Annotated in this window: 56 protein-coding genes, 3 tRNA genes, 1 other RNA gene and 3 pseudogenes (1 of these 63 running past the window's edge); 23 read left to right on the top strand and 40 right to left on the bottom strand. The window is 63.0% G+C overall.

What is annotated here, in order from left to right:
* The 10 genes and pseudogenes from LQD11_RS15815 to LQD11_RS15055 all read right to left on the bottom strand — a co-directional run.
* Positions 1–302, bottom strand: a pseudogene (locus LQD11_RS15815) (methyl-accepting chemotaxis protein) (its annotated part extends 733 nt beyond the left edge of the window); the annotation flags it as partial.
* A gap of 210 nt (positions 303–512) precedes the next feature.
* Positions 513–785 (bottom strand): annotated as a pseudogene (locus LQD11_RS15810) (CZB domain-containing protein); the annotation flags it as partial.
* A 337-nt stretch (positions 786–1,122) separates the two neighbouring features.
* Positions 1,123–1,213 (bottom strand) — tRNA-Ser (locus LQD11_RS15090).
* Positions 1,214–1,327: 114 nt separating this feature from the next.
* The gene (gene csrA / locus LQD11_RS15085) at positions 1,328–1,513 is read right to left on the bottom strand and encodes a carbon storage regulator CsrA (RefSeq protein ID WP_040405939.1); all 186 of its coding nucleotides are present in this window, start codon (positions 1,511–1,513) and stop codon (positions 1,328–1,330) included.
* Between the two features lie 157 nt (positions 1,514–1,670).
* A complete protein-coding gene (locus LQD11_RS15080; protein ID WP_238618293.1) occupies positions 1,671–2,900 on the bottom strand; it encodes an aspartate kinase in 1,230 nt (409 codons plus the stop codon).
* A 92-nt stretch (positions 2,901–2,992) separates the two neighbouring features.
* Positions 2,993–5,611, bottom strand: a complete 2,619-nt coding sequence (gene alaS, locus LQD11_RS15075) for an alanine--tRNA ligase (protein ID WP_238618292.1) — start codon at positions 5,609–5,611, stop codon at positions 2,993–2,995.
* Entirely contained in the window at positions 5,608–6,081 is a 474-nt protein-coding gene (locus LQD11_RS15070) for a regulatory protein RecX (RefSeq protein WP_238618291.1), read from the bottom strand. Before LQD11_RS15070 ends, alaS begins: the two co-directional genes overlap by 4 nt.
* Positions 6,053–7,087: a recombinase RecA gene (gene recA / locus LQD11_RS15065; protein WP_238618290.1), complete on the bottom strand. Its 1,035-nt coding sequence runs from the start codon at positions 7,085–7,087 to the stop codon at positions 6,053–6,055. The genes LQD11_RS15070 and recA overlap by 29 nt, the downstream gene beginning before the upstream one ends.
* Before the next feature lie 132 nt (positions 7,088–7,219).
* Positions 7,220–7,714, bottom strand: a complete 495-nt coding sequence (locus LQD11_RS15060; protein ID WP_238618289.1) for a CinA family protein — start codon at positions 7,712–7,714, stop codon at positions 7,220–7,222.
* Positions 7,714–8,010 carry a PilZ domain-containing protein gene (locus tag LQD11_RS15055; protein WP_238618288.1) on the bottom strand — a complete coding sequence of 99 codons (297 nt, stop codon included), beginning with the start codon at positions 8,008–8,010 and terminating at the stop codon, positions 7,714–7,716. The genes LQD11_RS15060 and LQD11_RS15055 overlap by 1 nt, the downstream gene beginning before the upstream one ends.
* A gap of 149 nt (positions 8,011–8,159) precedes the next feature.
* On the opposite strand from LQD11_RS15055, the gene LQD11_RS15050 reads away from it, so the two are divergent.
* Positions 8,160–8,849, top strand: coding sequence for a protein-L-isoaspartate(D-aspartate) O-methyltransferase (locus LQD11_RS15050; RefSeq protein ID WP_238618287.1), 690 nt, complete (start codon positions 8,160–8,162; stop codon positions 8,847–8,849).
* Positions 8,850–8,873: 24 nt separating this feature from the next.
* Here the strand turns inward: LQD11_RS15050 and LQD11_RS15045 are convergent, their stop codons facing one another.
* Positions 8,874–9,308: a host attachment protein gene (locus tag LQD11_RS15045; RefSeq protein ID WP_238618286.1), complete on the bottom strand. Its 435-nt coding sequence runs from the start codon at positions 9,306–9,308 to the stop codon at positions 8,874–8,876.
* A gap of 179 nt (positions 9,309–9,487) precedes the next feature.
* Between LQD11_RS15045 and mutS the strand changes: the two genes are divergently transcribed.
* Positions 9,488–12,097: a DNA mismatch repair protein MutS gene (gene mutS, locus LQD11_RS15040; protein WP_238618285.1), complete on the top strand. Its 2,610-nt coding sequence runs from the start codon at positions 9,488–9,490 to the stop codon at positions 12,095–12,097.
* A gap of 101 nt (positions 12,098–12,198) precedes the next feature.
* Entirely contained in the window at positions 12,199–12,522 is a 324-nt protein-coding gene (fdxA, locus tag LQD11_RS15035; protein WP_238618284.1) for a ferredoxin FdxA, read from the top strand.
* Positions 12,523–12,536: 14 nt separating this feature from the next.
* Here fdxA and ispF read toward each other — a convergent pair whose 3' ends face one another.
* The 11 genes from ispF to LQD11_RS14980 all read right to left on the bottom strand — a co-directional run bounded on the left by ispF (position 12,537) and on the right by LQD11_RS14980 (position 21,207).
* Positions 12,537–13,016 (bottom strand): 2-C-methyl-D-erythritol 2,4-cyclodiphosphate synthase, encoded by a 480-nt coding sequence (ispF, locus tag LQD11_RS15030; RefSeq protein WP_200176694.1) that lies wholly within the window; start codon positions 13,014–13,016, stop codon positions 12,537–12,539.
* 100 nt (positions 13,017–13,116) lie between these two features.
* A complete protein-coding gene (gene ispD, locus LQD11_RS15025; RefSeq protein WP_040405936.1) occupies positions 13,117–13,815 on the bottom strand; it encodes a 2-C-methyl-D-erythritol 4-phosphate cytidylyltransferase in 699 nt (232 codons plus the stop codon).
* Entirely contained in the window at positions 13,812–14,105 is a 294-nt protein-coding gene (ftsB, locus tag LQD11_RS15020; protein ID WP_238618283.1) for a cell division protein FtsB, read from the bottom strand. The genes ispD and ftsB overlap by 4 nt, the downstream gene beginning before the upstream one ends.
* Positions 14,106–14,206: 101 nt before the next feature.
* A complete protein-coding gene (gene eno / locus LQD11_RS15015; protein ID WP_238618282.1) occupies positions 14,207–15,487 on the bottom strand; it encodes a phosphopyruvate hydratase in 1,281 nt (426 codons plus the stop codon).
* A gap of 20 nt (positions 15,488–15,507) precedes the next feature.
* Entirely contained in the window at positions 15,508–16,347 is an 840-nt protein-coding gene (kdsA, locus tag LQD11_RS15010) for a 3-deoxy-8-phosphooctulonate synthase (protein WP_238618281.1), read from the bottom strand.
* Entirely contained in the window at positions 16,344–17,996 is a 1,653-nt protein-coding gene (locus LQD11_RS15005; protein ID WP_238618280.1) for a CTP synthase, read from the bottom strand. The genes kdsA and LQD11_RS15005 overlap by 4 nt, the downstream gene beginning before the upstream one ends.
* 116 nt (positions 17,997–18,112) lie before the next feature.
* Positions 18,113–18,868 (bottom strand): energy transducer TonB, encoded by a 756-nt coding sequence (locus tag LQD11_RS15000; RefSeq protein ID WP_238618279.1) that lies wholly within the window; start codon positions 18,866–18,868, stop codon positions 18,113–18,115.
* On the bottom strand, positions 18,868–19,293 hold the full coding sequence (locus LQD11_RS14995) for an ExbD/TolR family protein (protein ID WP_238618278.1): 426 nt from the start codon (positions 19,291–19,293) through the stop codon (positions 18,868–18,870). Before LQD11_RS14995 ends, LQD11_RS15000 begins: the two co-directional genes overlap by 1 nt.
* 6 nt (positions 19,294–19,299) lie before the next feature.
* Positions 19,300–19,695: an ExbD/TolR family protein gene (locus tag LQD11_RS14990; RefSeq protein ID WP_238618277.1), complete on the bottom strand. Its 396-nt coding sequence runs from the start codon at positions 19,693–19,695 to the stop codon at positions 19,300–19,302.
* Positions 19,685–20,380: a MotA/TolQ/ExbB proton channel family protein gene (locus LQD11_RS14985; protein WP_420828271.1), complete on the bottom strand. Its 696-nt coding sequence runs from the start codon at positions 20,378–20,380 to the stop codon at positions 19,685–19,687. The genes LQD11_RS14990 and LQD11_RS14985 overlap by 11 nt, the downstream gene beginning before the upstream one ends.
* A gap of 284 nt (positions 20,381–20,664) precedes the next feature.
* Entirely contained in the window at positions 20,665–21,207 is a 543-nt protein-coding gene (locus tag LQD11_RS14980; protein WP_238618275.1) for a flavodoxin, read from the bottom strand.
* Between the two features lie 51 nt (positions 21,208–21,258).
* Here LQD11_RS14980 and LQD11_RS14975 point away from each other — a divergent pair, with 51 nt between their 5' ends.
* The 4 genes from LQD11_RS14975 to metK all read left to right on the top strand — a co-directional run bounded on the left by LQD11_RS14975 (position 21,259) and on the right by metK (position 24,730).
* Positions 21,259–21,453 (top strand): hypothetical protein, encoded by a 195-nt coding sequence (locus tag LQD11_RS14975; protein WP_238618274.1) that lies wholly within the window; start codon positions 21,259–21,261, stop codon positions 21,451–21,453.
* Between the two features lie 429 nt (positions 21,454–21,882).
* On the top strand, positions 21,883–22,695 hold the full coding sequence (locus LQD11_RS14970) for a glycine/sarcosine N-methyltransferase (protein ID WP_238618273.1): 813 nt from the start codon (positions 21,883–21,885) through the stop codon (positions 22,693–22,695).
* Positions 22,692–23,528 (top strand): SAM-dependent methyltransferase, encoded by an 837-nt coding sequence (locus LQD11_RS14965; protein WP_238618272.1) that lies wholly within the window; start codon positions 22,692–22,694, stop codon positions 23,526–23,528. The genes LQD11_RS14970 and LQD11_RS14965 overlap by 4 nt, the downstream gene beginning before the upstream one ends.
* A gap of 44 nt (positions 23,529–23,572) precedes the next feature.
* On the top strand, positions 23,573–24,730 hold the full coding sequence (gene metK / locus LQD11_RS14960) for a methionine adenosyltransferase (protein WP_238618271.1): 1,158 nt from the start codon (positions 23,573–23,575) through the stop codon (positions 24,728–24,730).
* Positions 24,731–24,776: 46 nt separating this feature from the next.
* Here the strand turns inward: metK and LQD11_RS14955 are convergent, their stop codons facing one another.
* Positions 24,777–27,101, bottom strand: coding sequence for a Tex family protein (locus LQD11_RS14955; RefSeq protein WP_238618270.1), 2,325 nt, complete (start codon positions 27,099–27,101; stop codon positions 24,777–24,779).
* A 450-nt stretch (positions 27,102–27,551) separates the two neighbouring features.
* On the opposite strand from LQD11_RS14955, the gene pufA reads away from it, so the two are divergent.
* Both pufA and pufB read left to right on the top strand, forming a co-directional pair.
* Positions 27,552–27,737 carry a light-harvesting antenna LH1, alpha subunit gene (pufA, locus tag LQD11_RS14950; protein ID WP_238618269.1) on the top strand — a complete coding sequence of 62 codons (186 nt, stop codon included), beginning with the start codon at positions 27,552–27,554 and terminating at the stop codon, positions 27,735–27,737.
* Positions 27,738–27,752: 15 nt separating this feature from the next.
* Positions 27,753–27,890: a light-harvesting antenna LH1, beta subunit gene (gene pufB / locus LQD11_RS14945; protein WP_238618268.1), complete on the top strand. Its 138-nt coding sequence runs from the start codon at positions 27,753–27,755 to the stop codon at positions 27,888–27,890.
* Between the two features lie 124 nt (positions 27,891–28,014).
* Here the strand turns inward: pufB and LQD11_RS14940 are convergent, their stop codons facing one another.
* The 10 genes from LQD11_RS14940 to LQD11_RS14895 form a co-directional block, all read right to left on the bottom strand.
* Positions 28,015–28,383 (bottom strand): hypothetical protein, encoded by a 369-nt coding sequence (locus LQD11_RS14940; protein WP_238618267.1) that lies wholly within the window; start codon positions 28,381–28,383, stop codon positions 28,015–28,017.
* Positions 28,384–28,432: 49 nt separating this feature from the next.
* Positions 28,433–29,152, bottom strand: coding sequence for an LrgB family protein (locus LQD11_RS14935; RefSeq protein ID WP_238618266.1), 720 nt, complete (start codon positions 29,150–29,152; stop codon positions 28,433–28,435).
* Positions 29,149–29,505 (bottom strand): CidA/LrgA family protein, encoded by a 357-nt coding sequence (locus LQD11_RS14930; RefSeq protein ID WP_238618265.1) that lies wholly within the window; start codon positions 29,503–29,505, stop codon positions 29,149–29,151. Before LQD11_RS14930 ends, LQD11_RS14935 begins: the two co-directional genes overlap by 4 nt.
* Before the next feature lie 102 nt (positions 29,506–29,607).
* Positions 29,608–30,042: a DUF3617 domain-containing protein gene (locus tag LQD11_RS14925; RefSeq protein ID WP_238618264.1), complete on the bottom strand. Its 435-nt coding sequence runs from the start codon at positions 30,040–30,042 to the stop codon at positions 29,608–29,610.
* A 366-nt stretch (positions 30,043–30,408) separates the two neighbouring features.
* Positions 30,409–33,177: a putative bifunctional diguanylate cyclase/phosphodiesterase gene (locus LQD11_RS14920; protein WP_238618263.1), complete on the bottom strand. Its 2,769-nt coding sequence runs from the start codon at positions 33,175–33,177 to the stop codon at positions 30,409–30,411.
* A gap of 17 nt (positions 33,178–33,194) precedes the next feature.
* Entirely contained in the window at positions 33,195–34,379 is a 1,185-nt protein-coding gene (locus LQD11_RS14915; protein WP_238618262.1) for a substrate-binding domain-containing protein, read from the bottom strand.
* A 106-nt stretch (positions 34,380–34,485) separates the two neighbouring features.
* Positions 34,486–35,190, bottom strand: a complete 705-nt coding sequence (locus tag LQD11_RS14910; RefSeq protein WP_238618261.1) for a metal-dependent hydrolase — start codon at positions 35,188–35,190, stop codon at positions 34,486–34,488.
* An 87-nt stretch (positions 35,191–35,277) separates the two neighbouring features.
* Positions 35,278–36,030 carry a lysophospholipid acyltransferase family protein gene (locus tag LQD11_RS14905; protein WP_238618260.1) on the bottom strand — a complete coding sequence of 251 codons (753 nt, stop codon included), beginning with the start codon at positions 36,028–36,030 and terminating at the stop codon, positions 35,278–35,280.
* Between the two features lie 44 nt (positions 36,031–36,074).
* A complete protein-coding gene (hypF, locus tag LQD11_RS14900; protein ID WP_238618259.1) occupies positions 36,075–38,390 on the bottom strand; it encodes a carbamoyltransferase HypF in 2,316 nt (771 codons plus the stop codon).
* An 18-nt stretch (positions 38,391–38,408) separates the two neighbouring features.
* A complete protein-coding gene (locus LQD11_RS14895) occupies positions 38,409–39,860 on the bottom strand; it encodes a TrkH family potassium uptake protein (RefSeq protein ID WP_238618258.1) in 1,452 nt (483 codons plus the stop codon).
* Between the two features lie 163 nt (positions 39,861–40,023).
* Here LQD11_RS14895 and LQD11_RS14890 point away from each other — a divergent pair, with 163 nt between their 5' ends.
* The 4 genes from LQD11_RS14890 (at position 40,024) to LQD11_RS14875 (ending at position 42,688) form a co-directional block, all read left to right on the top strand.
* On the top strand, positions 40,024–40,476 hold the full coding sequence (locus LQD11_RS14890) for a hypothetical protein (RefSeq protein ID WP_238618257.1): 453 nt from the start codon (positions 40,024–40,026) through the stop codon (positions 40,474–40,476).
* Positions 40,473–41,909: a sodium:solute symporter family protein gene (locus tag LQD11_RS14885; RefSeq protein ID WP_238618256.1), complete on the top strand. Its 1,437-nt coding sequence runs from the start codon at positions 40,473–40,475 to the stop codon at positions 41,907–41,909. The genes LQD11_RS14890 and LQD11_RS14885 overlap by 4 nt, the downstream gene beginning before the upstream one ends.
* Positions 41,910–42,134: 225 nt before the next feature.
* Positions 42,135–42,479 (top strand): DUF1820 family protein, encoded by a 345-nt coding sequence (locus LQD11_RS14880; RefSeq protein WP_008932988.1) that lies wholly within the window; start codon positions 42,135–42,137, stop codon positions 42,477–42,479.
* 118 nt (positions 42,480–42,597) lie between these two features.
* A tRNA-Ser gene (locus tag LQD11_RS14875) sits at positions 42,598–42,688 on the top strand.
* Between the two features lie 57 nt (positions 42,689–42,745).
* Here the strand turns inward: LQD11_RS14875 and purU are convergent.
* The 3 genes from purU to ffs form a co-directional block, all read right to left on the bottom strand.
* On the bottom strand, positions 42,746–43,603 hold the full coding sequence (gene purU / locus LQD11_RS14870; RefSeq protein WP_238618255.1) for a formyltetrahydrofolate deformylase: 858 nt from the start codon (positions 43,601–43,603) through the stop codon (positions 42,746–42,748).
* A 21-nt stretch (positions 43,604–43,624) separates the two neighbouring features.
* Entirely contained in the window at positions 43,625–44,401 is a 777-nt protein-coding gene (locus LQD11_RS14865; RefSeq protein ID WP_238618254.1) for an FKBP-type peptidyl-prolyl cis-trans isomerase, read from the bottom strand.
* 114 nt (positions 44,402–44,515) lie between these two features.
* An RNA gene (gene ffs / locus LQD11_RS14860) (signal recognition particle sRNA small type) lies at positions 44,516–44,612 on the bottom strand.
* 143 nt (positions 44,613–44,755) lie between these two features.
* On the opposite strand from ffs, the gene ispG reads away from it, so the two are divergent.
* Positions 44,756–45,988: a flavodoxin-dependent (E)-4-hydroxy-3-methylbut-2-enyl-diphosphate synthase gene (gene ispG, locus LQD11_RS14855; protein WP_238618253.1), complete on the top strand. Its 1,233-nt coding sequence runs from the start codon at positions 44,756–44,758 to the stop codon at positions 45,986–45,988.
* Here the strand turns inward: ispG and LQD11_RS14850 are convergent, their stop codons facing one another.
* Positions 45,989–47,467 carry an HDOD domain-containing protein gene (locus LQD11_RS14850; RefSeq protein WP_238618252.1) on the bottom strand — a complete coding sequence of 493 codons (1,479 nt, stop codon included), beginning with the start codon at positions 47,465–47,467 and terminating at the stop codon, positions 45,989–45,991.
* 115 nt (positions 47,468–47,582) lie between these two features.
* Between LQD11_RS14850 and motA the strand changes: the two genes are divergently transcribed.
* Positions 47,583–48,440 (top strand): flagellar motor stator protein MotA, encoded by an 858-nt coding sequence (gene motA / locus LQD11_RS14845; RefSeq protein ID WP_238618251.1) that lies wholly within the window; start codon positions 47,583–47,585, stop codon positions 48,438–48,440.
* 5 nt (positions 48,441–48,445) lie between these two features.
* Entirely contained in the window at positions 48,446–49,306 is an 861-nt protein-coding gene (gene motB, locus LQD11_RS14840; RefSeq protein ID WP_238618250.1) for a flagellar motor protein MotB, read from the top strand.
* Here motB and LQD11_RS14835 read toward each other — a convergent pair.
* Entirely contained in the window at positions 49,296–50,771 is a 1,476-nt protein-coding gene (locus tag LQD11_RS14835; protein ID WP_238618249.1) for a carboxysome shell carbonic anhydrase, read from the bottom strand. The two genes, motB and LQD11_RS14835, sit on opposite strands and share 11 nt — an antisense overlap.
* 169 nt (positions 50,772–50,940) lie before the next feature.
* On the opposite strand from LQD11_RS14835, the gene LQD11_RS14830 reads away from it, so the two are divergent.
* The 3 genes from LQD11_RS14830 to LQD11_RS15655 all read left to right on the top strand — a co-directional run bounded on the left by LQD11_RS14830 (position 50,941) and on the right by LQD11_RS15655 (position 52,282).
* Positions 50,941–51,855 (top strand): LysR family transcriptional regulator, encoded by a 915-nt coding sequence (locus LQD11_RS14830; RefSeq protein WP_238618248.1) that lies wholly within the window; start codon positions 50,941–50,943, stop codon positions 51,853–51,855.
* Between the two features lie 65 nt (positions 51,856–51,920).
* A tRNA-Val gene (locus tag LQD11_RS14825) sits at positions 51,921–51,995 on the top strand.
* A 152-nt stretch (positions 51,996–52,147) separates the two neighbouring features.
* A complete protein-coding gene (locus tag LQD11_RS15655) occupies positions 52,148–52,282 on the top strand; it encodes a hypothetical protein (protein WP_276315725.1) in 135 nt (44 codons plus the stop codon).
* On the opposite strand, the gene LQD11_RS14820 is transcribed toward LQD11_RS15655, so the two are convergent.
* Positions 52,276–53,241 carry an Rpn family recombination-promoting nuclease/putative transposase gene (locus LQD11_RS14820; RefSeq protein ID WP_238618247.1) on the bottom strand — a complete coding sequence of 322 codons (966 nt, stop codon included), beginning with the start codon at positions 53,239–53,241 and terminating at the stop codon, positions 52,276–52,278. The genes LQD11_RS15655 and LQD11_RS14820 overlap by 7 nt on opposite strands.
* A 264-nt stretch (positions 53,242–53,505) precedes the next feature.
* Between LQD11_RS14820 and LQD11_RS15650 the strand changes: the two genes are divergently transcribed.
* The 4 genes and pseudogenes from LQD11_RS15650 to LQD11_RS14805 all read left to right on the top strand — a co-directional run bounded on the left by LQD11_RS15650 (position 53,506) and on the right by LQD11_RS14805 (position 55,601).
* The gene (locus tag LQD11_RS15650; RefSeq protein WP_276315724.1) at positions 53,506–53,631 is read left to right on the top strand and encodes a hypothetical protein; all 126 of its coding nucleotides are present in this window, start codon (positions 53,506–53,508) and stop codon (positions 53,629–53,631) included.
* Positions 53,632–53,703: 72 nt separating this feature from the next.
* Positions 53,704–53,799: pseudogene (locus LQD11_RS15740) on the top strand (hypothetical protein); the annotation flags it as partial.
* 166 nt (positions 53,800–53,965) lie between these two features.
* Positions 53,966–54,340: a SirB2 family protein gene (locus LQD11_RS14810; protein ID WP_238618246.1), complete on the top strand. Its 375-nt coding sequence runs from the start codon at positions 53,966–53,968 to the stop codon at positions 54,338–54,340.
* 31 nt (positions 54,341–54,371) lie between these two features.
* Entirely contained in the window at positions 54,372–55,601 is a 1,230-nt protein-coding gene (locus LQD11_RS14805) for an NnrS family protein (protein WP_238618245.1), read from the top strand.
* Positions 55,602–55,646: 45 nt separating this feature from the next.
* On the opposite strand, the gene LQD11_RS14800 is transcribed toward LQD11_RS14805, so the two are convergent.
* Positions 55,647–56,168, bottom strand: a 522-nt coding sequence (locus LQD11_RS14800) for a carboxymuconolactone decarboxylase family protein (RefSeq protein WP_238618244.1), incomplete at its 5' end; no start/stop codon positions are given.

Raw genomic sequence — 56,168 nt, 5'->3', positions numbered from 1 at the left:
ACCTCCGATTGCTGGCGCCGTACCTGCTGACGCATTTCTCCACTGGTGGCGGAGAGTTCCTCCGCGGCAACCGCCAATTGCGCAGAAGCCCCCACCACCTGCTTCACCAGACCGTGGACACGATCCGCAAAGCCGTTGAAGGCCCGGGACAGATCTGCCACCTCATCCCGCCCCTGCACCGGCAGGCGCCGCGTAAGATCTCCGTCACCCTCGGCGATGGATTGCAGATGTGCCGTGGTGGTTCTCAAGGGGGTGACGATGACCCGGGTGAGCAGCCAACCCAACAGCACGGCCAGACCCACCGCCGTCAAGACGGCGATGCTCATGGTGGTGGCGGAAGCCATGGCGGTGCGCTCTGCTTGCGCCTTCACGACCTCCCGTTGCTCACTGAGCCCGGCGCCCAGTTCATCCAGCAACCCCCGGAGAGTGTTAAGGTGACCCAAGGTCTGCCCTTGGTAGATCTCCAGTCCCTGACCCCGATTGCCATTTTCCATGGCACGCAGGATACGAATGGCTGTCTGATGCAATTCCCGGTGCGGCTGCTCAATGGCATCAAAAGTACGCCGGAAATCCGCGGGCGCCAGTTGATAGGCATCGCTGCCACGAAAACCGTAGTACCACTGTCCGAAGTCACACCGGGTATAGTCCAATTGACCCCGGAACTCGGTTCCGAGCACAAAGACATTGGCCAGATTGTTCACCCAGACCAAGTGATCCACCTCTTTTTGCACCTGAAAGATGGCCTGCTCGTAGGTCTCCGCCACACGCTCCTGCGCATCACCCATCCGACTCAGGCCATTCCAGCCAATCAGGGCAATCACCAGCAGTATCACGAGGACAATGCTGAAAGAGGCGGCCAGCTTGCGGCCAATGGTCAGGGAGGACAACATGGCTCTGGGATCCTGTGGCGTACGCCAAGCGTACTTCATTGTTTTCTTATCGGCATTACCAAGTGGTTCTTGACCACTCGGCCACGAGCCTACCTCGGGCACGAGGCGTCAGCCAGCGGTCAAGAGGAAGAAGTGCTTTGCGCGTTGCCCTATCGGGCTGTGGAATAGGGTATGGCTATCGGATGCCTAGAAAGCAAAAAGCCCCTGATTTCAGGGGCTTTTGCATGGCATATGGCGGAGAGAGAGGGATTCGAACCCTCGATGGGCTTTTGACCCATACTCCCTTAGCAGGGGAGCGCCTTCGACCACTCGGCCATCTCTCCGGTATTCTGGCTGGCTGATCTCATTTAGCTTGCCGCCACGCCGTCCTTAACTCCGACGGCAAGCCGATATACTACCCAAATGATGAGCTTACGTAAAGTCCTTAAAGGCAAAAATCAGGCGTTGCCTTCCGTTTCCTGCTCGCGCTGGATGCGCTCGTAAATCTCTTCACGATGCACGGCAACATCCTTGGGCGCATTGATACCTACACGTACCTGGTTGCCCTTCACGCCCAAAACCGTGACCGTGACTTCGTCACCGATCATGAGGGTTTCACCAACCCTGCGAGTTAAAATAAGCATATTCCTTTCTCCAGACTGGATTCAATCACCTTGTGTTTTATAGTCCGGACTCTGCGGTCCGGTATTCGACCGGCTTGATGCCGGTTCTTTGCTTCCAAGGGCGGACCGGATCCAGGTCCGCCCATCAGGGCACCTGCACTCACTTGCGGGCGCCTGATCACTTGCCGGACTGGGCATGCTCCAACTCGAAGGCATCATGCAGGGCACGCACGCCCAGTTCCAGATACTTTTCATCCACCACCACGGAGATCTTGATCTCGGAAGTGGAAATCATGCGAATGTTGATGCCCTCGGCCGCCAGGGCCTCGAACATCTTGCTGGCGATGCCGGCATGAGACCGCATGCCAACGCCGACAATGGAGATCTTGACGATCTTGTCGTCACCGGTCACTTGACGGGCACCCAAGGCCTCGGCACGGGAACGGACGATCCCAAGAGCCTTTTCAAAATCATTGCGATGGACGGTGAAAGTAAAGTCCGTGGTGCCGTCGGCTCCCACGTTCTGGACGATCATGTCCACTTCGATGTTGGCATCTGCCACAGCACCCAGCAGTCGATAGGCCACACCGGGCTGATCGGGCACACCGGCAACGGTCAACTGGGCTTCGTTCTGGTTAAAGGCGATCCCGGAAATGAGCGCCTGCTCCATGCTCTCTTCCTCAAAAGTAATGAGCGTGCCTTCTCCTTCCTGAAAAGAGGATAGAACACGCAACGGTACATTGTATTTGCCGGCGAATTCGACGGCGCGTATCTGCAGAACCTTGGACCCCAGGCTGGCCATTTCCAGCATCTCCTCGAAGGTGATGCGGCTCAGCCGCCGGGCCTTGGGAACGACGCGGGGATCAGTGGTGTACACCCCGTCCACATCGGTGAAGATCTGGCATTCATCGGCCTTGAGCGCTGCCGCCAGCGCCACGGCCGTGGTGTCGGAACCGCCACGCCCCAAGGTAGTGATATTGCCCAGCTCGTCCACCCCCTGGAATCCGGCCACCACCACCACCTTGCCGTCGGCCAGATCACGTCGCACGCGAGCGCCGTCGATGTCACGGATACGGGCCTTGTTATGGGCGCTGTCGGTGAGGATCTGGACCTGGGCGCCGGTATAGGAACGGGCCGGACATCCCTTGGCTTCCAGGGCCATGGCCAGCAGGGCGATGGTGACCTGCTCTCCGGTGGAGAGCAGGACATCCAGCTCGCGACCATCAATGTTGGAGCGAATGCTTCTGGCCAGTCCCAGCAGCCGGTCGGTCTCGCCGCTCATGGCGGAGACCACCACCACCACTTCATGCCCCTGCCGACGCGCCGCCATGACCTTATCGGCCACGTTCTGAATGCGCTCAATGCTGCCGACCGAGGTACCGCCGTATTTTTGGACGATTAAAGACATATTCTTTTACTTGGATATAGGCTTGTCATTAGACAATACTGCCTTGCCATGTGGAAGAACCGTTCATCGAACACCGGGTACCACCCATGCATTCAAAGACGGGCCTGGACCCATTCCGTGACCGAGGCGAGGGCTTGATCCAGCCCTTCGGGTCGGGTACCCCCGGCCATGGCCATGTCCGGACGACCGCCGCCGCGACCACCCACCTGCTGAGCCACCTGATTCACCAGCTCACCGGCCTTGATACTGCCGACATGCCCCTTGGTGACTCCCGCCACCAGGCTGACCTTGTCGTCCTGCACAGTGGCAAGCACGATCACCGCCTCGCCCAGCTTGTTCTTGAGCTGATCCACGGTATCCCGCAGGGACTTGGGATCCGCGCCATCGAGGCGCGCGGCCAGGACCTTGACGCCGTTGATCTCCACGGCCTGATCCGACAGGCTGGAGCCGGCCTGGGAGGCCAGCCTGGCCTTGATGGCCTCCAGTTCCTTTTCCAGGGCGCGGGCCCGGTCCAGCACCTGCTGCACCTTGTCCGCCAGGTCGCCGCGACTGGCCCGCAGCAATTCCGCCGCACGGGAGAGCTGCTGCTCGGTTTCGCCGATGTGCTGGAGCGCGTTTTCCCCGGTCACCGCCTCGATCCGACGGATGCCCGAGGCCACGCCGCCTTCGGAGATGATCTTGAATACCCCGATGTCACCGGTGCGCTGCACATGGATGCCGCCACACAGTTCGGTGGAGAATCCGCCCAGGGAAAGCACCCGCACCTCGTCGCCGTATTTTTCGCCGAACAGGGCCATGGCACCGGCGGCCAGGGCCTCCTTGATGGGCATGATGCGCGCTTCCGCCGCCACGTTGGCCCGAATGGCGCGGTTGACCATGACCTCCAGACGCTCGATCTGATCCTGGGTGACGGGTTCGAAGTGAGAGAAGTCGAACCGCAGCCGGTCCGGTGCCACCAGGGACCCTTTCTGCTGCACATGCTCCCCGAGGACTTCCCGCAGGGCGGCATGCAGCAGGTGGGTGGCGGAATGGTTCAGGACCACGGCCTGGCGGCGGTCCTCGTTGACCCGGGTATGGACCGGATCACCCGTCTTCAGACACCCCCGCAACATCAGGCCGTGGTGAATGAAGACCCCGCCCTGCTTGACGGTGTCGGTGACCTGGAACTCGCCCTCGGGACCCTCGATCACGCCGGTATCGCCCACCTGGCCACCGGACTCGGCATAGAAGGGGGTGGTGTCCAGCACCACACTGCCCTCTTCAGATTCATTGAGGGTTTCACAGCCCAGCCGATCAGGGCCGGCGGCCAGGCGCACCACCCGGGCGTCGCCGGCCACGGCCTCGTAACCGACGAAGTCCGAATCCGCCACCCCCACGGCCATGGCGCCGGCATCGGCCATCTTGAAGGTGCTGGCGGCACGGGCGCGGTCGCGCTGCTGTTCCATTTCGTGCTCGAACCCGGCCATGTCCAGTTCCAGACCCTTTTCCCGGGCGATGTCGCCGGTCAGGTCCACCGGGAAGCCGTAGGTGTCGTAAAGCTTGAATACCAGGCCGCCGGGGATGGTCTTGTCGGCAATGCGGCCGAGGCCTTCCTCCAGATGCTTGAGGCCGTGCTCCAGGGTTTCCTGGAAACGCTGCTCCTCCAGCAACAGGACCTGTTCCACCTGGCCCTGAGCCTTCACCAGTTCCGGGTAGGCATCCCCCATCACCTGCACCAGCGGGGCAACCAGCTTGTGGAAGAAGGGTTCGCTCAGACCCAGTTTGTGGCCGTGACGGGCGGCGCGGCGAATGATCCGGCGCAGTACATAGCCTCTGCCGTCATTGGCGGGCATCACGCCGTCGGTGATCAGGAAGCTGCAGGAGCGGATGTGGTCGGCGATAACCTTGAAGGACGGGGCATGGGTATCGTGGGTCCCTACCAGGCGACCGACCGCCGCCAGCAGGTGCTGGAACAGGTCGATCTCGTAGTTGGAATGCACCCCCTGCATCACCGCCGCCAGGCGTTCCAGACCCATGCCGGTGTCCACCGAAGGCTTGGGCAGGGGGTTGAGGTTGCCGTCCTTGTCCCGCTCATACTGCATGAAGACCAGGTTCCAGATCTCGATGTAGCGGTCGCCGTCCTCCTCGGGGGAGCCGGGCGGACCGCCCCAGACATGGGGACCGTGATCATAGAAGATTTCGGTGCAGGGACCGCAGGGACCGGTGTCCCCCATCTGCCAGAAATTGTCGGAACCACCGCCGGGCTTGTCGCCGATGCGGGTGATGCGATTGAGGGGAATGCCGATCTCCCGGGTCCAGATGTCGTAGGCCTCGTCGTCGGTCTGGTAGACCGTGACCCACAGACGCTCGGCCGGCATCTTCAGGACGACGGTGAGGTATTCCCAGGCATAGTGGATGGCGTCACGCTTGAAGTAGTCGCCGAAGCTGAAGTTGCCCAGCATCTCGAAGAAGGTGTGATGACGGGCGGTGTAACCGACGTTTTCCAGGTCGTTGTGCTTGCCACCGGCCCGCACGCAGCGCTGGGAGGTGGTGGCGCGACCATAGGGACGATGCTCGCGCCCCAGGAACACATCCTTGAACTGGACCATCCCCGCGTTGGTAAACAGCAGGGTGGGATCGTTCCCGGGTACCAGCGGACTCGAGGAGACGATTTCATGTCCCTTGGAGCGGAAGTACTCGAGGAAACTGCTTCGTATGTCGGCGCTTTTCATGTCTTGTCTTCGTCGGTCATGACACGGCGTATGATGTCCGTGGGGAATCCTCGATATTGCAAAAACCGCATCTGCTTGCTGCGTTCCCGGTAATCAACGGGAAGCGCCGGACCAAAACGGCGGATCCGGACATCGCGGGCCAGGGCTTCCCAGTCGGCCTCCGCCTCGTCCAGGACGGCCTGCACCAGGGAGTCGGCAACACCCCGTTGCCGCAGGTCCGCACGGATACGCGTCGGGCCGTGACCCTGCCCGACGCGATGTCTGACGAAACTTTCCGTGAAACGGGCATCGCTGAGCAGGCCCCGGGATTCCAGTCGGTCCAGGGCGACCTCGACGGCGGCCTGCTCCAGACCCCGTTCCGTCAGCTTGGACCTCAGTTCACCACGCGAGTGCTCCCGACGGGCCAGCAGGCGAATGGCGGCATCGTCCGCCGACTCGGCGTCAGTCTTCTGCCGGGACTTCAGGCTCACTCTCTACCGCCCCACGCTTGGGCAGATACTTTTCCCGAATCTGGGCCTCGATATCGGCGGCAATCTCCGGGCGTTCCTTGAGGAAGTTGCGGGCATTGTCCTTGCCCTGCCCGATGCGCTCGCCCTTGTAACTGTACCAGGCACCCGCCTTGTCCACGATGCCGTCCTTGACGCCCATGTCGATCACCTCACCCAAGCGGGAGATGCCCTCGCCGTAGAGGATCTCGAAATTGGCTTCCCTGAACGGCGGGGCCATTTTGTTCTTGACCACCTTGACCCGGGTCTCGTTGCCGATCACCTCGTCGCCCTTCTTGATGGCGCCGGTGCGGCGGATATCCAGTCGCACGGAAGAATAGAACTTGAGAGCGTTGCCGCCGGTGGTGGTTTCCGGATTGCCGAACATGACGCCGATCTTCATGCGGATCTGGTTGATGAAGATCACCAAAGTGTTGGAACGCTTGATGTTGGCCGTGAGCTTGCGCAAGGCCTGGGACATGAGCCGGGCCTGCAGACCCACATGGGCGTCTCCCATCTCACCCTCGATCTCGGCCTTGGGGGTCAGGGCGGCCACGGAGTCCACCACCACCACGTCCACGGCGCCGGAACGCACCAGCATGTCGGCGATCTCCAGGGCCTGCTCACCGGTATCCGGCTGGGACACCAGCAGGTTGTCCACGTCCACACCCAGCTTCTCGGCATAGGTGGGGTCCAGGGCATGCTCGGCATCCACGAAGGCCGCGGTGCCGCCCTGCTTCTGACACTCGGCGATCACCTGCAGGGTCAGGGTCGTCTTTCCCGAGGACTCCGGGCCGAAGATTTCCACCACCCGCCCCTTGGGCAGGCCGCCGATGCCCAGCGCGATATCCAGCGCCAGGGAACCGGTGGAGACCACCGCCACATCGCGCACGGCGGTGGAATCCCCCATGCGCATGACGGCGCCCTTACCGAACTGACGCTCGATCTGACCCAGTGCCGCGGATAGTGCCTTCTTGCGATTCTCGTCCACTTCAAAACCCCTTTTGATCGTCCATGAAACCGCCTGCGAGGGCTCCGCCCCGTGGTAAACGTGAGATTATCCCATACATGGCCGCTTTCTTGCCAATTCCAGATCGTATTCGAACCCGGCAAAACGCCGGAGTCAAAAACAATGGATCGCCCCCGTCAGGGCCAGGGCGACCCCCTGACGACGGATGGCCTCGCGATCACCCGCCAGGCAATGATGCCGCACCTGAACATCCCGCCCTGGCCGTGCCCAGGCCAGCCAGAGAGTTCCCACCGGCTTGTCCGGCGCCCCCCCTCCGGGACCGGCGATACCGCTGACGGCAACGGCCAACCGGGCATCACTGTGGTTCAGCGCACCGATGGCCATGGCCGTTACCGTCTGCTCGCTGACCGCGCCGAACGCATCGATCAGACCGGGATCCACCCCCAACTGACGAATTTTCGCCCGATTGCTGTAGGTGACAAAACCCCGATCGAACCAGGTCGACGAGCCGGGCAGGTCCGTGACGACCTTGGCAATCCATCCACCGGTACAGGATTCCGCCAGCACCAGTGTCTCGCCATGACTCCGCAACTGCTCCCCCAGTCGGCGAGCCAGGGCTTCCAGTTCGGCGTCGGACGGAACCATCATCACAGCATGCGCAGGATCCTGGCGGCCACCAGGTAACCCCCGCCCTCTGCTTCCACGCGATGCACTTCCGCTTCCGCCCTGAAGGGCAGGACGGCGGACTGTCCAGCGGGATCAATGGCGACAGTGAGCAACGTGCCCACGGGCAGGGCGGTGTTCAGGTGAAAGGACAGACCAATGGCACTCAGATCCCGCCCCAACCCCCGGTGCTCCCGGCCGGTGGCCTGCTCCGTTATCTTCATGGGATGGTCCAGTTGCAGACGCTGGAAATCCCGTCTTTCATCAAAATCCAGGCTCATCTACTCCCCCCGCAATGGGTCGGTCGTCAGCACATGACTTGCATGACTGTCGGATATGACCTTTTCGGAAGGATTCGTCAACCCCCCGCTATCACGTACAGGCAGGTTGAGCTAGCCTCAATCCATCCACTACCCGCGGGAAAAACGCCATGGTATCCTCCCCTTCAGGACAGACCGAGACGCAAAAGTTGCTCGCGGAGATCCGCGCCGACTATGCGGCCACCGCCGACACCACCGGCCTTTCCATCCCCAATCCCGCGGTCCTTGCGGCCATCGAACGGGTTCCCAGGGACCGGTTCGTGCCGGCTGCCGGCCGTTCCCGTGCCTGGGATAACACAGCGTTGCCCATCGGCTACCGGCAGACCATTTCCCAGCCCTTCGTCGTGGCCCTGATGACGGACCTGCTGGCACTTCGGCCCGGTGCGAAGGTGCTTGAGGTGGGAACCGGCTGCGGCTATCAGACAGCCATTCTGGCAGAGCTTCCTGTTGATGTATACAGCATTGAGGTCATCCCCGAACTGGCCCGCACCGCGCACGAACGACTCCACGCCCTGGGTTACAGCAAGGTTCACACACGCACCGGGGATGGCCATGCCGGCTGGCCGGAGGCGGCACCGTTTGACGGCATCATCGTCACCGCCGCCGCCGACCGCATGCCGGCGCCCCTGGTGGAACAGCTTGCCGTCGGAGGACACATGGTGATTCCGCTGGATACCGGCTGGGATGCACAGATGCTGGTGGTGGGGGAGAAGCAGGAAAACGGCGAACTGGACACGCGGCGTGTGCTGGCGGTACGGTTCGTGCCGTTAGTGAATGCGAAGGAGGAAGGGACGGGTTAGCTCCGATCCCTTCCTCGGGCGGCCTCAGAGGAACTGGGGCAACTGTCGGCGGATATCCATGGGATCATGGGTGGTGAGGTTCTTGTCGATCTCGCCGGCGACGGACTTCTGGGTGACCGCATCCATGCAGTTTCTCAGCGCGCCCAGGAATGCCGGCGCGGCAATGATATAGAGCTTGCTGAACTGGCCGGTGGCCCGGGCATTGTTCAGCCGGTCGCACAAGGTGCGGGCAAAGCGCTGTGCTTCATGCTTTTTCGGCGGTGTTTCCTTGCCCATGGCGTGGCGCCCATCTCCGGTACTGTCGAACACCCTCCCCATGCGGTCCGACTGCAGGTCCTGCTCATGCAAGCGGGCCTCCGGATGCGTGAGATCTTCCACCTCCACCAGGGGACTGAAAGACTTTTCGGCGCTGAACACTCTGGCCCGACTCGCATCCGCAACAATGACCCATGTTGTCATAGACGAACCTCCTATCTGCATTGCAAGGAAAGCCGGAACCAAGTCCGGCGGTGAACAACTCACCGTCTGTAAAATTCCCTGACGCTTTCTTTAAGCTTAGACGATTTCCGCCCGGGAGGTTCCCATGATCCGGTCATGGTAATCTTCGCCGCTTGAACAATGGATGCAACAGACGATTGATGACCACCAGCGACCTGTCCTCCCACACCCCGATGATGCAGCAGTACCTGAAAATCAAGGCCGATCATCCGGATATCCTGCTGTTCTACCGCATGGGCGACTTCTACGAGCTGTTCTTCCAGGACGCCACCCGGGCCGCCCGCCTGCTGGACATCACCCTCACCCGCCGCGGTCAGTCCGCCGGGGAGCCCATCCCCATGGCCGGCGTCCCGGTGCACGCGGCGGAGTCCTATCTGGCCCGTCTGCTGAGACTGGGCGAGTCGGTGGCCATCTGCGAGCAGGTGGGAGACCCCGCGGCCGCCAAGGGGCCGGTGGAGCGCAAGGTGGTGCGGATCGTCACGCCGGGCACCGTCACCGACGAGGCCCTGCTGGAGGAGCGCCGGGAAAATCTGCTGGTCTGCCTCAAGGCCCGGGGTGAACAGACCGGGCTGGCCATCCTGGATCTGGCATCGGGTCGCTTCCAGGTCCAGGAACTCAAGGGCGAGGAACCCCTACTGGGGGAACTGGAACGGCTACAACCCGCCGAGATCCTGATCCCCGAAGACATGCGCCTGCCGGGTCCGGAACGGGGCGGTGTCAAACGCCGTGCCCCCTGGCACTTCGAGACCGAGGCCGCCCGCACCCTGCTCACCCGCCAGTTCGGCACCCGGGACCTGGCCGGGTTCGGCTGCGATCACATGCCCCTGGCCATCGGCGCCGCCGGCGCTCTGCTGCAATATGCCCAGGAGACCCAGAAGACCGCCCTGCCCCATATCGACGGCCTGAGCGTACAGCGTCGGGACGACGGCATCATCCTGGACGCGGCCACCCGCCGGAACCTGGAACTGACCACCAACCTGTCCGGCGGACGCGACAATACCCTGGCCCACGTCCTGGATCAGGCCGCCACCGCCATGGGCAGCCGCCTGCTGGCCCGCTGGCTGCACCAGCCCCTGCGGGATCGCCGGATCCTCAAGGGACGCCACGGTGCCATCAGCGCCCTGCTGGATACCCGGGCCTTCGAGCAGATCCAGCCCCAGTTGCGGGGCATCGGCGATCTGGAACGGATCCTCACCCGAATCGCCCTGGGCTCCGCCCGCCCCCGGGACCTGACCACCCTGAGGGACTCCCTGGCCGAACTGCCCGCCCTGCAGCAGACCCTGCACCCGCTGCGAGCGGTGAGACTGCGGGAACTGGCCGAGGGCATCGGCGAGCACCCGCGGGTGGTGGATCTGCTGCGCCGGGCGGTGATCGATCAGCCACCGGTCCTCATCCGCGACGGCGGGGTGATCGCCCAGGGTTACGATGCCGAACTGGACGAGCTGCGCGCCCTGTCGGAAAACGCCGATCAGTTCCTGCTGGACCTGGAGCAACGGGAACGGGAACGCACCGGCATCCATAATCTCAAGGTGGCCTACAACCGGGTGCATGGCTATTACATCGAGATCAGCCGCGGTCAGTCGGATCGGGCCCCGGACGATTACACCCGGCGCCAGACCCTCAAGGGGGCGGAGCGATTCATCACCCCCGAGCTCAAGCGCTTTGAAGACAAAGTCCTCTCCGCCAGGGAACGCGCCCTGGCGAGGGAAAAGCAACTTTATGAAGCCCTGCTGACCCAACTCCACGCTCCTCTGCCCGACCTGCGCCGCAGCGCCGAGGCCCTGGCGGAACTGGATGTCCTGGCCAATCTGGCGGAACGGGCGGACAGCCTGGATCTCACCGCACCGGAGCTGACCGACCAGCCGGGTGTGCGCATCGAGGACGGGCGCCATCCGGTGGTGGAGCGGGTGCTGGACGAACCCTTCGTTCCCAATGACCTGACGCTGGACCCCAAGCGCCGCATGCTGGTGATCACCGGCCCCAACATGGGGGGCAAGTCCACCTACATGCGCCAGGCGGCCCTGATCGTGCTCATGGCCCACGTGGGCAGCTTCGTGCCGGCGCGGCGGGCCCTGATCGGACCGGTGGACCGGATCTTCACCCGTATCGGTGCCAGTGACGACCTGGCCTCCGGCCGTTCCACCTTCATGGTGGAGATGACCGAGGCGGCCAACATCCTCAACCACGCCACCGAGCACAGCCTGGTGCTGATGGACGAGATCGGTCGGGGCACCAGCACGTTCGATGGCCTGTCCCTGGCTTTTGCCTGCGCCGAACACCTGGCCACCCGCAACCGGGCCTTCTGCCTGTTTGCCACCCATTATTTCGAATTGACCGCCCTGCCGGACCAGTACCCCACCATTGCCAACGTCCATATCGACGCGGTGGAACACGGGGACCGGATCGTGTTCCTGCACGCGGTCAAGGAAGGACCGGCGAATCAGAGTTACGGCCTGCACGTGGCCGCCCTGGCGGGCGTCCCCAAGGCGGTGATCCGGCGTGCCCGTCAGCGCCTCAATGCCCTGGAGCAGCAGAGCCTGGCGGGACCGGGACAGGGCCCGCAGATGAGTCTGTTCGCCGCGCCGCTACCGGAGGAGGAAGCACCCGCGCCACCCGAGGACGGCCCCGACACCACCAGCCAGGCCCTGCGTACGGCGGTGGATGAACTGGACCCGGACGGGATGACACCCCGCGAGGCCCTGGTGGCCCTGTACCGGCTCAAGGAACTGGCGGCGCTGCTGCGGGAGTAGCGCCGGCAGAAACCCTGTTTTTCAAGGCGTTTGGCGGAATGTGAATGCCGGGTATGATGTCATCAGGGAGGCGTCACTGATCCAACCATAGGGAGACACCCATGGCATTCGTCGTTCTTGAGAACTGCATTCGCTGCAAATACACCGACTGCGTGGAGGTCTGCCCCGTGGACTGTTTCCACGAGGGTCCCAACTTTCTGGTGATCGACCCGGATGAGTGCATCGACTGTTCCCTGTGTGAACCCGAGTGTCCGGCACAGGCCATCGTGCCGGAGGACGAGGTGCCCGAAGGTCAGGAGCACTTCATCGAGCTCAACGCGGCACTGTCCCGGCAATGGCCGGTGATCACCCGGCGCAAGGATCCCCTGCCGGATGCCGAGTCCTGGAACGGGCAGCCGGACAAGCTCAAGCACCTGGAAAAGTAGCAGGCTACGCCGGATTATGCGGACACCAGCATGACCACCGCGTGGGCGGCGATACCCTCTTCCCGCCCGGCAAACCCCAGTCGCTCGGTGGTGGTCGCCTTCACGTTCACCTGGGCAAGATCGATCTGCAGATCCGCCGCCAGGTTGGCCCGCATCTGTTCCACGTGGGGGGACATCTTGGGGGCCTGGGCAACGAGGGTGGCATCCAGATTGCCGACCTGCCAGCCCAGGGCCTGTACCTTGGCCAGGACCTCCCGCAGCAGCACGCGGCTGTCGGCCCCCTTGTAGGCGGGATCCGTGTCCGGGAAATGACGGCCGATGTCCCCCAGGGCCGCGGCCCCCAGGATGGCGTCGGAGACGGCATGCATCAGCACATCTCCGTCGGAATGGGCCTTGAAGGCCTTGTGATGAGGCACCTGCACGCCGCCGATGATGAGGTGATCGCCCTCCATGAAGGCATGGACGTCATACCCGTGACCGATACGAAACTTCATTGCCGCTCCTTCTGGTCCGAAGAGAGCCCCCGAGGTGAGACACCCGTGGGGCAGGAAAGAAAGTTCAGGGGAAAGATCCCCCGCTCCCGCATCCGGCAAGTCATCGCCGGGACAGATAGAACTCCGCCAGGGACAGGTCTTCCGGCTGGGTGATCTTGATGTTGCGGGCACTGCCCTCCACCAGCAGGGGCGCCTGTCCGGCGTGCTCCATGGCCGAGGCTTCGTCGGTCACCAGAAAACCCTCGGCCAGGGCCCGCTCCAGGGCCGCCTCAAGGGCCGCCAGACGAAACATCTGCGGCGTGAAGGCCCGCCACATGGCCCCGCGGTCCACGGTGGCGGAAATGCGGCCATCGGGGCCGGCCCGCTTCTTGGTATCCCGTACCGGCGTGGCCAGAATGCCGCCCACCGGATCGTCCCGCAGGGTATCGAGCAACTGATCCAGGTCCCCGTCGCTCAGACAGGGCCGCGCCGCGTCATGGACCAGCACCCAGTCCCGGGGATCGGCGTGGGTCATGAGGGCCTTGAGGCCATTGAGCACGGAATGACAGCGCTCGGCGCCACCGTCCACCACCCACAGGGGCTTGTCGGTCCTGATATCCAGATCCCCGAACCAGCCATCATCGGCACTGATCACCAACACCACGCCGCTGATGCGCGGGTGCCGGAAAAAGATGTCCAGGGTATGTTCCAGTACCGTGCGCCCAGCCAGGGGCAGGTACTGCTTGGGACGGTCGGCGCGCATGCGGCTGCCGACACCGGCGGCGGGAATCACCGCCCAGAATCCGGGAGTTTTCGTCATCGTTGTCCGCCAAAGCGGTGGCGATCCACCACCTGGAAAAAGATCTCGTCCTCGGCAATCATTCCCAGTTCCCGTCTGGCCCGTTCCTCAATGGCTTCCAGGCCGGTCTTGAGATCGATCACCTCCGCTTCCAGCGCCTCGTTACGGCCGCGCAGTTCCTGATTCTGCGCGCGCTGGGTCTCCAGTTCCTGACGCAACTGCCAGACCTCCATCAGGCTGCCTTCACCGAACCAGAGTTTGTACTGGAGCCCCAGGAACAGTGCCAGCAACAGGGTGATGAGCCATTTCATCCGGGGGAGTCCAGCGCGTAGGGTCGAGGGAAGTCACCATGCCCGGGCCTGGACCACCTTCCCCTACCCGGAGGAAGGCGGGCCAGGCCGGACGCTGTGGATCAGCCCAGACGCTTGAATGCCGCCTTGCCGGCATAGCGGGCGGAAGCCCCCAGCATTTCCTCGATGCGAATCAGCTGGTTGTACTTGGCCACCCGGTCGGAACGGGACAGGGAACCGGTCTTGATCTGACCGGCCCCCGTGGCCACGGACAGATCGGCGATGGTGACATCCTCGGTCTCGCCGGAGCGGTGGGAAATCACCGCAGTATAGCCGGCGTCGTGGGCCATGCGGATGGCTTCCAGGGTCTCGGTGAGGGTACCGATCTGGTTGAGCTTGATGAGGATGGAGTTGCCGATCCCCTTGTCGATGCCCTCGCGCAGGATCTCGGTGTTGGTGACGAACAGATCGTCACCCACCAGCTGCACCTGGTCACCCAGACGCTCGGTGAGCAGCTTCCAGCCGTCCCAGTCGCCCTCGTCCATGCCGTCCTCGATGGTGATGATGGGGTACTGCTTCACCCAGTTCGCCAAAAATTCCACCATGCCGGCGGCATCCAGGCGCTTGCCTTCGGAGGCCAGCACGTAGGCGCCGTCCTTGTAGAACTCGGACGCGGCACAGTCCAGACCCAGGAAGATGTCCTTGCCCGGGGTGAAGCCGGCCTGATGAATGGCCTCCAGGATGGCCTCGATGGCCGCCTCGTTGGAGGGCAGGTCCGGGGCGAAACCACCCTCGTCACCCACGGCGGTGGACAGTCCGCGGCCATGCAGCACCTTCTTCAAGGCATGGAAGACCTCGGCACCGTAGCGGATGGCATCGGCGACGCTGCCGGCGCCCACCGGCAGGATCATGAATTCCTGCATGTCGACGCTGTTGTCGGCGTGGGCGCCGCCGTTGATGATGTTCATCATCGGCACCGGCAGCAGGGTGGCCCCCTCACCGCCCAGGTGACGGTACAGGGGCAGGCCGGTATCACGGGCATTGGCGTGGGCCAGGGCCATGGACACCGCCAGCAGGGCATTGGCGCCCAGGCGACCCTTGTTGGAGGTGCCGTCCAGCTCGATCATGCGCCGGTCGATGGCCTCCTGATCGGAGGCCTTGAGGCCCAGCAGGGCTTCGCGGATCTCGCCGTTCACGTTGGCCACGGCCTTGCGCACGCCCTTGCCCAGGTAGCGCGCGTCACCGTCCCGCAGTTCCAGTGCCTCGCGGGAGCCGGTGGAGGCGCCGGAGGGTACCGCGGCACGTCCCACCGCGCCGGAGCCCAGCTTCACATCGGCTTCGACGGTGGGATTGCCGCGGGAGTCCACCACCTCGCGGGCCAGAATATCAACGATCTCGGTCATGGGTCATGATCCCCTGTTGCTCAATTCAAGAACTGTTGTTCGATAAACCCCTGGGCCTTGACCACATCGTCAAGGTCCTTGAGGGTGTTCAGCAATGCCTCCAGATGGGGCAAGGGCCAGGCATTGGGTCCGTCGGACAGGGCCTTGTCCGGGTCCGGGTGGGTCTCCATGAAAAGACCCGCCACCCCGGAGGCCACGGCGGCCCGTGCCAGGACCGGCACGAATTCCCGCTGGCCACCGGAGCTGGCGCCCCGGCCGCCGGGTTGTTGCACGGAATGGGTGGCATCGAATACCACCGGACACCCGGTCTCCCGCATCACGGCCAGGCCGCGCATGTCGGAAACCAAGGTGTTGTAACCAAAGGACACGCCCCGTTCGCAGACCATGATCTGCGTGTTGCCGGTCTCGCGGGCCTTGTCCACCACGTGTTTCATGTCCCAGGGGGCCAGGAACTGGCCCTTCTTGATGTTCACCGGCAGACCCTGGGCCGCCACGTTGCGGATGAAGTTGGTCTGGCGGCAGAGAAAGGCCGGGGTCTGCAGCACGTCCACCACGGCGGCCACCTCGGCCAGCGGGGTGTCTTCATGCACGTCGGTCAGCACCGGCACGCCGATCACGCGCTTCACCGTCTCCAGAATCTGCAACCCCTTCTCCAGGCCGGGACCACGAAAGCTTCGACTGGAAGACCGGTTGGCCTTGTCGAAAGAGGACTTGTAGATGAAGGGGATGCCCAGGCGATCGGTCATTTCCTTGAGCAGACCCGCCGTGTCCAGGGCCAGCTGTTCACTCTCGATGACGCAGGGGCCGGAGATCAGGAATACCGGCTGGTCCAGACCCGCCTGGAAATGACAGAGTTTCATCGGGGTTCTTCACTCTGGTTGAGCATCTTTTCATGCTGCAGCCGGGCTGCCTTGACGAAACCGGCGAACAGCGGATGGCCATCCCGGGGGGTGGAGGTGAATTCCGGGTGGAACTGACAGGCCAGGAACCAGGGATGGTCGTTCAACTCCACCATTTCCACCAGCGCCCCGTCCATGGACTTGCCCGAGATCACCAGTCCGGCCGCCTGCAGCGTCTCCAGATACTGGTTGTTGAATTCATAGCGGTGACGATGACGCTCACTGATCACCTCGGCACCATAGACGCGCCGGGCCAGGGAATCCGGGGCCAGACGGGCCTGCTGGCCGCCCAGGCGCATGGTACCGCCCAGGTCGTCATCGCTGCTGCGCTGTTCCACCCGGCCTTCCCGATCCTGCCACTCGGTGATCAGGGCGATCACCGGGTGGGGCGTCTCGGGACGGAACTCGGTGCTGTGGGCCTGTTCCAGGCCGGCCACGTTGCGGGCATATTCGATCACCGCCACCTGCATCCCCAGGCAGATGCCCAGGTAAGGCATCTTGTGCTCGCGGGCATGACGCACCGCGGCGATCTTGCCCTCCACACCCCGCTCGCCGAAGCCGCCGGGCACCAGGATGGCATCCACCTCGGCCAGGCAGTCGGTGCCCGCGGTCTCCAGGCGTTCGGAGTCGATATAGCGGATGTTCACCTTGGTGGCGGTGTGGATGCCGGCGTGGGTCAGGGCCTCGTTGAGGGACTTGTAGGACTCGGTGAGTTCCACGTACTTGCCCACCATGCCGATGGTGACCTCGGCCTCGGGAAACTCCATGGCGTTGACCACGTGCTTCCAGTCGGACAGATCCGCCGGCGGGGCCTCCACATGCAGCTTGCGCAGGACGATCTCGTCCAGCTTCTGGGAATGCAGCCACAGGGGAATCTTGTAGATGTTGTCCACGTCCACGGAGGAGATGACCGCCTTTTCCTCCACGTTGGTGAACAGGGCGATCTTGCGACGCTCCCCCTCCGGCAGCGGATGGGTGGAACGGCACAGCAGGATATGGGGCTGGATGCCGATGGAACGCAGTTCCTTCACCGAGTGCTGGGTCGGCTTGGTCTTGATCTCGCCGGCGGCGGCGATGTAGGGCACCAGGGTCAGGTGGATGTACAGGACATTCTCGCTGCCCAGTTCCACCCCCATCTGGCGGATGGCTTCCAGAAACGGCAGGGATTCGATGTCGCCCACGGTGCCGCCGATTTCCACCAGGGCGATGTCGGCCCCTTCGGCCCCGGCCCGCACCGAGCGCTTGATCTCGTCGGTGATGTGGGGAATGACCTGCACGGTGCCACCCAGGTAGTCACCCCGACGCTCCTTGCGGATGACGTTCTCGTAGATCTGACCGGTGGTGAAGTTGTTGCGCCGGCTGGTCCTGATGCGCACGAACCGCTCGTAGTGGCCCAGGTCCAGGTCGGTTTCCGCGCCGTCCTCGGTGACGAAGACCTCGCCGTGCTGGAACGGGCTCATGGTGCCGGGGTCCACGTTGATGTAGGGATCCAGCTTGAGCATGGTGACCTTGAGACCACGGGCCTCAAGGATCGTCCCCAGGGAAGCAGCAGCAATGCCTTTACCCAGGGAAGACACCACGCCCCCTGTAATGAACACGTATCGCGTCATGAGATTTTCGTCGGGATTGGAGAATGAGTGCGCCAACGGCGCCGGACGGGAGGAGAGGATACCAGAGGGGGGTATCCCCCCTCAATCACAGCCATGCTGAGCGTGTGAACGGAGACTCAACGCAGATTGAAGGCCACCGGCAGGACCACTTCCAGTCTGTGCTGAGGCAGTTCCGGCGGCATTACGGGCAAGGGTTGTGCCCGCTGCAGCATGCTGGTCACTTCCCGATCCAGCAGCGTGTGCCCGGAACTGCGTTCAATGCTGTGTGACAGCACTTCACCATTTCGGTTCATCACAAAACGCACATAGACCACGCCCTCCTGGCGACGCAGCTGTGCCTGACGGGGATATTCCTTGTGCCGCTCCAGCCAGGCACGCACTACCTGCAGATAATCCTGAGTGGCCGCCGGGTCACCGCCGGCGGCCTGCCCCGCCTGTCGACCCGACTGGTTGGACGCGCTTTCGCGGGAGTCCTCCCTCGACTGTCCCTGGGGCTCGGCTCGAGGCTGGGCCACGGGAGCAGGCGTGGGCTCGGCCACCGGCTCCGGTTTGGGCTGCGGCCTGGGCTTGGGCTCAGGCTTGGGCTCAGGCTTGGGTTCCGGCTTTGGCTCGGGCTTGGGTTTGGGTTCAGGTTCAGGCCGCGGGCTTGGTTCGGGCTCGGGTTCGGGTTCCGACACCGGCTCTGCCACCGGTTCGGGCTGTCCCGCAGGCTGCCCGGCAGGCCCAAGACCGATCACCACCCCGGCTTCGCCAGGGGCCTGAGCCCCCTCCGTGACCACGTCGTCGCTGCGGGCCAGCCACCAGAACACCGACAGATGCAGTCCCACGGCCAGCGTCAGGGCCAACACCCAGCCCATGCTTCTCAGAGGCATCAACGATCCCCCGCCAGGACCGTCAGCAGGCGCACCTCTTCCACCCCCGCGGCGCGAAGCAGTTCCATCAGGTCCATGAGTTCATCGGTGGAGGCCGCCTGATCCGCCTTGATGCGCACCAGCGGCTCCGCTTTTGCCGGAGCGTCCCGGCGTGTCTCCATCTCCGCCTGCAGGCGTCCTTTCAGGGTATCGGCATCCATCTCCTCATCGTCCAAAGCCAGCCGGCCATCCCGGCCCAGTAGCACCAGCCAGCCTTCATCATCGACGCCGGCCTCGTGGCGGGAATCAGGCGCTTCCACTTCAAAGACATCCTGGGCGGTCAGGGCACCGGCCACCATGAAGAAGATCAGCAGCAGAAAGACGATGTTGATCAGCGGGATCAGATTCTCTTCCGGGGGCTTGCCGGAATACTCGGGTAACTGCATGGGACCTTACTCCCGTGACAAACGCAAGGACACGGGCTCTGCCTCCCGCACCCGGTCCAGGACATTGACCACGGTCTGCAGGGGAACCTCCCCCGCCGGCTGGACCACCACCGTACGGGCGGGCTCCATGGCCAGTTGCTCACGCAGGGCAATGACCAGCCGCTCCACCGACACCGGTTCACCCGCTAGCCGCAGTTCCCCCCCCGGAAGGATCTGCACCGCCAGGGGCGGCTGGTCCTCGGTGGCGCTGGACTGGGAGGAAGGGGTACTCAGGGTCACCGCGCTCCAGTCCAGAAAGCTGCTGGCCAGCATGAAAAAGATCAGCAGGATGAACACCACGTCGATCAGGGGCGTGAGACTGATGAGCGCCCGTCGACGGGGGGCCGGTGCCTCAATGTGCATCGCCTGCCGCCCGGTCCTTCCAGACCTTGATATGGGCTTTCTGCGCCGACTTGATGGGCGTGGGTTCCTGTTGCCGCTCAGCCGCCGGCGGCGGCAGAGTAAAAACCTGGGTCAGGGCATCCTGCATCCGATGACGAAAACGCTCCACCCAGCGCTCCAGGCCGTTGAGCACCGCCACCACCGGGATGGCCACCGCCAGACCCACCGCCGTGGTCAGAAGCGCCACCCAGATGCCGCCGGAAAGAATGGATGGGTCCACTCGGTTGCCGGCCGCCTCCAGCTGCTGGAAGGCGGCGATCATGCCCAGTACCGTACCCAGCAGACCCAACAGCGGCGCCAGGGTGCCGATCACTTCCAGCATGCGGAACTGACCCCGCAGACGCTCCAGCCAGTTCACTGCCACCCGGGTGGCCTCTTCGCGCACCAACGGTTCGGGACGAGCATTGTCACGCCGCCCCTGGATCGCCACCTCCATCACCCGTGCAGCGGGGCTGCGGCTGCGGGAGAGGGTTTCCAGAGCCGGCTCCACCCGGCCGTCGCGCCAGTGTTCCAGGGCCGTCTTCAGACTGCGCTCATCACCCAGCCGCCACCACAGGAACTGACCGATCTTGACCAGGATGATGGTGAGGGCCACCACGGACATGATCAGCAGGATGGCCACCACCGGACCGCCCAGATCGATCATTCCCTGCAGGGCGTGCACGATCCCCGTCGTGTCCGCGACATCGGCCTGCGTCACCCCCGTTTCCCCCAGACCGGTATCCACAAGGCCGGATTCCACGGGCGCCTGCCCGGCGGGACCGGATTCGGCAATGCCGGCTTCTGCGGCGTCTGGTGAACTCATGAAACAGCTCCTTGGAGGCTATCCACAATAAGGTTGCGTCAATGGTCGCTCATGTTAGTAGTATTGCAAATCATTATCAACGCTCAGAAATAAAAAGCGCCGGAGCTTCCACTCCGGCGCCGGATTCACGCGGGTAATCCAAACTCCGGAGCGATCTGGGCCAGCCAGGCCTCAAGGCGTTCATCGGTCAACTGGCTCTGATTGTCCTGGTCCAGCACCAGCCCGACGAATTTGCCGTCCACCACGGCCTGGGAAGACTCGAATTCGTAGCCCTCGGTCGGCCAGGCCCCCACCACGCGACCACCACGGCCGGTGACCAGATCATAAAGCTCGATCATGGCATCGACGAATTCGTTGGGATAGCCCACCTGGTCCCCCAGTCCATACAGGGCCACGGTCTTGCCGGTGAAGTCCACCGCTTCCAGGTTGGGCAGGAACTCCTCCCAGCTCTCTTCCTCGCAATCGGCGGACAGACCGGGCAACTGGCCGGAGCCCATGGTGGGCGTGCCGAAGATCAGATAATCATACCCTGCAATTTCATCGGCGCTGGCCTTGTTCACGTTCTGCGGCTTGGCCATGGTCTCATCGTCGTATTTTTTCTTGATCATCTTGGCCACCTTGCGGGTATTGCCGGTGGTGGTGCCGAAAAAGATCCCAATGCGCGCCATGGAAATGCCCTCTTTAAGTGAAGATGACTGATTCGGAACAGCCTTTGCATCATGCAAAGCAAATCCGGTGCCAGCCAGATTGGCTTCCCCGAAAATCGTTTTAACCTGCTGTTTAAAGGGGTTATCAAGCCATCCCGTATCCGTCGTTCTCACCTGCTTTCGTTGTCGACTTTGCGACAAGAAAAGCGCATATACGACAAACCTGAGACCCGACCTGAACCCTTAATCCCGATGGGCATTGATTGAAATACGGGATAAACCCTTGAAATTCTGATCCAACCTGCTCAAGGTAAAAAGATGCACCGAAGCGACAGGTAGCGCCTGGATGCGGCGGCCCGTGAAGGGTTGAACCTACCTCGCGGTCACGCCCGCGAAGGCGGGAGTCCAGGGATTTGAGTCCGTCGTTGGATTCCCGCTTGCGCGGGAATGACGGACCGCGTCCCTTGCCTGTCGGAGCTTGATCACACCAGCCCGGCAAACCATGGTCGTCACGACGACCACCTCATGGTCCCGAGGCGCTGCAAAGGCCTCGCGGACACCATCAACGGCCCAGCACTGGCCGGACGGCGCACCACCCGCTTCGGGTTTTCGGCTGCGTCTGTCATCCACATCGTGCGGGTGCACCTGCGCCCCGCGTTTCTAGCGTCCATCCAGACGGATGGCGGGGAGACCTCGATGTCAATCACCATGACCAAACAGGATTTCGGAACCAGACCGGTGGAACGCCGGGAGACGGACAACTACGTCCGTGAATACGTGGAACCCTTCGTGGACAAATGGGACGAGCTCATCGACTGGGACAGCCGGGCTGCCAGCGAAGGGGATTTCTTCATTCGAGTACTCAAGGAGCGGGGTGCAAAACGGGTCCTGGACGTGGCCACCGGCACCGGCTTTCACTCCATCCTGCTGCGGGAAGCGGGATTTGACGTGGTCAGCGTGGACGGCAGCGCCCAAATGCTGGCCAAGGCCTTCGATAACGGTCGCAAGCGGGGCCACATCCTGCGCACCACTCAGGCGGACTGGCGGGAACTGAACCGGGACATCTACGGCCGCTACGATGCCGTGGTCTGCCTGGGCAACTCCTTCACCCATCTGTTCAATGAAAACGACCGCCGCAAGGCCCTGGCCGAGTTCTATTCGGCCCTCAACCACGACGGGGTGCTGATCCTGGATCAGCGCAACTACGACGCCATCCTGGATCACGGCTATTCCAGTACCCATACCTTCTACTACTGCGGCGACAACGTCTCGGTCTACCCCGAGCACGTGGACCCGGGCCTGACTCGCTTCCGCTACGCCTTTCCCGACCAGTCGGTCTATCACCTGAACATGTACCCTCTTCGCAGGGCCTATGTGCGGCGCCTGATGCGGGAGGTGGGTTTCCAGCAGATCGAGACCCTCGGCGACTTCAAGGAGACCTATCACGAACAGGAACCGGATTTCTTCATCCATGTCGCCGACAAACGCTACACGGGAGATCCGGCATGAGCCATCACTATGAAGGCGCCGTCGCCACCGCCCGCGACTACTACAACAGCGATGATGCCGATACCTTCTACCACCGGGTCTGGGGTGGCGAGGATATCCACATCGGCCTTTACGAAACCGAGGACGAACCCATCAGCGACGCCAGCCGCCGCACGGTGGCCCACATGGGCGACATGCTGGGAGAACTCACCCCCGAGCACCGGATCCTGGACCTGGGCGCCGGCTACGGCGGAGCCGCCCGCTATCTGGCCGGTAACTTCGGCTGCCGTGTCACCGCCCTGAACCTGAGCGAGGTGGAAAACACCCGCAACCGCCAGATCAACCAGGCGCAGAAGCTGGACGATCGCATTGACGTGGTGGACGGCAGCTTTGAGGACATCCCCTGCCCCGACGGCCGGTTCGACGTGGTCTGGTCCCAGGATGCCATCCTGCACAGCGGCCGAAGGGCCAGGGTGCTGGCGGAAGCCGCCAGGGTTCTCAAGCCCGGCGGGGTATTCATCTTCACCGACCCCATGGCCACCGACGACTGCCCCGACGGGGTCCTGCAACCCATCCTGGATCGCATCCACCTGGAAACCCTGGGCTGCCCCGGCTTCTACCGGGAAACTGCCGGGCAACATGGACTTCAAGAGATCGGCCTTGAGGATCACAGCCATCAATTGCCGCGACATTATGCCCGGGTGCTACAGGAGACCGAGGCCCGGGAAGCGGATCTGGCCGACAGCATCTCGCCGGACTATCTGGCGCGCATGAAGAAGGGTCTGAAGCACTGGATCGACGGTGGTCACGCCGGGCACCTGTGCTGGGGCATCTTCCGTTTCCGCAAGGCCTGAACCCTTCCATCCATCCGTTCCAAGAACAACTCACAGGCATTCCCATGAACAAGACCTACCTGTTCACTTCCGAATCCGTCTCCGAAGGCCATCCGGACAAGCTCTGCGATCAGGTCTCCGACGCCATCCTGGACGCCTATCTGGCGCAGGATCCCAAGGCCCGTGTCGCCGCCGAGACCTTTGCCCAGACCGGCATGGTGCTGGTGGGGGGCGAGGTCAAGTCCACCGCCACCATCGATCTGGAAAGGCTGGTACGCCAGGTGGTGCTGGACATCGGCTATGATCACTCCGACAAGGGATTTGACGGCCACACCTGCGCCGTCCTCAACACCCTGGGCGCCCAGTCCATGGATATCAACCAAGGCGTGGACCGCAGCCGACCGGAAGACCAGGGAGCCGGCGACCAGGGCCTGATGTTCGGCTACGCCTGCAGCGAGACCGATGTCCTCATGCCGGCTCCCATCCACTTCGCCCACCAGTTGGTCCGTCGTCAGGCCGAAGTGCGCAAAAACGGCACCCTGCCCTGGCTGCGTCCCGACGCCAAGAGTCAGGTCACCTTCCGCTACGAGGGCGGCAAGGCGGTCTCTGCCGAAGCGGTGGTGCTCTCCACCCAGCACGCCCCGGATATCTCCCAGCAGGACCTGCACGAAGCGGTGATGGAAGAGATCATCAAACCGGTACTGGGCGCCCGGTGGCTGCACAAGGCCACCCGTTTCCACATCAACCCCACCGGCCGCTTCGTCACCGGCGGCCCCCTGGGGGACTGCGGCCTCACCGGCCGCAAAATCATCGTCGACACCTACGGCGGCATGGCTCGTCACGGCGGCGGCGCCTTCTCCGGCAAGGATCCGTCCAAGGTGGACCGTTCCGCCGCCTATGCCTGCCGCTATGTGGCCAAGAATATCGTCGCCGCCGGCCTGGCGGAACGTTGCGAGGTCCAGGTTTCCTACGCCATCGGGGTGGCCGAACCCACCTCCATCGCCGTGGAAACCTTCGGCACCGGCAGGATCGATGAGCAGCGGCTGACGGAACTGGTGCGGGAGCACTTCGACCTGCGGCCCTACGGCATTCTCACCATGCTCAATCTGGAACAGCCGGTCTACCGGCCCACCGCGGCCTACGGTCACTTCGGCCGGGAGGACCTGGACGTGACCTGGGAGAGGACCGATCGGGCCGAGGCGCTCCGGGCGGCGGCAGGCTGATGCCGTGTCATCCTGCTCCCCATGAGGGGAGCAGGACCCCGCCACCCTACTTGCGGCCCACCGCCGCCTTGAGCGCCGCCGCCAGTGCGCCTTCCGGTTGGGGTTCGGCACGTGCCGTATCCCCTCGCCCCTGATTGCCCTTGCGTCCCTGACCACTCCGAGACTCCCGGGTCGGACGGCCGTTCGCCTCCCTTCCCGGCTCATCGTCCAGACGCATGCTCAGGGCAATCCGCTTGCGCTCGAGATCCACCTCCATCACCTTCACCTTGACCACGTCACCGGCCCGCACCACATCCCGCGGATCCTTGATGAAACGGTCCGACAGGGCGGAGATGTGCACCAGCCCGTCCTGATGCACCCCGATATCCACAAAGGCGCCGAAGTTGGCCACGTTGGTCACCGTGCCCTCCAGCACCATGCCCGGCTGCAGGTCCTGCAGTCGCTCCACCCCCTCCTTGAAGGCCGCGGTACGGAACTCCGGCCGCGGATCCCGACCCGGCTTGGCCAACTCGGCCAGGATGTCCCGCACCGTGGGCTCGCCAAAGGTCTCGTCCGTGAACCGGGACGGGTCCAGCCGCTTGAGGAAGGCCTCGTCGCCAATCAGCTCACGCACGTCCCGACCCGTCTCGGCCACGATCCGCCGCACTACCGGATAGGCCTCCGGATGCACCGCCGAGGCATCCAGCGGATCCTTGCCCCGGGGGATGCGCAAAAAGCCCGCCGCCTGTTCAAAGGCCTTGGCCCCCAGACGGGGCACTTTCTTGAGGGCGGCACGGCTGGCAAAGGGCCCCTGTTCGGTACGAAAGGCCACGATATTCTCCGCCAGCGTGATGCCCAAGCCCGACACCCGGGCCAGCAGGGGCGCGGAGGCGGTGTTCACATCCACCCCCACCGCATTCACGCAGTCCTCCACCACCGCATCCAGCTTGCGGGCCAGCTGAGCCTGATTGACGTCATGCTGATACTGGCCCACGCCGATGGCCTTGGGTTCGATCTTCACCAACTCCGCCAACGGATCCTGCAGACGACGAGCGATGGACACCGCCCCACGCAGGGACACATCCAGATCCGGCAGCTCCGCCGAAGCCAGGGCCGAGGCGGAATAGACCGAGGCGCCCGCCTCGGAAATCACCACCTTGGTCAGCCCCAGCTTGGGGTTCAGGCGCATCAACTCCCCCACCAGGGCGTCCGTCTCCCGGGAATGGGTCCCGTTGCCAATGGCCACCAGGTCCACCTGGTGCTTGCGGGCCAGGGCGGAGAGGGTTTCCAGGGTTTCCCGCACCTGATTCCGGGGTGGAAAGGGATAGACCGTGGTCGTCTCCACCACTGCCCCCTGGCCGTTGATCACCGCCACCTTGACCCCGGTGCGCACCCCCGGGTCCAGCCCCATGGTGGTACGGGAACCGGCCGGAGCGGCCAGCAACACGTCCTGCAGGTTGGCGCCGAACACCCGGATGGCCTCCTCGTCCGCCAGATCCCTCAGCCGTCGCTTGAGGGCCACGTCCAGATGGATGGACAGCTTGGCCCGCCAGGCCAGGCGGGCATGTCGGGCCAGCCAGGCATCCGCCGGCCGCCCCCGATCCGACAGTTGGAAGCGCCGGGCAATGGCCGCCTCTCCGGGCGAGGCGACAGTGTCTTCCTCACCCCGGGCCTGGGCCTCGGTCCAGGCCACCTCAAGCCGAAGGCACTCCTCCGCCTGCCCCCGGAACATGGCCAGGGCCCGATGGGAAGGCACCTTGCTCAAGGGCTCCACGTGATCGAAATAGTCACGGAATCGGGCCCCCTCCTGCTCCTTGCCCGGCACCACCTTGCTGACCAGAAAGCCCCGCTCCCAGCCGTGGTTACGCAGTTCTTCGATCAGGTCCGCTTCCTCGGCGATGCGCTCCATGAAGATGTGCCCCGCCCCTTCCAGGGCGGCCTCCACGTTGATCTCCTCGGTGGTATAACCGGCGGCCACCGCCTCCGGTACCTGGCCGGGGTCCGCCAGCAGGGTATCCAGCAACGGCTCCAGGCCGTTTTCCCTGGCAATCTGGGCCTTGGTACGGCGCTTTTTCACATACGGGCGGTACAGATCCTCCAGGCGGGTCTTGGTATCCGCCTCGCGGATGGCCGCCGCCAGGGAGTCGGTGAGTTTGCCTTGCTCCTCGATGGCCTTGAGCACCACCTCCCGGCGGGCATCCAGCTCCCGCAGATACCCCAGACGCTCCTCCAGGCTGCGCAGTTGGGCATCATCCAGGCCGCCGGTGGCCTCCTTGCGGTAACGGGCCACGAACGGCACCGTGGCGCCGCTGTCCAGCAGTTCCACGGTGGCCTTGACCTGATCGGAACGGACGCCCAGTTCCTGGGCGATGCGGTGGGAGATGTCAGTCATGGAATCAACACATCCAGGGAAAGAAGTCGGAATGGGCAGAGGATATCAGCATTGACGGCCTGTGGACGTCCCGGGCGGGAACAGGCAGCCGGGTGGATCACAGCGGAATCAGGAAGTCGTGTACTTTTGACCCCGCTCAAGGATTTTGAATGTTTGCAGTTTTTATCACATACCCGTCTGTCTCCCCCACTTGACATCCCATGCTGTCAACGTAGACTGACAACCATGCTCGAATCGGCCGAATATCACCGGTATTCGGTCGAGATGGAGCAAACTGAGGTTTTCAGGATCGGACTCACCTCTCCACCTCCGTGGATCGCCGAGTGCCGCATCTGAAAACAGGGTGATGTTTTTAAGCTGACTGTTTCCGCGTCAGTGGTCATGTCGGCATTGAGCGGCCCGGTCTTTACGCAAGACCCGGTTTAATCATCTTCAGAGGGCGTTATAACAATGAGTGAGTACAGACCCAGCAGTCCCAGCAATCCCCGCGACGACTGGAAACTGTGGCTGGTTGTCAATCCCGGCACCTGGCTGATGCCGATCCTGATGGCTGTCCTGGTGGTTGCGCTGGCTGTCCACGCTGTCGTGTACAGCAACGACAACTACAATCCGCTCACCTACACCGTTTCCGAGTAATCGAGGATCTTGATCATGGAAAACAGCATCTCCGGCCTGACCGAAGAACAGGCAAAAGAATTCCACGAGCAGTTCAAGACCACCTTCACCGTGTTCATGGTCCTGGCTGCCGTTGCTCACTTCCTGGTGTACATGTGGAGACCCTTCTACTAAGAAGGCCCGCAGGTTCGCCGTGCTGAAGTAGCACGACAGGGGCAGAGATGATTTCATCTCTGCCCTTTTTCGTTTTCTTCCAACACATCGTGATTGATGCCGCACATCACGACATATGGCGGCTTCAGTCGCTCAGCAGCTCTTCCCTGATCCTGGCCATGCCGCCCCTGCCCTTCATGCCCTTACTGGCGGCGATCACGGGAATCTTCCTCGCCTTGAGTTCCTCGATGGCCTGCCGATGCATGGCAATTTCCTTGGCACGCATTTTCTCCACCTCTGCCCTCGCCTCCTCCAGGGAGTGAAACCATTCACCACTGTGGGCATATTCCGGCAATGTGAATATCTTGCCCAGATCGTCGAAAAACAGACGAAAGCAAACGGTTTTGCGATCTTCGGAGGTATAGTGGGCGCCGACCTTGACGATGCCCTTGGTCAGCGCCCATTTGGTGACGTAAACCTCCATCACGGTTTCTGCTGCCGGCTGGTTTTCCATTGCTGTCCCGGATTTCCCGTCGTTCAAACATGAAGTGATTATAGGCGCTTTACAGCAGCCAAGGGGCGATGCCCGGCAGCAGAAAGGCGGTCATGATGCCCGCCAAGCTCAGACCAAGCCCGGCAAAGGCACCCGCGGTGGCGCTGATGCCGAAGGCCTGGGCGGTGCCGAAACCATGGGCGGACAAGCCCAGGGCAAAGCCCTTCACCCGATCGTCCTGGATACGCAGCAGACGAATGAGCAGGGGTGACAACAGGCAACCGATGGCTCCCGTCAGCAGCACCAGCGCCGCCGTCAGGGATGGCAGGCCGCCCAGCTTTTCGGTGATCCCCATGGCAATCGGCGACGTCACCGACTTGGGTGCCAGGGACAACAGGGTAATACGATCCGCTCCGAGGGCGGCGGCCACCATGACCGCGCTCACCGCGGCCACACAGGCGCCGGTGAGCCCGGCCACCAGCAGGGGCAGCATCAACTGCCGGATCTGGTGACGGTTCTCATAAAGCGGGATGGCCAAGGCCACCGTGGCGGGCCCCAGCATGAAGTGAATGAACTGGGCACCGTCAAAGTAGGTGTCATAATCCGTACCCGTCAACAACAGGATGCCGATCAACAGCCCCATGGACAGCAATACCGGATGCAGGACCATGCCGCCGCCCAAGCGCCGGTTGAGCCAGAGGCTGAACTGGAACACCACCAGGGTCGTGGTAAGCCAGAGCAGCGGACTGGCGGCGAGAAAGGCCCAGATGTCGGTGAAGTCTTCATTCATGATTCATGACGCCGAGCCCGCAACCGGATCAGCCCGCTGAGCACCAGCATGGTAACCACCAGCGCCAAAACGGTACTCACCAGCAGCGCCGCCAGGATGGGCAGCCAGTCCCGGGCCACCAGACCGAAGTGCACCATCAGGCCGACGCCCGCGGGCACGAACAGCAGGGCCAGATAGCGCAACAAGGTATCGCTGAAGGCCTTGAGTGCCGGGGGTGTTTCGCCGCGGATCACGAGTCCGGCAAACAAAAGCAACATTCCCAGTACGGGCCCCGGGAAAGGCAGGTCCAGCACCAGCACGGTGACCTCACCCACCAGTTGGCACAGCAGGATGATGATAATGGCTTGCAGCATGATCACACGGCAGCCGTGATGCCGCCACCCAAACCCCGCGCCAGTTCCGGTAATCCCGGAACATCATGCAGCGGAGCCGGCGGCACCATGTCGTTCAGCCGTTCAGGGACACTCCCCCATCCGGCGGGCCGTGATATCCGTCTGCATGGGCATTGTGCCCATGGGGCCTTCCAGTTCGGCATTGACCTGGCCACTGAGGCGGTCGCCCTGGAACCGCATGTCGGCCGTCATCTGAACTTCCATGCCGTTTTCCCGGCAGGTCATATCATAGCGCATGGTGTCGGCAGTGACCTGAAGATTGGACAGGTCGCAATGTTCACTCAGATCCATGAATTCCGGCCCCCGGGCAACATCGTCCGCAGTGATGCACTGGCGGTTGGTCGTGGTGTGCTCGGGAAAGGCGGTGTTCCCCAGAATGCGGGTGACATTGGTGAATTCCCAATCGCCCGGCTGAATGTTCAGATCCACCGCCAGGGCACTGTGGGAGAGCAACAAGAGGGAGCCGGCAATGAAGGCCGGACGCAGGACACGCATCATGCATGACTCCAGAAGGAACGGACAGGATGGATCATGGTAGCAGCCCGACCCCTGCAGTGGCCACAACCGCATAAATGCAGGTGATGTTATGCACAGACTCAAGATGCCATAAACCATCTGATCAACGACTGTCAACCACTGCCATGAAAAAACACCAAAAACCAATAACTCTATGATTTATTTTGATTTAATAAAATTGATCACTTCATGACCAATTTAAGACAAGCGCCGGAAGGACGGGGCCTGGCGTCGTTTCCGGACATGGTATCCACACACTTATCCACAGCTTCTGTGGATAGCAGCGGTTTCTCGTTGCAGGCGGATGACTTAGCCCCCTTCAGCGGGAAAGCACTTGAGGTAAGTCCGCTATCTGCCTACCAAGGCCTCGCGACGTTCCAGCTGGGCAAAGCATGCCAGCATGGCATCCCGGGCCATCAGGAGTTCGGACTGCAATACGTGCAGTTGCCGCGGCGACGCGCCTGCCTTTTTCCGCTCACCCAGGGACAAAAGCAGCTCATGCACCCTGAGATGGGCGCCCCAAAGATCCGCAAAGGCCTCATGCATGCCGTAACGGGCTGATCCACTGCCGTTGTACCAGCGGACAAAGCGGGTATTGAACAGATCATCCGGAGGCTGATGGGGCTCTTCATGGAGGCTGAGCATCATTCCCTCGAACCAGCGCTGATAGCCGCGCACCGCCACCGATATGTTCAGGTCACCCGTCAGCCCCTCGCCAAGATGGATCGCCAATGCCGGACGCCGTTGCGACCATTGCCGAATCCAGGCAGGCAGCGCCTCCGGGAGCATGGGACGGGCAATGCCGTACCCCTGGCCATGGCGACACCCCAGGCGGATGAGATAGGCCGCCTGCTCCATGCTCTCCACCCCTTCGGCGATGATCTCCTTGTTGAAGGTGGCGGCCAACCCCACGATGCTTTCGACGATATCCAGATCATTGGGGTCTTCCAGCATGTCCATGACGAAGCTGCGATCAATCTTGAGCACATCCACCGGCAGGCTGCGAAAATAGGCCAGGGAAGAATAGCCCGTGCCGAAATCATCCAGCGCAAACCGGACCCCTAGCTTCTTGCAGCGGGCAATGACACTGCCCGCCTGGTAGAGATCGCTGAAGGTGGCGGTTTCCAGGATTTCACATTCCAGGGACTCCCGCGATAACTGGGGATGACGCGCCAGCGCCGCCTCCAGGTAATCGGCAAAGCCCGGTTCCAGAAGATGATCGGCACTGACGTTGACGCTGATATGCAGACGCAGCCCCTGAGCCTGCCAACGGGCCAACTGCTGCAGGGCCTGCTCGATGACCCAGCGGCCCATCTCGGGTTCCAGCTCGCTGCCGCTCAGGTCATCAAGAAAGCTAGCGGGCATGAGTAATCCCCGTTTCGGATGCCGCCAGCGCAACAGGGCCTCGGCTCCGGTCACCCGACCGCTGACCAGATCCACCCGGGGCTGGTAATGCAAAAGGAACTGCCCTTCCCGTAGACCGGTGGCCATGGACCTGATGAACTCCATCCGAGTCTGCTGGCGGCGACTCTGGTCCAAGTCAAAGACGGCATAGCGGTTCTTGCCGGCCTCCTTGGCCTGGTACATGGCCTGATCCGCGTGTCGGATCAGGGTATCGGCGTCATGGTCGTCGCGGGGGAAGAAGGTCACCCCCATGCTGGCGGACAGCCGCACGCAGACACCGTCCAGGATCGCCGGCTCGGCCACGGCGGTGAGCATGCGCTCGAAAAGACGGTGCGCCTCGTCCGCATCATCCAGATGATTGAACAGGAGCACGAACTCGTCCCCTCCCAGCCTGGCCAGGGTGTCATCGGCACGCAGCAGGGTCTTGAGACGCTCTGCGATAACCAGCAGCAAACGATCCCCCATGGCATGGCCAAAACGGTCGTTGATGGGCTTGAAGCCATCCAGATCCAGATAACAGATCGCCATCGGCGAGAGGTTCCTGCGCGCGCGGGCGATGGCCTGGGAGATACGGTCGGCCAGCAATCGACGGTTGGGCACACCCGTCAGGATGTCGTAGTGGGCCATCCGGTCCAGTTCATGCTGGTGAATCGAGATGCGACGAATAAGGTCATTGAAGGCATTCACCAGCTGACCCAACTCATCGTCGGCATGGAAACGGGGCATGCTCAGGGGCCGCAACGGCCCCACCGGCAACAGTCGCGCCTGCTCGGCCAGGCGCCGCAAGGGCAAGGCGACAAAGCGGGTCAAAAACAGCAACAGACCCGACATGACGATGACAATCACCGTCGCCAACAGGGTCATCACGGTAATCAGGATTTTGGCTTCATCGCGCGGATCCGCCACGCTCATGACCATGACCGGCGTCTGATCGAGGGTCGCCAGGCTCAAGGAACGCCGGGCGATATGAACGGAGGCCTCGCGAATGAACTCGTCACCGGCCTGACCGGCCGGCGGCAGCCGGGGCCAGGCTCCCGACAGCAGGGCATCGGCCGGCAGGGGGCCGACAAAGAGCTGGCCATCAACCATCCAGCCCAATCCCTCCAGGCCGGCCGCCTGCCTGACCCGATTGAACAGGCTCAGGCGGTCGGAAAGGATCACGGCGCCCTTGAGACTGCCCAACCGGCGACCGGTATCCGGATCACGAAAATGTCGGGACACCACCAGCACCAGATGGGGGCGTCCATCCTCATCCACCATCGCATGCAACCGGGCATCCGACAGCCCGCCCTGATGCTCATGCTGACGGGACAACCACTCCAACAGGGCTTCCCGACGGTAGACGGCAAATCCCCCCGCCACCCAGCGGGCTTGGTCTTCGCGACTGATGATCAGACCATCAAAGACACCCTGCAGATCAAACTGCGCCTGACGTAACAACAGATGCTCCGCCAGATCCTGGCGTCCTTCCAGAACCGCCTGCTGCAAGGGACGTAGACGCATGATTTCATGGCTCATGCGCTGGATGCCTTCGATTTCCTGATCCAGGATCAGGGTTGCCAGGGCCGCACTACGGTCAAAGCCGCGCTGCAGTTCCGCCAGCGTGGCCTGACGTGTCCCCTGGATGGTCAACACCACGGCCAGCACACTGAACAGCACCATGCCGCCGCCCAGGGCGGCAACGATCGTGGTGATCAGTGTGCGTCTGGCCATGGGCAGGGTGTTCCCGGTTACCGTTCGGAGACATGTAGCGAAAGGCTGGATGGTTCAGTCGACTCCGATGGCGGACCGGAATAGCGAAAGGCTCGCTGCTTGAGATTGTCGATGACGGCGGCATCCATGTCACGGGTCACCAGCACCATTTCCCCGGAAAATACTTGAGGTACCCGATGGCCCTGCCCCCGCAGATCCATCGCAATGGCCTCGGCCATGGCCACCCCGGCATCATCATTCATACGCATGACAGTGGCCGCCAGCGCCCCGCTAGCGATCAGGGAAAGTTCTTCGATACCACCGCCCCAGCCATTGATCAGCAGCCCTCCTTGAAGATCTGCGCTTGCCGCGGCCGCGGCGGCGCCGAGAGCGATATCGGTGGCGCAGGCATAGATCAGGACCAGATCCGGATAACGCTCCAACGCATCCTCGGTCGCCCGGCGGGCCACATCCATCCGAAGATGGGTCAGGTAGGTGTTCCGGAGCCGGAGGTCAGGGAAGGCGGCGATTTCCCGGATGAAGGTGCCTCCCCGGGCCTGGCTGATGTAGCCTTCACCCGCGAAGAGCACCACCACGTCCCCCTTTCCTCCGGTGACCTTGATCAGGTGGCGGGCCAGCATGCGCGAGCCTTCGACATGATCAAAACCCACATACAGGAACGGCTGCATGCCGTCCCAGGCCCGCACGGGGGTGGTGATGTTCTGGAGGATGATCTTCGGTCCGGTTCCGCCCGCGGAGGACATGGCCAACAACCGCTCGGTCAGGCGATGATGAATCGGCGTATCCAGTGTATAGACAAGATAATCGGGCTGCCCGGCCAGCACCTGACGCAGCTGCTCCGCCTGCAGCACGGGGTCGGTGTCGCCGGGCTGACTGGAATGGACCGCAATGGAGAGATCAAGCCCCAGGGCGTGTGCACGGCGACTGAAGGCCATCAGGTTACGCCGCCAGTAGTCGGAGGCCTGCAGACCGGGATACAGCACGGCCACCCTGGCGACAGGCCGTTCACCAACATCGGCCGGTGGCGGCGAAGGAGCGCTTCCGACCCGCTGGGCGAAGTCGTGGAACAGCACCTTCTGCAGCGGGTAGCGTGCCAGGTAGCTATCCATGTCCCAGTAATGGGGCAAATCATTCGCCTGCGGGCCAGGACCCAAAAGCAGGAGCAGCAGGCTCAGGCTGAAAAGACAAGAGCGACGGTTCATGGAGCGGGCGGGTTCCTCACCGGTCGATCGGCCAAGCATAGCAGAGCCGGGCACCCGCATACCCCCGGAATCGCGCCTTGGCGGCCCACGGCATACTGTTCCCGAACTAGCCCAGCAACAGCATGCCGCCACGCAGCCAGTGAATCAGCTCCCCCGGATAGGGCAGCAACCACACCAGGGTCACGAGGGCCGCCGTGGCCAGCAGGGAACCGGAGGGAAAGGCCGGTTCCCAGATTTTAAGGGCGGATCCGAAGGATCGCTTGATCCGGGCGTTGTTGATGTCCACGCTGTAGAGTTCATCCAGTACGAGATGAATCAAAAACCCGATGAAGAGTGCGATCCCCTGCAGCCAGATGAGCAGGGGTTCGGCCGCCAGGCAATGGAGTCCCAGCCAGATCCAGCCCAGTCCCCACAGACCGCCCACCACCAGGCTATGACACAACCCCCGGTGACGGGTGAGTTTCTGGAACAGGAAGGCGGCGGGATAGCGGATCAGCAACCAGACCAGAAACCCCACGGCGATGGCTTCACAGGAAACGGTCTGCCCGGGCAGGGTGAACAGGGGCGTGGTCTGCATCTGGATCGTCAGGCTTGAGGCAACGATGGCCGCCGCCAGCGCCAGCAGGGAAAACAGCCAACGCTGGGGCCGGCCGCCATCCACGTCAATGTCGGGCAACAGGGTACCCGCCACCAGGAACACACCCAGGACCAGGCTGTCCGGCCAGGAGAGCATGCCGGTGACGGCAATCCCCGAGGCCATGCCCGTGGCAGCCATGCCGGCAACTGCCACATGGGTTGAAAAGTTGGCCATAATTGATTGTTATTACCTAAAACATTAACAATCACGATATCTTAGCATTATGGCTGAATGAATGGACAGTACACCTGCCCGAGTGGATCATTTGCCCGGACGAGGTTGCATGAGTTCGGCGGCATTCTCCCGAATCCACTGCTCAACCCGGGCATTGAGCGCCTTGACGTCGCCATCCTCGCAGGCCATGGGCGGCCCGATCCGCAGATGGATGGTGCCTGGATGGCGCAGCAAAGATCTGTGTGGCCAGCAATCACCGGCATTGTGGGCCACGGGCAGCACTCGCCTGCCGGCGCGACAGGCGAGCATCGCGCCACCGGCATTGAAGCGACCCAGTTGGCCGGGGAGCTGACGGGCGCCTTCCGGATAGATCACCACACTGATGCCCTCGTCCAGCCGTTCCTTGCCCGTCTTGAGGATGGTCTTCAGGGCGGCAGCCGGACTGCCGCGATCAATGGCAATCGGTTTAAGCAACGCCAGCCCCCAACCGAAGAAGGGAATGCCGAGCAGCTCGCGCTTGACCACCGTGGCCTGGGGCGACACCAGTAACTGCAGGTAAAAGGTCTCCCACTCACTCTGATGATTGGACATGATCACGACCGGCTCATCCTGGGGGATGTGTTCGAGCCCCTCCACGCGGACGTCAATCCCGTTGAGGGTGCGTAGCAACCATAGGGTGGCGCGGGTCCACAGATTGACGAACCGATAGCGTTGCTCAAAGCTCTGGAACGGCGCCACCAGCAGACACAGCACGCTGTGAACGATGCCCATGAGGTTGTAAAGCAGGAAAAACAGCCAGCTGCGCAGCCGGATATCCAGATCGGGCCGGGGTTGTGGCATGGTTGAGACTCCAGACAGACTCGAATTCATGGTTCGGGTGGTGATCAGATCGGGGCCTGCATGGCGATCCAGGCCTGCCCCAGACTCAGACCGCCGTCGTTGGGCGGCGACCATTGCGGCTTATAGACCCGGAAACCGGCACCGGTCAGCCGCTCCACCAGATCCTGCATCAACACCTGGTTGAGACAGCAGCCGCCACCCAGCACCAGGTCACGAATGCCTTGAGCCTTGGCCGCCTCGATCAGCCAGCAAGCCAGGCCCTGGGCCACGGTGGCATGAAAGACGCCGGCGCCCGCCCCCGGATCCATGCCGTCGGCAAGTCGGGCCAGCAAGGGCATGAAATCCAGCACCCCCTGCTCCATCACCCACCCCCCGGACAGGGGAACTTCCGGGCCGTGGCGGGCGGCCAGCCCTTCCAGCAGCATGGGGGCCTGCCCCTCGAAACGGGCCACCCATTTCACCCGCAGCAAGGCGGACGCCGCATCGAACAGGCGCCCCAGACTGGTGGTGAGGTGGGGATTGCGTTCGGTGTCCATCTGCTTGGGCAAGCCCTGGGCGGCGGCAAAGACCTGATACCGATCAGGGATCTCGTCTGCCCGTCCGAGGGCATGCAGGACCGCGGCAGCCATGCGCCAGGGTTCACGGGTGGCCTGGTCGCCACCGGGCAACAACAAGGGACGCAAATGCCCCAGACGCTGGTAACGGGCGCCGTCGATTCGCAGCAGCTCCCCACCCCAGGCGGTACCGTCATCCCCCAGGCCGTAACCGTCCAGGGCCAGCCCAAGCACGGGACGGTCCAGCTGGTGCTCCGCCTGGACCGCCGCCAGATGGGCATGATGATGCTGGATCCGCAGCAATGGCACATCCAGCACCTTGGCCAGACGCATGGCAAGGCGGGTGCTGTAGTAATCCGGATGCAGGTCACAGGCGATGCGCTCGGGGCGAATGCGCAGCAGCAGCATCAAGTGCTCCACGGTCTCGTCCAGGGCTCGGCAACTGGCGGGACTGTCCAGATCCCCCACATGCTGGGACAAAAAGGCCTGCTGCCCGCGGGTGATGCAGGCGGTGTTGTTATACCAGGCCCCGGTGCCCAGAACACAGGGGCCGGTCCGGGGCATGCGCACCGGCTCCGGCGTGAAGCCCCTCCCCCGCCGCAGAAAGCCCGGACCGGTCGCCGTCATGCGGACCACGCTGTCGTCACAGCGCACCCGGATGTCCCGGTTATGTACCAGCAGAGCATCGGCGATATGCCCCAGCCGGTCCACCGCGCCCTGGTTGGTGATGATGACCGGCTCGCCGAAGGGATTGGCCGAGGTGCAGACCAGCAGCAGGGACTGGGGTTCTTCCTGCACCCAGCGAGTGCCGTCGGGCCGTCCGGCGGCCTCGTGGAACAGCAGATACTGCAGGGGGGTATAGGGAAGCATCACGCCCAGGCGCTGCATCCCCGGGGCCACCCCTTCCAGGGTGGGACGGCTGTCGGGCCTTCGGCGCAGCAGGACAATGGGCCGCGCATAGCCCTTGAGCAGGTGTGTCTCTTCCGGCAACAAGTGCACCAGATCCCGGATCGAGGCCAGGTTGGCGGCCATGATGGCAAAGGGCTTTTCCTCCCGCTGCTTGCGCGCCCGCAGCCGGGCGACGGTGTCCTCGTTGCGGGCATCGCACATGAGGTGAAAGCCCCCCAGGCCCTTGACCGCCAGAATCTTGCCTTCCCGGATCTGTTGCAGTGCCGCCCGGATGACGTCACCCACCGGCAACGGCATGCCGCCGGGGTCCAGCAGGCTCAGCCGGGGACCGCACTCGGGACAGGCATTGAGCTGGGAGTGAAAACGGCGCTGACCAGGGTCCTGGTATTCCCGGTGACAGGCGGCGCACATGGTAAAGGAGGCCATGCTGGTATGGGCGCGGTCATAGGGGATGGCCGTCATGGCCGTGTAGCGAGGACCGCAATGGGCACACCCGATGAAGGCATCGCGGTAGCGGCGATTGCCCGGGTCGAAAAGCTCTTCAAGGCACTGAGGACAGACGGCGGCATCAGGAGTCATGCCGGTGGCAATGGCGCCGCCCACGCTGGGCACGATGGCAAAGCCGCACATTTGCGGAATGGGTTCGAGCGGATTGGTTTCGACCACATCCACGCGGGCCAGGGGCGGCGGATGATGAGCCAGCCGATGCAGGAACTGGTCCACCGCCGGCCGTGGTCCCTGAATCATGAGCTCGACGCCGGCGGGATCATTGCGCACCCAGCCGGACAGCCCCAGCTCCGTGGCAAGCCCATGAATGAAGGGCCGAAACCCGACCCCCTGAACCTGGCCGCGAACCCAGACACGCAGACAAATGATGATGGGATGTTTCTTTGACATAAGGAAAATCTTATCGGATCAGTGGCGCCAGAAAGCCGGGGTGAACAGCACCAGCAGGGTGAAGACCTCCAATCGCCCCAACAGCATGGCAAACATCAGCACCCACTTGGCCAGATCACTGATGCTGCTGTAATTTTCAGCCACGCTACCCAGGCCCGGCCCCAGATTGGTGATATTGGCCGCCACCGCGGAAAATGCCGTCACCTGATCCAGCCCCGTGGCCATCAGGATCATCATCATCAGACCGAACAACGCCACATAAGTGGCAAAAAACCCCCACACCGCATCCACCACCCGGTCGGGCACCGGCTTGCCGCCGACCTTGATGATCACTTGGGCCTGGGGGTGCACCAGTCGGATCACCTCCCGATACCCCTGCTTGATCAGCAGCATGAACCGGATCACCTTGATCCCCCCGCCGGTGGACATGGCACAGCCGCCGATGAAGGCCACCAGCACCAGCAGAACCGGCAGGAACAGGGGCCACTGGTCAACGCTGTCGGTGACGAAACCCGCCGTGACGCCGATGGAGACGGTATGAAAGATGGCCTGGTGCAGGGTGTCGCCCCAACCGCCGTAGTGCCGGGTCAGCATCAGGGTGGTCGTGACCACGATCCCCGTGGTCACCATGATGCCGATGAACCAGCGCACCTCCGGTTCTCGCAGATAGTGCCGGAAGGAACGGGTTCGCCAGGCCAGAAAATGCATGGCGAAATTGATGCCGGCGATGAGCATGAAGACCACACAGATCATGGAAATCAGTGGACTGTCGAAATGACCGATGCTGGCGTCGTAGGTGGAGAAACCGCCGATGGCCACGGTGGAGAAACTGTGGCCGATGGCATCGAACCAGCTCATCCCCGCCGCCCAGTAGGCGGTGGCACAGGCGATGGTCAGGGTGAGATAGATGTACCACAGGGCCTTGGCGGTTTCGGCAATGCGGGGGGTAAGCTTGGAGTCCTTCACCGGCCCCGGAGTCTCGGCCCGATAAAGCTGCATGCCCCCGACCCCCAGCATGGGCAGGATGGCCACCGCCAGCACGATGATGCCCATGCCACCCAGCCACTGCAGCTGCTGGCGATAGAAGCGGATGGACTCCGGCAGATCGTCGATCCCGGTAAGCACCGTGGCCCCGGTGGTGGTGAGCCCGGACATGCTTTCAAAGGCGGCATCGGTGATGGAGATGCTGGGGGCATGAGAGAGGGTCAACGGCAGGGCGCCGGACAGGCCCAGCACGGTCCAGAACAGCACCACCACCAGGAAGCCGTCACGGGTGCGCAGTTCCTGACGGTGACGGCACACCGGTAACCAGATCAGGGTACCGACGATCAGGATCACCCCGAAGGACACCAGAAACGGCACCAACCCCTCGTCGTCGTAAATGATCGCCACCAGTGCCGGCGGCAGCATGGTGACGCTGAACAGCATCAGCAGCAGCCCGACGACACGGAGCACCGAAGACCAGTACATGAGTGATTCCAGGGGAGTCCAGGGGCGCATAAATTAGGCCACAGGAGGTGGATGGTGCAAACAATTTGGGGGTTTTAAGGCACGGAAGCGGCCTTGACCCGGGTTTCCCGGGGGTCTAGGGTAAAAAAACGAGGAAGAAAGCCCGTTGCGAGCGGAGACCGCCATGCCACATCGTCATGCACCCCATGCCCTGTGGGCATTCGCACTGAGCATCATCCTGCTGATGCCGACGTCCGTCCTCGCCCAGGGCGTGCCCACGCTGGATGCCACCACCCAGACCGCCCGTGCCGGTTATTACCAGCTCCGCTGGGGCCTGGAAGGGGCCGACGGCGCCATTTACCGCCTGGAAGAATCCCGCGCCACCGACTTCCGGGAGGCACGGGTTCTCTACGAAGGCGCCGACCGGGCCACCGTGATCAGCGGCCGCGGTGACGGCACCTTTCACTATCGGGTCCAGGCCACCCTGGCCGACGATTCCCGTTCCGACTGGAGTCCGCCCCTGACCGTCGAGGTCAGGCATCACGCACTCCATCAGGCCCTGACCCTCTTTGGCGTGGGCGCCGTTGTCTTCCTGGCCACCATCGCCCTGATCGTCACCGGCAGGAGAATCCGATGAGCATTCAGGAAACCGCCATTCTGGAACCGGGGCTGGCCTGGCTGCTGATCGCCCTGTTCACCGCCCTGTACGTGGGTCTTGGCTGGTACTTCGGTCGCCGGGACAAGGAACTGGATCAGTTCGTGTTGGCCGGACGCAAGGTGGGACTGGCGGTGGGGACCGCTACCGCCATGGCCACGTGGGTCACCAGCAACACCACCATGATGGCCCCGCAGCTGGCCTATCAGATCGGTCTATGGGGCATGATCGGCTATGCCCTGGGTTCCGTGGGTCTGCTGCTGTTCGCCCCGCTGGCCAAGCGCATTCGGCTGCTCATGCCCCACGGCTATACCAGCGGCGACTTCGTCCGTCTGCGCTACGGCCATCTCGCTTGGCGGATCTTCCTGGCCATTTCCATCTTCTACAGCTTCGGCTGGCTGGTGAGCCTGGGCATGGCCGGCGGCGTGCTCACCCATGCCCTCTCCGGCATCCCCTACTGGCAGGGCATGACGGTGATCCTGGCGGCCTGCGTGGCCTACACCCTGATCGGCGGCTTTCGCGCCGTCATCGGCACCGACTTCATCCAGTCGATCCTGATCCTGGTCGGCCTGGTGGCCATCGCCTGGCTGGTGATCGGTCGCATCGGCTTTGACGAGATTCACCTCAGTCTGCGGCTGGAACGACCGGAACTGCTCACCCTGCTGATGCCGGCGGCGATCATGTTCCTGTTCAACAACCTGCTGTTCGGCATGGGGGAGATCTTCCATTCCAACGTGTGGTGGACCCGGGCCTATTCCTTCCGCGAGGGGGTGGGCATGTGGGCCTACCTGCTGGCAGGCATCTTCTGGGCGCCAATCCCCATCGTCGCCGGTTTCATCGCCCTGGCCGCACCGGCACTGGGGGTGAACATTCCCGCCGCCGACATGGTGGGTCCCATCGTCGCCTCGGAACTGCTGGGGCTGGCGGGGGCCATCATCGTGCTGGTGATGGTGTTCGCCGCCCTGGCCTCCAGCCTGGACTCCCTGCTGGCGGCCACGGCCATGCTGGTGGTGCGGGACATCTACTACCGGCACCTGCGCCCCCAGGCCACGGCGGCCCATCTGCGTACCGCCACCAAGGTCACCATTCTGCTGCTGGGGGTCATTGCCTGGCTGCTCTGCCTGCCGCGCATCACCACCCTGGCGGAACTGCTGCATTTCACCGGAGCCTTCGTGGCCAGCACAATCTGGCCCATCGCCGCCGGGCTGTACTGGCGTCGGACCAACCGCATCGGTGCTTCCCTGGCCATGGTACTGGGTAGCCTGGCGGGGATCAGCGCCTATTTCCTGATCGGTTTCTACGTGGGTGCCCTGGTGGGTGCGGCCGTGTCCATGGTGATCGTGCTGCTGACCACCTGGCTGTGGCCCCAGTCCTTTGACTGGGAAACCCTCAAGGAACCGCCGCCCAGACATTGAACCCGGGAGCATGCCATGGCATCCGTTGAATTCCTGACCGTGCTGATCGTCACCTCCACCGTCATCACGACCCTGTGCATCCTGGTACTGCTGGGGTTGGTGATCCGGGACTGGCGCAACGGGACCCTGTGGTAGACGCGGGCGCATCGGTCCGCTCTGATAGAATGCCCTGCCCGCCCCCATCCGGGGGCGGCGGTATTCCGTCATCCCCTTTGCAGAGGCGACATGGCCAGTTCCAAGCATATCTATCGAGTCTGTTTCATCAATCAGGGCAAGGTGTACGAGGTCTTCGCCCGCCAGGTGTACCAGAGTGAGATGTATGGTTTCGTGGTGGTGGAAGAGTTGATCTTCGGCGAGCGCAGCGCCATCGTGGTGGACCCGGGCGAGGAGAAGCTCAAGACCGAGTTTGCATCCGTCACCCGCAGCCTGATCCCGATGCATGCCATCATCCGCATCGACGAGGTGGAAAAGGAAGGTGTGGCCAAGATCAGCGAGCTGGGCGCCAACGTCACCGCCTTCCCCGCCAGCTACCTGCCCCAGGGTGGGACCCCTCCGCGCAAGGATGGCTAGAAAAAATCGGCAAAGGGATTTGCCAAACCAGAAAGATTCAGGTATCTTTCGGCACCTTGATCGGGACGGGCCAGGCCCACCGGATCAATCGCTGCCACTGCGCGGCGAAACAATCAGCGGAGAGGTGGCCGAGCGGTCGAAGGCGCACGCCTGGAAAGTGTGTATACGGTAACCCCGTATCGAGGGTTCGAATCCCTCCCTCTCCGCCATACAAAAGTACAAAAAAGCCACCGGAAACGGTGGCTTTTTTGCTGTCGGCCCGGTGTTTAATCAAACACCACCGTCTTGTTGCCGTGCACCAGCACCCGGTCTTCCAGATGGTAACGCAGCCCCCGGGCCAGCACGGCCCGCTCCACGTCGCGCCCCAGTCGCACCAGATCGTCCACCGTGTCGTCGTGACGGACCCGGATCACATCCTGTTCGATGATCGGCCCCTCGTCCAGTTGATCGGTCACATAATGACAGGTGGCACCGATGAGCTTCACGCCCCGGTCGAAAGCCCGATGATAGGGCCTGGCGCCGACAAAGGACGGCAGGAAGCTGTGGTGGATATTGATCACGCGCCCGGCATAACGGGCACACATGTCCGGGGGCAGGATCTGCATGTAGCGGGCCAGCACCACCACGTCCGCGCGGGCCTCGTCCACCAGTTGAGAAACCCGGCCAAAGGCCGATGCCTTGTCCTGCCGGTCCACCGGGACATGGTGATAAGGAATCCCGTGCCACTCCACATAGTCCCGCATGTCCTCGTGGTTGGAAATCACGCAGGGGATGTCCATGGGCAGATCCCCGGAGCGCCAGCGATAGAGCAGATCCGTCAGACAGTGATCCAGTTTGCTCACCAGGGGCACCACGCGCCGGGGCAGACGGGCGTCGGTGACGTGCCACTGCATGGCGAACTCCCCGGCGATGGGTTCGAAGGCCCGACAGAAACCGTCGAGGTCGAAGGGCAACGTGCCAGCATCGATCTCGTAACGCATGAAGAACCAGCCGGTGGAGGCATCCGAGTGCTGGCTGGCCTCGGTGATGGAACCGCCGTGACTGGCCAGAAAGCCGCTCACGGCGGCAACGATGCCCACCCGGTCAGGACAGGAAATGATCAAACGATAACGATGCGGTGACATGAACCGGGATCCCTTCCGCGCTCAGCAACGCTGACCGGACTGCAGGCTGGGGCAGTCGCTGCTGACAGTGCGCCCCTCCCCCAACCAGCCCAGGATGCCGTCGGTCACATTCATCACCCGGGTGTAAGCCGCCTCTTCCACCATGAACCGGGCCAACACCCCGGTGCGGTTACCCACCCGGCAGATGAGCACGAAGGGCTCATCCCGCTCCACCACCCGGGTCAGATGTCGGGGGAAACTGCGCACGAAGCGGCCATTGGCGTCAAAGGCGGTGATCAGGTAGCTGCCTTCCACCACCCCGGTTTCGCGCCATTCCTCCGGACGCCGGATGTCGATGACCTTGACCCCGGCGGCAATCAGTTCGGCCAGTTCGTCATTGCTCACGTTGGCAAAGGGCGGCGGCTCCACCGCCACCAGTTCCAGTTCGAAACGCAGGGTGGCATTGGGTGGGATCACCCGACCGGCGCCGCGCTCACCGTAGGCCAGTTGAGGCGGGATGATCAGTTCCCGCTTGCCGCCGGCCTGCATGCCCACAAGACCCATCTCCCAGCCGGGGATGACCTGCCCCTGCCCCAGGATCAGGCTCAGAGGCTCGCCCCGTTCATGGCTGGAATCAAAGCGGGTACCGTCTTCCAGCCAGCCGGTGTAATGCACCTGCAAGGCATGGTGACGATCGGCCCGTGGACCGTCGCCGACTTCAAGATCGCGGATCTGGAGTTCGGCGGCACCCGCCTGGGCAAACCACCCCAGGCAGATCAAGGCAAGGGCGGCAAGAAGAATGAAACGTGGCTGAGTCATGGCGCACTCCGTGGACGACACTTCGAATCGCGCCATGGTAGCGGCCCCGGGGGCGACAAGACCAGCCCTGCCGGAAAACCTGCACGCATACGTTACTTGAAGGGGGGTGGCAACCCACACCAGCCACACCCCGGCGCCCAAGTCCACTGTTACCGTTGCTCCCTTCCGGGCCTGGCGGGGTTCACAGCTTATTGTCGCGAGGGGACCGGTGCAGGTCACCATTGCTCGGATAAGGCTGGGGATTATGGGGTGAGCGGCAAGAACCGTCAACCTGGCGGGCGCGGGACCACCCTCCACCCAAATCCTGATAAGATGGCGCACTCTCACGATCCAGACGCTTGAAGGCGCAAACTGATGACTTCCAATATCCCAGGTTATCGTCGCCATGTCACCGTCCCCGTCCGCGTCGGCCATGTGGTGGTCGGCGGTGATGCCCCGGTGGTGGTGCAGTCCATGACCAACACCGATACCGCCGACGTGGAAAGCACCACACGCCAGGTGGCCGACCTGGCCCGGGGCGGGTCGGAAGTGGTGCGCATCACGGTCAATACCGAAGAAGCCGCCGCTGCCGTCCCCCGCATCCGCGAAGGCCTCGATGCCATGGGCCTGAATGTACCTCTGGTGGGGGATTTTCATTTCAACGGGCATCGCCTGCTCAGCAAGTATCCGGCCTGCGCCGAAGCCCTGGCCAAGCTGCGCATCAACCCGGGCAATGTGGGCCGGGGCGCCCGGCGCGACACTCAGTTCGCCCAGATGATCGAGATGGCCTGCCGCTACGACAAGCCAGTGCGCATCGGCGTCAACTGGGGCAGCCTGGATCAGGAACTGCTGGCCCGCATGATGGACGAGAACGCCCGCCGGGATCAGCCCCTGGACATCCAGGACATCAACCGCGAGGCGCTGATCGAATCCGCCCTGAGTAGCGCCCGGCGCGCCGAGGAGATCGGCCTGCCCCACGACCGCATCCTGCTGTCCTGCAAGGTCAGCGGGGTGCAGCCGCTGATCCGCGTCTACACGGAACTGGCCGCCCGCTGCGACTACCCCCTGCACCTGGGGCTGACCGAGGCGGGCATGGGCGTGAAGGGCATCGTGGCCTCCACCGCCGCCCTGGCGGTGCTGCTGCAGCAGGGCATCGGGGATACCATCCGCGTCTCCCTCACGCCGGAGCCGGGTGCAGACCGGGTCAAGGAAGTGATTGTGGCCCAGGAGATCCTGCAGAGTCTGGAACTACGCCGGTTCAGTCCGGCGGTGGTGGCCTGCCCTGGCTGCGGTCGCACCTCCAGCGATTATTTCCAGCATCTGGCCCAGGATATCCAGAACCACATCCGCCACAACATGCCCGAGTGGCGCAAACGCTATCCGGGTGTCGAGGAGATGACCGTGGCGGTGATGGGTTGTGTGGTCAACGGCCCCGGCGAAAGCAAGCATGCCAACATCGGCATCAGCCTGCCGGGCACCGGCGAGATGCCGGTGGCCCCGGTCTACGAGGATGGGGAAAAGACCGTCACACTCAAGGGCGACCACATCGCCGAGGAATTCCAGCAACTGGTGGAACAGTACATCGAACGCCGCTACGGCAAGGGCTGATCAACGCAGTGTCCTGATCGGCTCGATCCGGGGACGTGGCCTGGCGCCGGCTGCCTGTTCCAGCCGCAGCAACTCGGCCTGCGCCAGCCCCACCAGGCGATTGAATCCGGTCTGTGCCTGCTTGTCCAGGGCACAGGCCTGGGAACGTCGGTCGGCATAAACCATCCCCATCGGACGTTCCCCGACAAACAGGGAATGCACGAAAAATTCCCTGACACCAATGGCTTCCCTGAGCGGCTCCGGCACCTGCGACCACATCCCGTCCACGTTGCCCGGGTTGAGCCAGAACGAGGTGGGCCGTTTCATCAGCACCGCCAGTAGATGCCGTCCACCGACGTCAATGGTCATGCGGTTGAAGTCGGGTTCATAGTCGGTGCCCTCCATACAGACCGGCACCAGCCGCCCACTCTCCTCATCCAGACGCGCGAAGAGCACTCTGTTCAGTCCAAGACCATGGTGCAACCCGGTCAGCAACACCGAGAGCACCTCATTCTCATCAATAAGATCGGCAGCTTGCAGGCGCGCTTCCGCCTGGACAAGCTGATTGAAACGAGGCGCCAGGCAGAAGGCCGGCGCGGGTGATATCCCGCCTTCCTGAACCCGTGCGTCGATATCCTCGATCTTCAGTTCCGCAACGGGCGCCACGCCGTAAAGATCCACCTGCAGATTGAATTCTTCGGACACGCGATTCAGCTGGGCCACCACTGCCGCCGGCTCCAGTTCCAGATAATCCGCTGCCAGCCGCAGATCCCTGGCCAGACCCGCCGTGCACCAACCCCGCATGGCCTCGCGGGTCAACTTGGCCGCAAGCATGACGCCCAGAGTGCGAAGATGGCGGGCATTGGAAGGGCACATGCAATGTCGCACCATGTCCGGTAGCTGCCAGTGCTCGGCCAGTCGGTGGCCGACGGCACGCAGGTTCAGATCCAGTGCCACATATTCGGCCTCATGGGGAAGGACGGAACCATCGCTCATCAGGGTGAGGTAGCGATGGATCCGGCGTTCCTCATGGGCGGCCAGAAGCAGCTCGCCCAGGTTGTAAAACAGGCCGGCCAGGGAAACCTCGCCGGGAACCATGTCGTGACGGATGTCACCCCAGACCTCCGTCAACAAGGCGGAATAGGCGGAACGCGCGGCCACCTGGGCATAGCGGGTCCGTGCCTCGGGATCTTCCAGCAGCTGATCCAGGGGCACGACCTGCTCCAGGCAGCGCAAAATGCCCTGAATGCCGATCATCATGACGGCTTCGTCCAGGGACACCACTTCGGTACGGAAATGCCGATGGGGCACCGCATTGGCCATGCGAACGACATTGAGCGCCAATCCAGGATCCCGTTGGATCAGACGGGCCACCAGACGCATGCTGGAACACTCATCCGAGTCCAGATTCGCCAGCAACTCACGAGTTCCCGGCAACAGTGGCAGGCCCCGTGCGCCGAAAGCACTGACCCACTCATCCAGTACGTTCTTGCCCATCATTTCGCCTCTTCAGATTGAGCAGTGCTTCACACGGATAGATTCGGTTATTATGGCTCGCATTCTCACATCCTAGCCAGCCCAATGCCCCAGCCAGGCACCCGGAGGAATACGGCCCGTGAATCTGATCTTAGGCTCAATCATCGTTACCGTGGCCGTATTGGGCGGATGGGCCCTCCATGGCGGACAGCTCATCCTGATCTGGCAGCCCTATGAGTTCATCATCATCCTCGGGGCGGCGCTGGGAGCTTTCGTGATCGCCAACCCGATGAAGACCATCCTCAAGGTCATCACCCTCATTCCCAAGATGATGGCCGGCCCAGTCTACAAAAAAGACGATTACATGGAACTGCTGGGCCTGATGTATGACCTCTTCACCAAGGCGCGCAAGGAAGGGCTGATGGGTATCGAGGGAGATATTGAAGAACCTGAAAACAGCCCACTGTTCGAAAAATATCCGCGGGTACTGAAAAATCACCACGCTGTGGAATTCATCTCGGATTACATGCGCCTGGTGGTCAGCGGCAGCATGAACTCCTTCGAGCTGGACAACCTCATGGACATCGATATCGAAACCCACCACCACGAGGCGGCAGAACCCGCCCATGCAGTGAGCCGGGTGGCCGATGGCCTGCCCGCCTTCGGTATCGTCGCGGCGGTGCTGGGCATCGTAAATACCATGAGTGCCCTGGATGGTCCCATCGATAAGATCGGCGGCCTGGTGGCCGCGGCGCTGGTGGGTACTTTTACCGGTATCCTCCTGGCCTACGGTTTCGTGGGTCCATTGAGCAATGCCCTTGAACGCCGTGCCGACGAAGAAAGCAAGTATCTGGCGGTCCTCAAGGCCTGCATCCTCGCCAATGTCCAGGGTTACAGTCCACAGGTGGCTGTTGAGTTCGGGCGCAAAGCGATGACTTCCAACATGCGCCCCAGCTTCATTGAGCTGGAACAGCATCTGCGCGGCAACAAGGAGTAGCAGCCTTGGCGATGGAGGAGAAAAAACAGCCGATCGTCATCAAGCGGATCATCAAGAAAGGCGGCCACCATGGTGGTGCCTGGAAGATTGCATTCGCGGATTTCGCCATCGCCATGATGGCCTTCTTTCTGCTTTTGTGGATTCTATCGGTCACGGATGATGTGCAGAAGGCAGCGATCTCCCAATATTTTCAGGATCCCTCCGCCGCCATGGGGATCAGTCCCACCCCGCCCCATCCGACCGAAGGTGATGGTGCCTCCCCCTCCATTATCGATTTCGAGGGCGCCATCGACATGGAACGGGCCGAAGAAATGGCCCAGGAACTGGATCGCCAGCGACTGGAAAACCTCAAGGAAGTGCTGGAAGAAGCCATGGAGCAGAGCCAGGCACTGGAGCCCTTCAAGGATCAGTTACTGCTGGACATCACACCGGAGGGTTTGCGTATCCAGATCGTCGACAGGGAAAATCGCCCCATGTTCGACCTGGGCAGTTCCCAGCTCATGAACTATTCCACGGCCATCCTGCGTGAACTGGGTGCCATCATCAATCAGGTTCCCAACAAGATCAGCATTACCGGACACACCGATGCTCGCCCCTTCATCCGGGCCAATTACAGCAACTGGGAACTGTCCGCCGACCGGGCCAACGCAGCCCGTCGGGCCATGCTGGCGGGGGGCATGGAAGAAAACAAGGTGGGCCGTGTGGTCGGGCTGGGTTCCACGGTGCTGTTTGACAAAGAGAACCCGGAAAACCCCATCAACCGGCGCATCAGCATCATCGTGATGAACCAGGCGACGGAAGCCTCCATCCTCAAGGAGGCCTCGGTGGAATACCAGGGCGATCAGCCCCTGCCATTCACGCCCTGAGTGGTTCCAGGCTCCGCGGGCCCAAAAACTCCAACGCCCCACCGGCGTCACGGGCCCGCAATACCCCCTGGCAGACCATGCCGCCCTTGAGTACCAGGGCGGCATGGCGATCCTCGATGGCCTGACACAGGGCAAGACAGCGCTCGGCTTCACGCTCCCTGCTTCCCGGCACATGGGCATCGTAGAGTCGGTGGACCAGCACCGGCACCGGCAAGCCAAGTCGTGCGGCCTCCCCCTTGAGCACGCCCTGCACGCCGATGTCCAGGGCCTCCCCCATCACCTCCATGGGCGCGGCCCCCACGCACCAGGCCAGATTGCGCAACTGCACCTCATCCAGGGCATCACCGACGATGATCAGTCGTTCCGTCCGCTCCCCCTGGGCATGCCGGCCATCACGATACAGACGCAGGTAGTCCAGCTGGGACAGATTACCCTGCAACAAACGGGCGATCAGGCGCACCAACCCCTCCCGGGGCGGCTCCCCTCCCCCGCCCTCGCCTCCCAGATCACGCACCGCCTGATGAATGCTCTGATACAGCCGCAGGGAAGCCACGCGAGGCTCCAGGGACAGGGTCTGACGATATAAAACGGCACTGTCGACGAAGACATCCGTGCGCATCCGGCCATGGGCGTCGGGCACATGGATCCGGATCCCGTCGGTGTCCGTGTCCACGCCGATCAACAGGGTATCCACCGGCGGGGGGCGGGACAGGCCGTTGCCCAGGGACTCCCTGAAACAGTGGAGGCGCTCCAGTAACGAAGCCGCAAGGGTTTCGACATTGCCCTCGGCCTCACAGCAAGGCTGCGCAGCCTGGGTGGACCGGAAGTGATAGACGCAAACCTTCAGGTAGCGGGACGGGACGTTGGCCGGAACGGGCACCCCTTCCAGATGCCGCAGCAGTTCACAGTAGCGCCAGTGCTCCACCTGGCTGTCCACGTCGAAGAACCCACCCACGCGGGCACAGGGCCGAACCTGCAGGCCCGGCAGGCGCAGGATCAAGCGCTTGAGCCCCATCAGGCGACCATCCGGACAGGCACTCGCCACCATGGCGTGGACATCACAGTCCAGCAGCTCCCCAAGCACCGTTTCCACATCCATCATCGGGGCGGGGCAGTCGCTCCAGGCCCCTTCCACCATCTGCGACAGGATGCGAAAGATGCCGTGGGCATACAGCCGGCGCACATCCAGTCCACCGACCCAGGAGCGCTCGACCACTTCATCCGGCCATGAAAAACCCAACCGATCCTGGGCCATGGCCTGGATCCTACGAGCGTGGTCGGGGCCCATGGCCTGGTACTGCATCTCCCGAAGCGCTGGGATCAGGGCTTCCAGCTTGGCTTCGAACACCTTCTCGAAGGCATGCAGTCTGCCGTGGTTAGCCGACGCGGCCAGAGGATGATGCATCCTGTCGGATGAAATCCGGGTCTTCGGATCCGGGGCCATGGTCATGTCCTGCTCGCTCACGCCTGATCAACCTCTCGTTGTACGGTCAGGCCCGTGAAAATTCGACTGGAATACTCGATTTTTATTCCTGTTCCCATTAGGCAATACTCATATGATGTGGCTGTGACCAGACACGGAGCCAGCGCCTCCGTCTGGCCGAGGATAATCCTGCCCCATGGAGGCAAGGCACATGAACTTCACCTTCCGACAACTCAAGGCCTTCGAGGCGGTCGCCCGAAATCTGAGCTATACCAGAGCCTCGGAAGAACTGCATCTTACGCAACCGGCCGTTTCCATGCAGATCAAGCAGCTGGAAGAACATGTGGGCCTGCCCCTGTTCGAGCAGATCGGCAAACGGATCTATCTTACCGATGCGGGCAAGGAGCTTTATCACTACAGCTGCGCGATTGCCAATCAGCTGGCGGAAGTGGAAATGGTGCTCAACGAGATGAAGGGCCTGCGGCGCGGGCACCTGAACATAGCCGTTGCCAGTACGGCCAACTACTTTGTCCCCCGGCTGATTGCGGCGTTCCATCGACGTCATCAGGATATCTCCGTGACCCTGGAGGTCACCAACCGGGAATCCCTGCTCAAGCTGCTGGACATGAATGCAATGGATCTGGCCATCATGGGCCAACCCCCCTCGGGCGAGCCGGCCGCCCACCCCTTCCTGGAGAATCCTCTGGTGATCATCGCTCCGCCGGATCACCCGCTGGCGCGGGAAAGCAACATCCCGGTCTCCCGTCTGGCCACGGAACATTTCGTGGTGCGCGAAGAAGGCTCCGGCACCCGGGGCGCCGCGGAACGTTTTTTCGAGACCCACGGCATCACCCTGCAAGCCACCCAACAGATGCACAGCAGCGAAGCCATCAAGCAGGCGGTGGAAGCCGGGCTGGGCCTGGGCCTGCTGTCCCTGCACACCCTGGAGATGGAACTGATTCTGAAACGCTTGGTGGTGCTGGACGTGGAAGGTTTCCCCATCCAGCGCCAATGGTATGTGGTCCACCCCCGGGGCAAGCGTTTTTCCGGCGTGGCCCAGGCCTTCATGAAGTTCACCCTGGAGGAAGCCGGACACCTGCTCAAAACACCCGAATGGCGGAATTAAAAAACCCCGGCAGGCGTGTTGACAGCCCCGGGGTGCCTCCCTATAATCACGCCTTCTTCGCACTTGGGCGGTTAGCTCAGCGGTAGAGCACTGCCTTCACACGGCAGGGGTCAGTGGTTCGATCCCACTACCGCCCACCAAATTGAAGTACAAGCAGTACCAAGAAGATCTCTAAGCCCCCGGAAACGGGGGCTTTTTTGTTTCCGCTCGTCCCGTGAAAACCCATGAGATCCTTTGACAGCCGGGGGCAACATTGGGGGCAACTCTGTAGCCCCCTGCAGGAGTTGCCCCCATGCCGCTGACCGACGTCGCGATTCGCAAGCTCAAACCCGTCGAAAAGACGAAAAAGCTGTTCGCCAGTCACGCCTTCTCCCCTTGCGGGAGAAGGGTCAAGGATGGGGGAAAAAGTCTCGCGTCGTTTCAGTGAGCCTGACCCGAGCGCAGGGCAATCACCTCGGTCAAGGACAGACCCGTGGTCTGGGCAATCTGCTCGTCGGTCAGCAAACCCAGCTTGAGCAGGTTCATGGCCGCCAGGCGCTGGCCTTTCTGCAGGCCAATCTCCTCGCCCTCCTGCCGTCCTTCCTGCCGTCCCTTCTGCCGCTCCTTCTCCGCCCACGTCTGAAGATTTTCCGCCAGCATTGCATGGTCCTCCACCAAACTGTTGATCTCTTCCAGCGCCTGCTCCGCCTCGGCACCCAGACGCTTGAGGTGACGCTTGAGCCAGCGGGTGATCACCTCGTCCAGTCGCGCCTTCTCCGGATGGGCACGGATGCGGGCCGCCAGACGTTTCACCGCCCCCTGCAGGGCCTCCACGTCCTTCGACGCCTTCTCCACCTCGAAAATCCCGCTCAGCGGCGTATCCCGCTTCGCCAGTTCGTCCTCGGTGAAGGCCGATTCGTTCACCAGATAGTAGCGCAGGTGAGGCTGATAGACCCGCAGGAACATCGGCGGTTCCGGCCGGACCATTCGGTAGATGTCCTCCCGCGCCGTCCAGCGCTTCGAGCCGTTGTACAGTACCACCGGAAAGATCGGCGGCATCCCCTTGCGGGCCGTCGTGACCTTCGTCTTGATCAAGTGGTCGTAGAAGCAGGCCACGTAATGCAACATCCGGATCGGCAGGCGATGATCCACCGTGGACTGGAATTCCAGCAGCAGGTAGACAAATACCCGCTGCCTGACACCCTCCCAGTCCACCTCCACCGACCAGACCTTGTCTTCAAACTTTTCATTGAACAGGGGCGTGATGTAGTTCCCGCTGTGGTCCGTCAGGGTGGAGAAATCCATCATCGCCGACACCTCCGGCGGGGCAAATCCCTCCATCAGCTGTCGGACCAGTTCCGGATAGCTGAACAGTTCCTTGTAGCCCGTGTCGTGGTGGTTGACCATGCGCTGTCCTGGGTGAAGATCCGTCCGTAGTGTGCCATACCCGCCCCTGGCTTGGCCGGTCCTCCACCCTGGGGTAAACCACCGACTGACCTGGCCGGGATGCGCTGGGGGACCACGACACGCTCCCGTGGACAGAGGGCTCTGAAAAACCACCCCCCGCCCAAAAAACCGTTTTCCATTGTCGCCACCCCAACCTTCCGGGCCCGCGCTGTCCCCACGGCCGTCATCGCTAGAGGGCGCGATCCCGGCTGAAGTCGGCGAGCCGTGAGCACCGCCCGGCAGCAGACCACCCCGCCCCGGCATCCGGCCCAGCAGGGCCTGATCAGCCGTCTGATCGCGGCGGTGGCCTCGGTGCTGTTCTGGCTGTTGATCGCCCGGGGCGAGCCCTAGGGATGGGGGGAGTAAATCGCATAGAAGGCGCAGTCCCCGGGCAAGTCAGCACAAGGTGACGAAGCCCATCAGGTGCAGGGGATAGGGTATCGGGCGCATCTGGCCCGACTGGCCGCGGAATTGGCGGCCCTGGCGCCCCTGATTGATGCGGCCGAGCGCCACGCCAACCCCGATGCCCGCATCCGCTTCCAGTACGACTGGCTGCGCCAGGACCTGGAACGGGTACAGCATCCTTACCGTTGTTTCCGCGGCTGCTACGCTCCGAAATTCCACACCCGGTACCGCTTGATCAAGATCAAGGGGCCACTGGTCGCACACTCGCGACAATCCCCCCATGTACCTGACCATCAAACACCTTCACGTTACGCTGGCACTGATCTCCATCTCCGGGTTCATCGTCCGCGGCCTGCTGCACCTGTGCCACTCACCCAGGGTCAGGCACCGTTTCGTGCGCGTTGCCCCTCATGTGGTGGACACCTGTCTTCTGCTCACCGGGCTGTGGCTGGCCTGGGTGTGGCAGATGCACGTGGTGCTTCAGCCCTGGCTGGTGGCCAAGCTCACCGCCCTGCTGGCATATATCGTGCTGGGAATGATCGCCTTCCGCTTCGCCCGACATGATGCCGGCCGGGCCGCCGCCTGGTTGCTGGCCATCCTCGCGTTCGGCTACATGCTACTGGTGGCTCATACCAAACAGGCCGTCCCCTTCTGATTTCCCCGCCCACGGTGCCCCTATGCTCAACTTGGCAACAAAGACCTGGAATCAGTACAGCGCCGCGCCCCATCGACTCATGTTCCTTCCCGGCATGATCCAGCTGCTGCTGGTCGTGATCTACTGGGGCATCGAACTGACGGGGCGGTACACCACCCTATGGTCTCCTCTCTCGCTGAACGTACCGGGCTTTGCCCTTCATCCATTCCTGATGCTCTATGGGGTCTTTCCGTTCTTCATGTTCGGATTTCTCATGACCACCTATCCCCGCTGGATGAACACGACCGAGATCCCCCGGTCCCGCTATGTGCCGGCCTGGGTCGGCCTCACCGTCGGCATGGGGCTGTTCTACATAGGCCTGTTCAGTCAGCCCATCTGGGTCATCCTGGGGCTTGTGCTGTTTCTGGCCGGCTGGGCCTGGGCGCTGGCGGCGCTGTGGGCGGTGTATCGTGGCGCCCCCGCCGCCGACCGTTACTACGAAACCTGGCTCAACACAGTCCTGGTGATGGGATGGCTGGGGGCGGCTGCCTGGCTGGGGTGGCGCCTGGGCGCCCCCACCTTCTGGTATGCCTTCTCCCTGAAGGCCGGATTCTGGTTGTTCCTGATCCCGGTGCTGGTGATCGTCGCTCACCGGATGATCCCGTTCTTCTCCAGTTGCGTGCTTCGCCCCTACACCCTGGTGCAACCACGCTGGTCGATACCACTGATGGCGGTCGCCGTGACCGGTCATGTGGTGCTGTCCTTGACGGGGCATTGGCAATGGCGATTCATCGCCGACTTTGCCCTCGCTTTCCTGGCGCTGCATCACGCCTGGCACTGGGGTTTTCGCCGCGCCCTCGCCCACCGTCTGCTGGCCGTGCTGCACATCGCCTGGGCCTGGTTTGCCGCAGGCATGCTCCTGCACGGGGTGCAGAGCCTGATCCTGATGACGACCGGACACTGGTGGTTCGCACACGCACCTCAGCACGTCCTTGCCCTGGGCTTCATCACCACCATGACCCTGGGCATGGCCACCCGGGTCACGCTGGGGCACTCGGGACGTGCCCTTCAGGTCAACGGATTCACCTGGGCCTGCTTCCTGTCCCTCTCGGGAGCCACCCTCACCCGTGTGGCGGCCGATGTGCCCTGGCTGCCGGGGGGATACACGGGACCATTGAACCTGACCACCGCACTGATCTGGCTGGCCTTCATCACCCCCTGGGTGCTCTACTACGGCCCCATGCTCTGGCGCCCCCGCGTTGATGGCAGGACAGGGCCTTGAGCGGTGTCGGGCGGGTGGGACACATGACCGCAAGTCGGGTGCGTGTCACGCGCCCTGCTGATCGTCCTTCCCAGGTAGCGCGCAGAAGCCGTGCTCCTCGGCGCCCAGCGCAGCATTGAACTTCGCGCTCATGTTCTGAAAACCGATCCAGGCGGTCAGCGCCGTGATCTCGTTCTCGCTGAATTCGTCGCGGAGCCGGTCAACCGCGTCGCTTTCGATGTCGGCGCAGGTCAGGGTCACCGCTTCTGCCCAGCCAAGCGCGGCCCGTTCGCGAGCGGAAAACAATTCGCTGTCGCGCCACTGCGCCACTGCGTTTGCCTTCGATTCCTCCCCGCGCGCCTTCAGGAAGTTGTGCGCGTTGAGATCCACGCAGAACCGACAGCCGTTGAGCTGGGCAATGCGAATCGAGACCAGGGAACGCAACGCGGTGTCTATCGGATAGGACCGGCGCTGAAACGCCGCCAGCAACACCAGCATGCCGATAAAGGCGCCGGGCAGACGGCCCCATAGCCAGGATGGGGCCAGCACAGCGCCGTGCACCCGCCGCTGACGGCCCAGAAACCAGCG

The sequence above is a fragment of the Ectothiorhodospira shaposhnikovii genome, from assembly GCF_022227765.1.
In the GTDB taxonomy this organism is placed as follows: Bacteria; Pseudomonadota; Gammaproteobacteria; order Ectothiorhodospirales; family Ectothiorhodospiraceae; genus Ectothiorhodospira.
The sequence above is the reverse complement of the archived record's forward strand: the minus strand, read 5'-3'. Positions and strand labels throughout refer to the sequence as shown.

Excerpts from the sequence above, each read along its gene's own strand:
- csrA (WP_040405939.1), bottom strand. The coding sequence starts at position 1,513 with ATGCTTATTTTAACTCGCAGGGTTGGTGAAACCCTCATGATCGGTGAC.
- LQD11_RS15080 (WP_238618293.1), bottom strand. The coding sequence starts at position 2,900 with ATGTCTTTAATCGTCCAAAAATACGGCGGTACCTCGGTCGGCAGCATT.
- alaS (WP_238618292.1), bottom strand. The coding sequence starts at position 5,611 with ATGAAAAGCGCCGACATACGAAGCAGTTTCCTCGAGTACTTCCGCTCC.
- LQD11_RS15060 (WP_238618289.1), bottom strand. The coding sequence starts at position 7,714 with ATGATGGTTCCGTCCGACGCCGAACTGGAAGCCCTGGCTCGCCGACTG.
- LQD11_RS15055 (WP_238618288.1), bottom strand. The coding sequence starts at position 8,010 with ATGAGCCTGGATTTTGATGAAAGACGGGATTTCCAGCGTCTGCAACTG.
- LQD11_RS15050 (WP_238618287.1), top strand. The coding sequence starts at position 8,160 with ATGGTATCCTCCCCTTCAGGACAGACCGAGACGCAAAAGTTGCTCGCG.
- LQD11_RS15045 (WP_238618286.1), bottom strand. The coding sequence starts at position 9,308 with ATGACAACATGGGTCATTGTTGCGGATGCGAGTCGGGCCAGAGTGTTC.
- mutS (WP_238618285.1), top strand. The coding sequence starts at position 9,488 with ATGACCACCAGCGACCTGTCCTCCCACACCCCGATGATGCAGCAGTAC.
- fdxA (WP_238618284.1), top strand. The coding sequence starts at position 12,199 with ATGGCATTCGTCGTTCTTGAGAACTGCATTCGCTGCAAATACACCGAC.
- ispF (WP_200176694.1), bottom strand. The coding sequence starts at position 13,016 with ATGAAGTTTCGTATCGGTCACGGGTATGACGTCCATGCCTTCATGGAG.
- ispD (WP_040405936.1), bottom strand. The coding sequence starts at position 13,815 with ATGACGAAAACTCCCGGATTCTGGGCGGTGATTCCCGCCGCCGGTGTC.
- ftsB (WP_238618283.1), bottom strand. The coding sequence starts at position 14,105 with ATGAAATGGCTCATCACCCTGTTGCTGGCACTGTTCCTGGGGCTCCAG.
- eno (WP_238618282.1), bottom strand. The coding sequence starts at position 15,487 with ATGACCGAGATCGTTGATATTCTGGCCCGCGAGGTGGTGGACTCCCGC.
- kdsA (WP_238618281.1), bottom strand. The coding sequence starts at position 16,347 with ATGAAACTCTGTCATTTCCAGGCGGGTCTGGACCAGCCGGTATTCCTG.
- LQD11_RS15005 (WP_238618280.1), bottom strand. The coding sequence starts at position 17,996 with ATGACGCGATACGTGTTCATTACAGGGGGCGTGGTGTCTTCCCTGGGT.
- LQD11_RS15000 (WP_238618279.1), bottom strand. The coding sequence starts at position 18,868 with ATGCCTCTGAGAAGCATGGGCTGGGTGTTGGCCCTGACGCTGGCCGTG.
- LQD11_RS14995 (WP_238618278.1), bottom strand. The coding sequence starts at position 19,293 with ATGCAGTTACCCGAGTATTCCGGCAAGCCCCCGGAAGAGAATCTGATC.
- LQD11_RS14990 (WP_238618277.1), bottom strand. The coding sequence starts at position 19,695 with ATGCACATTGAGGCACCGGCCCCCCGTCGACGGGCGCTCATCAGTCTC.
- LQD11_RS14985 (WP_420828271.1), bottom strand. The coding sequence starts at position 20,380 with ATGATCGATCTGGGCGGTCCGGTGGTGGCCATCCTGCTGATCATGTCC.
- LQD11_RS14980 (WP_238618275.1), bottom strand. The coding sequence starts at position 21,207 with ATGGCGCGCATTGGGATCTTTTTCGGCACCACCACCGGCAATACCCGC.
- LQD11_RS14975 (WP_238618274.1), top strand. The coding sequence starts at position 21,259 with ATGCAAAGCAAATCCGGTGCCAGCCAGATTGGCTTCCCCGAAAATCGT.
- LQD11_RS14970 (WP_238618273.1), top strand. The coding sequence starts at position 21,883 with ATGTCAATCACCATGACCAAACAGGATTTCGGAACCAGACCGGTGGAA.
- LQD11_RS14965 (WP_238618272.1), top strand. The coding sequence starts at position 22,692 with ATGAGCCATCACTATGAAGGCGCCGTCGCCACCGCCCGCGACTACTAC.
- metK (WP_238618271.1), top strand. The coding sequence starts at position 23,573 with ATGAACAAGACCTACCTGTTCACTTCCGAATCCGTCTCCGAAGGCCAT.
- LQD11_RS14955 (WP_238618270.1), bottom strand. The coding sequence starts at position 27,101 with ATGACTGACATCTCCCACCGCATCGCCCAGGAACTGGGCGTCCGTTCC.
- pufA (WP_238618269.1), top strand. The coding sequence starts at position 27,552 with ATGAGTGAGTACAGACCCAGCAGTCCCAGCAATCCCCGCGACGACTGG.
- pufB (WP_238618268.1), top strand. The coding sequence starts at position 27,753 with ATGGAAAACAGCATCTCCGGCCTGACCGAAGAACAGGCAAAAGAATTC.
- LQD11_RS14940 (WP_238618267.1), bottom strand. The coding sequence starts at position 28,383 with ATGGAAAACCAGCCGGCAGCAGAAACCGTGATGGAGGTTTACGTCACC.
- LQD11_RS14935 (WP_238618266.1), bottom strand. The coding sequence starts at position 29,152 with ATGAATGAAGACTTCACCGACATCTGGGCCTTTCTCGCCGCCAGTCCG.
- LQD11_RS14930 (WP_238618265.1), bottom strand. The coding sequence starts at position 29,505 with ATGCTGCAAGCCATTATCATCATCCTGCTGTGCCAACTGGTGGGTGAG.
- LQD11_RS14925 (WP_238618264.1), bottom strand. The coding sequence starts at position 30,042 with ATGATGCGTGTCCTGCGTCCGGCCTTCATTGCCGGCTCCCTCTTGTTG.
- LQD11_RS14920 (WP_238618263.1), bottom strand. The coding sequence starts at position 33,177 with ATGGCCAGACGCACACTGATCACCACGATCGTTGCCGCCCTGGGCGGC.
- LQD11_RS14915 (WP_238618262.1), bottom strand. The coding sequence starts at position 34,379 with ATGAACCGTCGCTCTTGTCTTTTCAGCCTGAGCCTGCTGCTCCTGCTT.
- LQD11_RS14910 (WP_238618261.1), bottom strand. The coding sequence starts at position 35,190 with ATGGCCAACTTTTCAACCCATGTGGCAGTTGCCGGCATGGCTGCCACG.
- LQD11_RS14905 (WP_238618260.1), bottom strand. The coding sequence starts at position 36,030 with ATGCCACAACCCCGGCCCGATCTGGATATCCGGCTGCGCAGCTGGCTG.
- hypF (WP_238618259.1), bottom strand. The coding sequence starts at position 38,390 with ATGTCAAAGAAACATCCCATCATCATTTGTCTGCGTGTCTGGGTTCGC.
- LQD11_RS14895 (WP_238618258.1), bottom strand. The coding sequence starts at position 39,860 with ATGTACTGGTCTTCGGTGCTCCGTGTCGTCGGGCTGCTGCTGATGCTG.
- LQD11_RS14890 (WP_238618257.1), top strand. The coding sequence starts at position 40,024 with ATGCCACATCGTCATGCACCCCATGCCCTGTGGGCATTCGCACTGAGC.
- LQD11_RS14885 (WP_238618256.1), top strand. The coding sequence starts at position 40,473 with ATGAGCATTCAGGAAACCGCCATTCTGGAACCGGGGCTGGCCTGGCTG.
- LQD11_RS14880 (WP_008932988.1), top strand. The coding sequence starts at position 42,135 with ATGGCCAGTTCCAAGCATATCTATCGAGTCTGTTTCATCAATCAGGGC.
- purU (WP_238618255.1), bottom strand. The coding sequence starts at position 43,603 with ATGTCACCGCATCGTTATCGTTTGATCATTTCCTGTCCTGACCGGGTG.
- LQD11_RS14865 (WP_238618254.1), bottom strand. The coding sequence starts at position 44,401 with ATGACTCAGCCACGTTTCATTCTTCTTGCCGCCCTTGCCTTGATCTGC.
- ispG (WP_238618253.1), top strand. The coding sequence starts at position 44,756 with ATGACTTCCAATATCCCAGGTTATCGTCGCCATGTCACCGTCCCCGTC.
- LQD11_RS14850 (WP_238618252.1), bottom strand. The coding sequence starts at position 47,467 with ATGATGGGCAAGAACGTACTGGATGAGTGGGTCAGTGCTTTCGGCGCA.
- LQD11_RS14830 (WP_238618248.1), top strand. The coding sequence starts at position 50,941 with ATGAACTTCACCTTCCGACAACTCAAGGCCTTCGAGGCGGTCGCCCGA.
- LQD11_RS15655 (WP_276315725.1), top strand. The coding sequence starts at position 52,148 with ATGCCGCTGACCGACGTCGCGATTCGCAAGCTCAAACCCGTCGAAAAG.
- LQD11_RS14820 (WP_238618247.1), bottom strand. The coding sequence starts at position 53,241 with ATGGTCAACCACCACGACACGGGCTACAAGGAACTGTTCAGCTATCCG.
- LQD11_RS14810 (WP_238618246.1), top strand. The coding sequence starts at position 53,966 with ATGTACCTGACCATCAAACACCTTCACGTTACGCTGGCACTGATCTCC.